The sequence below is a fragment of the Algoriphagus sp. A40 genome, from assembly GCF_002002735.1.
Classification (GTDB): Bacteria; Bacteroidota; Bacteroidia; order Cytophagales; family Cyclobacteriaceae; genus Algoriphagus.
In genome coordinates, this window is sequence record NZ_MUNY01000042.1 from 115,344 (window position 1) to 173,014 (window position 57,671).

35 protein-coding genes (2 of these 35 cut by a window edge) are annotated in these 57,671 nt (G+C 45.3%); 14 read left to right on the top strand and 21 right to left on the bottom strand.

Annotation, left to right across the window (positions count from 1 at the left end; translation table 11 throughout):
• Positions 1-2,287: the 5' portion of a SpvB/TcaC N-terminal domain-containing protein gene (locus B0E43_RS26910; RefSeq protein WP_077347567.1), read on the bottom strand. Its footprint begins 5,342 nt before the window's first position; the window shows 2,287 of its 7,629 coding nt (coding positions 1-2,287); the start codon lies at positions 2,285-2,287; its stop codon lies beyond the left edge, outside the window.
• A gap of 842 nt (positions 2,288-3,129) precedes the next feature.
• Between B0E43_RS26910 and B0E43_RS26915 the strand changes: the two genes are divergently transcribed.
• The gene (locus B0E43_RS26915; protein ID WP_077347571.1) at positions 3,130-4,299 is read left to right on the top strand and encodes a sorbosone dehydrogenase family protein; all 1,170 of its coding nucleotides are present in this window, start codon (positions 3,130-3,132) and stop codon (positions 4,297-4,299) included.
• A 115-nt stretch (positions 4,300-4,414) separates the two neighbouring features.
• Here the strand turns inward: B0E43_RS26915 and B0E43_RS26920 are convergent, their stop codons facing one another.
• The 4 genes from B0E43_RS26920 to B0E43_RS26935 form a co-directional block, all read right to left on the bottom strand.
• Positions 4,415-4,942: a hypothetical protein gene (locus tag B0E43_RS26920; RefSeq protein ID WP_077347573.1), complete on the bottom strand. Its 528-nt coding sequence runs from the start codon at positions 4,940-4,942 to the stop codon at positions 4,415-4,417.
• A gap of 63 nt (positions 4,943-5,005) precedes the next feature.
• Positions 5,006-5,338 (bottom strand): hypothetical protein, encoded by a 333-nt coding sequence (locus B0E43_RS26925; protein ID WP_077347575.1) that lies wholly within the window; start codon positions 5,336-5,338, stop codon positions 5,006-5,008.
• A 195-nt stretch (positions 5,339-5,533) separates the two neighbouring features.
• Positions 5,534-6,292 carry a phosphatidylinositol-specific phospholipase C/glycerophosphodiester phosphodiesterase family protein gene (locus B0E43_RS26930; RefSeq protein WP_077347577.1) on the bottom strand — a complete coding sequence of 253 codons (759 nt, stop codon included), beginning with the start codon at positions 6,290-6,292 and terminating at the stop codon, positions 5,534-5,536.
• A 53-nt stretch (positions 6,293-6,345) separates the two neighbouring features.
• A complete protein-coding gene (locus B0E43_RS26935) occupies positions 6,346-7,443 on the bottom strand; it encodes an MBL fold metallo-hydrolase (RefSeq protein WP_077347579.1) in 1,098 nt (365 codons plus the stop codon).
• Between the two features lie 221 nt (positions 7,444-7,664).
• On the opposite strand from B0E43_RS26935, the gene B0E43_RS26940 reads away from it, so the two are divergent.
• The gene (locus B0E43_RS26940) at positions 7,665-11,501 is read left to right on the top strand and encodes a PVC-type heme-binding CxxCH protein (RefSeq protein WP_077347581.1); all 3,837 of its coding nucleotides are present in this window, start codon (positions 7,665-7,667) and stop codon (positions 11,499-11,501) included.
• A 281-nt stretch (positions 11,502-11,782) separates the two neighbouring features.
• On the opposite strand, the gene B0E43_RS26945 is transcribed toward B0E43_RS26940, so the two are convergent.
• The 6 genes from B0E43_RS26945 to B0E43_RS26970 all read right to left on the bottom strand — a co-directional run bounded on the left by B0E43_RS26945 (position 11,783) and on the right by B0E43_RS26970 (position 21,888).
• Positions 11,783-13,030 carry a dienelactone hydrolase family protein gene (locus tag B0E43_RS26945; protein ID WP_254423365.1) on the bottom strand — a complete coding sequence of 416 codons (1,248 nt, stop codon included), beginning with the start codon at positions 13,028-13,030 and terminating at the stop codon, positions 11,783-11,785.
• 383 nt (positions 13,031-13,413) lie between these two features.
• Positions 13,414-14,754 (bottom strand): c-type cytochrome domain-containing protein, encoded by a 1,341-nt coding sequence (locus tag B0E43_RS26950; protein ID WP_077347583.1) that lies wholly within the window; start codon positions 14,752-14,754, stop codon positions 13,414-13,416.
• A gap of 12 nt (positions 14,755-14,766) precedes the next feature.
• Entirely contained in the window at positions 14,767-16,275 is a 1,509-nt protein-coding gene (locus tag B0E43_RS26955; RefSeq protein WP_077347585.1) for a DUF1501 domain-containing protein, read from the bottom strand.
• Positions 16,275-19,484: a DUF1553 domain-containing protein gene (locus B0E43_RS26960; protein WP_077347587.1), complete on the bottom strand. Its 3,210-nt coding sequence runs from the start codon at positions 19,482-19,484 to the stop codon at positions 16,275-16,277. The genes B0E43_RS26955 and B0E43_RS26960 overlap by 1 nt, the downstream gene beginning before the upstream one ends.
• 169 nt (positions 19,485-19,653) lie before the next feature.
• Positions 19,654-20,454, bottom strand: a complete 801-nt coding sequence (locus B0E43_RS26965; protein ID WP_077347589.1) for a response regulator transcription factor — start codon at positions 20,452-20,454, stop codon at positions 19,654-19,656.
• A 117-nt stretch (positions 20,455-20,571) separates the two neighbouring features.
• A complete protein-coding gene (locus B0E43_RS26970; protein WP_168171897.1) occupies positions 20,572-21,888 on the bottom strand; it encodes a hypothetical protein in 1,317 nt (438 codons plus the stop codon).
• A gap of 268 nt (positions 21,889-22,156) precedes the next feature.
• Here B0E43_RS26970 and B0E43_RS26975 point away from each other — a divergent pair, with 268 nt between their 5' ends.
• The gene (locus B0E43_RS26975; RefSeq protein ID WP_077347593.1) at positions 22,157-22,918 is read left to right on the top strand and encodes a CHAP domain-containing protein; all 762 of its coding nucleotides are present in this window, start codon (positions 22,157-22,159) and stop codon (positions 22,916-22,918) included.
• Between the two features lie 297 nt (positions 22,919-23,215).
• On the opposite strand, the gene B0E43_RS26980 is transcribed toward B0E43_RS26975, so the two are convergent.
• Entirely contained in the window at positions 23,216-23,761 is a 546-nt protein-coding gene (locus B0E43_RS26980; RefSeq protein ID WP_077347595.1) for a dihydrofolate reductase family protein, read from the bottom strand.
• Positions 23,762-24,010: 249 nt separating this feature from the next.
• Between B0E43_RS26980 and B0E43_RS26985 the strand changes: the two genes are divergently transcribed.
• Entirely contained in the window at positions 24,011-24,709 is a 699-nt protein-coding gene (locus B0E43_RS26985) for a DUF1003 domain-containing protein (RefSeq protein ID WP_077347597.1), read from the top strand.
• 231 nt (positions 24,710-24,940) lie between these two features.
• On the opposite strand, the gene B0E43_RS26990 is transcribed toward B0E43_RS26985, so the two are convergent.
• Genes B0E43_RS26990 through B0E43_RS27000 form a run of 3 tightly spaced genes read right to left on the bottom strand, consistent with a single transcriptional unit; the run spans position 24,941 to position 30,273 of the window.
• Positions 24,941-26,632, bottom strand: a complete 1,692-nt coding sequence (locus B0E43_RS26990; protein WP_077347599.1) for a SusD/RagB family nutrient-binding outer membrane lipoprotein — start codon at positions 26,630-26,632, stop codon at positions 24,941-24,943.
• A 29-nt stretch (positions 26,633-26,661) separates the two neighbouring features.
• The gene (locus B0E43_RS26995; RefSeq protein WP_077347601.1) at positions 26,662-30,045 is read right to left on the bottom strand and encodes a SusC/RagA family TonB-linked outer membrane protein; all 3,384 of its coding nucleotides are present in this window, start codon (positions 30,043-30,045) and stop codon (positions 26,662-26,664) included.
• 15 nt (positions 30,046-30,060) lie between these two features.
• Entirely contained in the window at positions 30,061-30,273 is a 213-nt protein-coding gene (locus B0E43_RS27000) for a hypothetical protein (protein WP_077347603.1), read from the bottom strand.
• Between the two features lie 131 nt (positions 30,274-30,404).
• On the opposite strand from B0E43_RS27000, the gene B0E43_RS27005 reads away from it, so the two are divergent.
• Complete coding sequence (locus B0E43_RS27005; RefSeq protein ID WP_077347605.1) at positions 30,405-32,183, top strand: metallophosphoesterase family protein; 1,779 nt, start codon at positions 30,405-30,407, stop codon at positions 32,181-32,183.
• 452 nt (positions 32,184-32,635) lie between these two features.
• Here B0E43_RS27005 and B0E43_RS27010 read toward each other — a convergent pair whose 3' ends face one another.
• The 5 genes from B0E43_RS27010 to B0E43_RS27030 all read right to left on the bottom strand — a co-directional run bounded on the left by B0E43_RS27010 (position 32,636) and on the right by B0E43_RS27030 (position 40,118).
• Positions 32,636-33,934 (bottom strand): hypothetical protein, encoded by a 1,299-nt coding sequence (locus B0E43_RS27010; RefSeq protein ID WP_077347607.1) that lies wholly within the window; start codon positions 33,932-33,934, stop codon positions 32,636-32,638.
• Between the two features lie 402 nt (positions 33,935-34,336).
• On the bottom strand, positions 34,337-35,893 hold the full coding sequence (locus tag B0E43_RS27015; protein ID WP_077347609.1) for a hypothetical protein: 1,557 nt from the start codon (positions 35,891-35,893) through the stop codon (positions 34,337-34,339).
• Positions 35,894-36,092: 199 nt separating this feature from the next.
• Positions 36,093-37,397, bottom strand: coding sequence for a hypothetical protein (locus tag B0E43_RS27020; protein ID WP_254423366.1), 1,305 nt, complete (start codon positions 37,395-37,397; stop codon positions 36,093-36,095).
• Between the two features lie 287 nt (positions 37,398-37,684).
• A complete protein-coding gene (locus B0E43_RS27025) occupies positions 37,685-38,860 on the bottom strand; it encodes a DNA-binding transcriptional regulator (RefSeq protein WP_077347613.1) in 1,176 nt (391 codons plus the stop codon).
• A 7-nt stretch (positions 38,861-38,867) separates the two neighbouring features.
• Positions 38,868-40,118, bottom strand: coding sequence for an MFS transporter (locus tag B0E43_RS27030; RefSeq protein ID WP_077347615.1), 1,251 nt, complete (start codon positions 40,116-40,118; stop codon positions 38,868-38,870).
• Between the two features lie 159 nt (positions 40,119-40,277).
• Here B0E43_RS27030 and B0E43_RS27035 point away from each other — a divergent pair, with 159 nt between their 5' ends.
• The 5 genes from B0E43_RS27035 to B0E43_RS27055 all read left to right on the top strand — a co-directional run bounded on the left by B0E43_RS27035 (position 40,278) and on the right by B0E43_RS27055 (position 46,834).
• On the top strand, positions 40,278-41,396 hold the full coding sequence (locus B0E43_RS27035) for an exo-alpha-sialidase (RefSeq protein ID WP_077347617.1): 1,119 nt from the start codon (positions 40,278-40,280) through the stop codon (positions 41,394-41,396).
• A 20-nt stretch (positions 41,397-41,416) separates the two neighbouring features.
• Positions 41,417-42,475: a polysaccharide deacetylase family protein gene (locus B0E43_RS27040; protein ID WP_077347619.1), complete on the top strand. Its 1,059-nt coding sequence runs from the start codon at positions 41,417-41,419 to the stop codon at positions 42,473-42,475.
• 6 nt (positions 42,476-42,481) lie between these two features.
• Positions 42,482-43,675, top strand: a complete 1,194-nt coding sequence (locus B0E43_RS27045) for an exo-alpha-sialidase (protein WP_077347621.1) — start codon at positions 42,482-42,484, stop codon at positions 43,673-43,675.
• A gap of 1 nt (position 43,676) precedes the next feature.
• Complete coding sequence (locus tag B0E43_RS27050) at positions 43,677-45,896, top strand: hypothetical protein (protein WP_077347623.1); 2,220 nt, start codon at positions 43,677-43,679, stop codon at positions 45,894-45,896.
• Positions 45,897-46,303: 407 nt separating this feature from the next.
• Positions 46,304-46,834 carry an RNA polymerase sigma factor gene (locus B0E43_RS27055; protein WP_077347625.1) on the top strand — a complete coding sequence of 177 codons (531 nt, stop codon included), beginning with the start codon at positions 46,304-46,306 and terminating at the stop codon, positions 46,832-46,834.
• 112 nt (positions 46,835-46,946) lie between these two features.
• Here the strand turns inward: B0E43_RS27055 and B0E43_RS27060 are convergent, their stop codons facing one another.
• Complete coding sequence (locus B0E43_RS27060; RefSeq protein ID WP_077347627.1) at positions 46,947-49,094, bottom strand: alkaline phosphatase family protein; 2,148 nt, start codon at positions 49,092-49,094, stop codon at positions 46,947-46,949.
• 502 nt (positions 49,095-49,596) lie between these two features.
• Here B0E43_RS27060 and B0E43_RS27065 point away from each other — a divergent pair.
• The 4 genes from B0E43_RS27065 to gshB all read left to right on the top strand — a co-directional run.
• Positions 49,597-50,388, top strand: a complete 792-nt coding sequence (locus B0E43_RS27065) for a gamma-glutamylcyclotransferase family protein (protein WP_077347629.1) — start codon at positions 49,597-49,599, stop codon at positions 50,386-50,388.
• Between the two features lie 59 nt (positions 50,389-50,447).
• Positions 50,448-51,164: a hypothetical protein gene (locus B0E43_RS27070; RefSeq protein ID WP_077347630.1), complete on the top strand. Its 717-nt coding sequence runs from the start codon at positions 50,448-50,450 to the stop codon at positions 51,162-51,164.
• Positions 51,165-51,167: 3 nt separating this feature from the next.
• On the top strand, positions 51,168-56,588 hold the full coding sequence (locus tag B0E43_RS27075; RefSeq protein WP_077347632.1) for an AAA family ATPase: 5,421 nt from the start codon (positions 51,168-51,170) through the stop codon (positions 56,586-56,588).
• 118 nt (positions 56,589-56,706) lie between these two features.
• Positions 56,707-57,671, top strand: partial view of a glutathione synthase gene (gshB, locus tag B0E43_RS27080; RefSeq protein ID WP_077347634.1) — the 5' portion only. It continues 13 nt past the right edge of the window; 965 of the gene's 978 nt are visible here — the first part of the coding sequence; it begins with the start codon at positions 56,707-56,709; its stop codon lies beyond the right edge, outside the window.

Below are 57,671 nucleotides of genomic sequence, written 5' to 3' on the forward strand. Positions count from 1 at the left end.
CCAGTTTATCCTCAATATAAAATTTGGTAGAGGGTGTGTACACTAATGAAACCTCTTTGCCCAGGTTGTTTTTATAAGAAACCATGATGTGTGGTTTCTTGCTGTTCATCAGGTCAATGTATTTTAATGGAATGTTGACATCTTTTGCCAATTGACTTGACCATACAATGCAGGCTACACCATTTCCCAAAAGGTCGGTTACGGTTATTTTGGAGTTAGAATGAATTTCGGGGAAAGAATCAATTTCAAAAGGGGTAGTACCGAAGCTGTTTCCACTCAGGTTTTTCCAACAGGTAAATTTGTTTTTACCCAGATAAATAATATCTGAAGTGCCCGAACCATCGATATCTGCCAAGCGCAAATAAGCGGGATTAAATGCATCGGGATGATCGAAAATTGGCGCATTATCCAAAGCCACTTTAGCACCGAATTTCCCATATCCCAAATTAGGCCAATAGCAGACTTCGCCGTTTCTGATACGCACAATATCCGTCATACCGTCACCGGACATATCTGCCAGAAAGATGGTTTGTTTTGCATCCGCAAAAACGATGTGGGGTCCTTCTTCTTCATCGAAAGGTTTGGATGTTTTTCGGGCTGCCGAATAACCGTTTTTACCTTCGGAGGGATACCAAGTAAAAACCTGATCTTCTGAGATCATCACATCGGGCTTTCCATCGCCATTCAAATCGAGCATGCGGGTATTGGCATCACCGAAATCAATACTTGGAAGAGCTTTAAATGAACGCAAGCCATGCCATTCGTTATCATCAACCAGTTCAAAATATCCTCTTGGCTCCGCATCAAAACTGACCAATTGTATGCCGCCATCGGCATCTAGATCCGCTAATTGCATTTGTGTGCCCAATCCTGCAAAAGATGGCTTGGGAGAAACCAATTTTGCATGTTCAAATTGGCCGCCTCCCAGATTGTGTTTATAATACCATCCATTGGCTTGTTCTGTGAGAATACCTGAGAGACCTTCGTTGAAAAGATCTGTGAATTGGTATTGTTGGTCGTCAAGTCCAACTGGTGCATGCACCAAATCTTCTGTAGAAATGGTTTTGACATCTCTGTTCCAATCATGCTTTTGGTACTCAAACTCCATGGGTGGGAGTTTTTTGTGGGAATAAGTACCATCCAGTTTTTTGATATAACCGTAAGAGGTTATCTTTTTTAAAAATGTAAAATCCTGCTCGGCCGAGGTACCGTATTCAAAATTGATAGATTTTACAAGGCCTTCATATTCATTAATTCCAGTAAAATGATGAAATAGCAGCACTCTTTTGCAAAGCCTTGTGGTTCTGATTTCAAAACCGGCTTTGTAATCTGAAAAAGCATCTGCCCGAAAATCCCATTCATTAACGACATCAAAGGAATCATCGTCTTTTAGTGTTCCATAATCAAAAACAGTCTGAAAAAAATAATCTGTTTCAACCGGGAAAGTATTTCCAAATCCGCTGAATGGAGTTTGATTGCCGTAAAGTACTTTTTCGAGGTATAGATTAGTATAAGTAATTACACCCGATTTAACTCGGTTACGGTGGTGCAGCAATGTTTCCTCAAAACCAATCTCATCCTCCTTTTTATAAATGTATTGAGAACAATTCCCCTTATCGTCAAAAACAAATTCTGGCAGCCATTCGTAAATCTTTTTCGCATCTATAGGGTTAGAGACAACGGCATCATCACTCCATCCAAAAAGCGTGGTAGTATTTTCTTTGGTAATTACACGCCATTTAATTCTATCATTTGCATTTTCTGTCCAGCGTTCAATTCTGGCAAATAGTCCTTCTATTCGTGGTTTATATTTTCTAATAGTAAATGAACCATCTGTTGAAGGCCTTTCATTTATGATGTAATCACCTTCAGAATCCAGTTGAAAACTTCCATCAGGATTCTGCTTAAACTCTGGCACTAAATCCTCTGCTTCAGAAAACAGAAATGTATCAGAATCTATGGAATCGTGATATTGGGGCAACCCTTTGTCTGTTTTGCGCTTAATTGAACCTAAACTCAAATTCCAACCCAAACCAAAAATTTCATTACCGGCTCCAGAATTATAGGAAAGTGATAAGGAAGGGGAAGCCCCTCTTGCTGGCGAAAAAGGTAGCGGAATAGAAAATGAAGCAGTGCCATTTACGGCATTCACTGAAAACTTTTCGTCGATCCCTTTGATTGCTCCCCCGCCTTTCGGCAATGAAATGGACGGAACCTCTATCGCGTTCGAATTGGCCTTCCCACCTCCTGCGTCAAAAAATTGCCTTTTTTCAGATTTTGCATCCATGGAGTAAAAAATTGGATTGAAAATGCAAAAAGAACTAGATCACGATTTACTCTTAAAAAATTCGCACCAATCGCCTCCAAACCAAAATGCACTGACTATCAACAATGTACAAAATAGAAATATTAGAACTGAAAAAAGTCAGTAAAAAGTTTTTTGAAGTCCATCGTTGAAAATTGGCTTTCTCAGCCCTCAGCTTTTCACGGGTGATCCTTTGGTTCCTATTTCGAAGATTTATTGACCAGAAACTCTTGGCCGCCCGGAGGACAAAGGGCAACCTTGTTCCGGAATTCAGGCACACCCCGCACCCTAAATTCAAAGCATCGAAAAGCTCTCGCCCAAAATAGAACAGCGTTTCTTCTTTTAACGACCAAATCATGCGTCAAAACCAAAATTGGTATCGACTTGAAACCAATTCGATGCCACGGCACCATTTATCAGTATTACTATTCAATGTCAAATTCACTAGCGAGATTTAAAATTCTCCATATATCTTCTCTCAAATGGTTCGAAAACAATCCAGTTGGGCCCACCAAGCCATCCATTTGTTTGGATGGCTTTTCTTGTTTTTATACACCTACTTACTTACCAATCCAGTCTTTATCGGAATTATTTGATTGAACCGCTTGTCCTTCAACCTCTAAGAGCTTTTGGACACATTGTTTATTATTTAGGCAGTTGAATTAGCGCGATTGGGTAGATCATCACTGGAAATATTATTTTTATCCAGACCTCATCCAATTATATTTCATTCATAATCAGCCAATTTTCGTAGATAGGAATCAAAACCCAACCCTTGTTTTTGAGGTTTGGCAATTATACATCCGGAAACAACCCTTGATACTATGAAAGCTTATTCCGCTATTCTCCTTGTTTTAATCTTTATCAACACCACAGCCTGTTCTCAGGACAACTCCAATGAACCGCCACTACAGAATGGAACTGTTACTATCGTTGAGGCTTTTCCAAACTTGAGTTTTACAAGACCAGTAGATTTACAACATGCAGGAGACAATTCAGACCGGCTTTTTGTTGCGGAACAAAGGGGAGTTATTTCAGTCTTTCAAAATAATTCGGCAGCTACTGCCAAGTCCGAATTTTTGAACATCGAACAAAAAGTCGATGACTCCGGAAATGAGGAAGGCTTGTTGGGCTTGGCTTTTCATCCTAATTTTGAAAGCAATGGCTATTTTTTTGTGAACTATACCGCCTCTGGTCCAAACAGAACAGTCATTTCCAGATTTAAGGTTTCTCCGACTAATCCCAATCAGGCAGATCCCGCAAGCGAACTTGTAGTATTGGAATTTGAACAACCTTTCTCCAACCACAATGGTGGACAGATTTCCTTTGGTTCGGATGGCTTCTTATACATTGCTGTGGGTGATGGAGGCAGTGGTGGAGATCCACAAGGCCACGGACAAAACAGGAAGACCCTTTTGGGAAGTATTCTCCGAATTGACATTGACAAGCAACAGGGAAGTTTGAAATATGCGATACCTGCTGACAATCCTTTTGCAGGAAATTCGGAAGGCTTTCGTGAAGAAATCTACGCCTATGGACTTCGTAATCCATGGCGATTCAGCTTTGATTCAAAAACCAGAGAACTCTGGACTGGGGATGTTGGGCAAAACGCTTATGAAGAAATCGATATCATAAAAAAGGGCGGAAACTATGGTTGGAATACCATGGAAGGGACGCACTGCTTTAAGCCTTCTTCTGGCTGCAATACGGCCGGACTTGAGGTGCCTGTATTTGAATATGGCCGTTCGGAAGGTGTCTCCATCACCGGAGGTTTTGTGTATCGGGGCACAATCCTCAAACAATTAATCGGGCAATACATCTATGCGGATTTTGCTTCCGGAAGTGTATGGAGTCTGGACATTTCCAATCCATCAAATCCTGTTAATAAAGAGCTTGTAAAGACTTCTTCTGTCTCCTCTTTCGGTATAGATCAAAATCAAGAATTATATGTCTGCAGTTTTGACGGCAAAATCCATAAGTTGGCGATTGAATAAGTTGGAATTGAAGGTAAAAGCAAAAGTGATTTGGATAAGCAATTTCCAATAAAACGAAAATGGGATTTGCCAAAAGCAAATCCCAAATCATTAAGAAAACCAATTTAGAAAAGACTTACATCGCCAACCGAAGTTTAGAATTATCCTCAGATGAATTCAAATGTCGGTTTAAGGTCAAAACCCAATTCTCCGCAATAAATTGCTCATCCACCATCCTGCGAATTTGTCTTTCATCAAAGATGGTAATACTTTTTGTGGGCTTGTTTCGGTCTTTGAAATGGAGGAGAATATCGAGGTATTCCAATTTTTTCAATTTTGACTTGCCATAAATTACCTCTTCGTAGTGGGCATCAATGGAGGTATGATCGACTTCGTTAAGATTGATTGTCATCTGTGCGGGATAATTTCCAAATCGACAATAAACCAGAATATTTTGCTTCAAATCCAAGCCAAGCATGTAGTGGTTTCTCCATTTTTGGACTTTGTCCAAAACCAGCTTTCTGGTTGAAGAAAATTCCTGAAAGGATTCCGAAAGGTCTTTTTCTTGTCTTCTGGCCTTAACCAGATGAATGAGATAAGGTACACTCGCCACGAGTATACCAATAAGGAGGATCCAAAGAACCCCCTGGAAATTCATTTCCATAAGAAAGGATAGTTGTAGTGAAAATTTTGAATGATTTAAGATGTTATCCGAAATGCATTCAAACTACCAGGTATAAAAAAACTGAATAAAGGTCTGCTTGACATCAAAAAATGGGATTGTATTATACTTTGAAACAGGAAAGTCCAAAGTGCCTGAATAAGGTTTATTAAAAATGCTGTTGAAAAGTCCTGAGGACAAAAAGAATTTTAAATCAAACTCGAGTGAAGGACTTTCCGGAAGGTTGGCCGTCTCTGAGATTAAGTTTTTGGAAGTCTGGAGATACGATTTATCGTCAAGAGTGGTAACAGCTTCTGCTGAAGTTGGTAGGAGCAAAATTAAAAACAATCCTACTATCCAGTTGGCAAATATAAAACCGAATGAAATTCGCTTGCTCATAGTCAGAAAATCAAGGGAATATTACAAAAAATTATTTCAGCTGCAATTCAGTTGCTTAAATTAAAATGTTAAAGTGTTTAAAAGTTGAGGACCGGCGACGGAAGGCTTGTAAATGGCCGAAATTAAGGGTTGAAATCAATTCCGATTCAGATTCATCAAAATGGAGAGATCATTTAAGCTCTGCATAAAACCAGCCTACAAATCCATAAAAAACTTTCTGGCATTGCCCGGCTGATCCGTATTGATGTAGTCCACTCCCATTTCATTAAAGGTCTTCCAAGCTGTTTCTCCATCGGGTGAGGCCCAAAACCGGACCGGCTTATGGAAGGAGTGAACCAAAGCGATAAAGTCCTCCAGCTTTTTCCTATCCTCTTCCGGCAAACCTCCGCTACCTTTCCAGGTTGAAAACCTGCTAAAACTCAGACTCACCATCCCGATTTTTTCCCAGGGGAGATCTGAAGTCAACTCCATGCTCTGATAGTCAAAAAACACCCATTCCGGGTACTTTCCATAATCCTCCACTTTGGGCCGGTTGCCTGAAATAATCAATTTGAGCCCTTTTGGGTTTTGGGAGGAAAAAAGCATTTCTTCAAATTCCGAAGCGTCTTTGACCACCTGATCCAAAGTTGCGTAGGCTTCAGTTTTGCAATCAATCAAAAGGTGAAATCCGAATGCAACGATCTTTCCTTGCTTTTTCGCCTCGCTGATTGGCTCCAGGTAAATCGACTTCAGGGTCAGCTCGGGCTGGATGCTTTCCTTTTCATGTGCGACCATCAGACCGTTTTCCTGCAGGATTACGTCAACTTCGATAGATGCGGCGCCTGCCTCGAAGGCTTCCCAAAACGGAGCCTTTCTCAAATAGTCGTTGTGTGAATGAATCCTGAAATCCTGTTGGCAAAAACCGGAGAGAGCAAGAAAACAACTAAATGCAGCGAAGAATAGGAAATGCTTCATTACCAAACTTAATCCTTCCAAAGGAAAAACCCGACAGATTCATTTCCTATTTCTTAATTGATTTCCCTCCACCATGCAGAAAATTCCTGGGTGGTATCCTTAAGTCTGACCTTTTCTCCGATCAAAGGAGTAATCAGGTTCAATCCGACCTCTGCGTTGTTTTGAACAATCTTTTCCAGTGGTTCGTCCCAGGAATGGTTTGACAAAACAAACTTGCCGGAATGAACCGGAAGCACGCGAGCAGCATCGAGGTCCTGGGCCGCAAGGAGGATTTCATCGGGAAGCATATGGACATACTTCCAGCTTTTGTCGTATTGTCCGTTGTCCAGGATGGCAAGGTCGATGGGGCCGAATTTTTCACCTATCCTTTTAAAATGGGAATCATAGCCGCTGTCCCCTCCCAAATAGATTTTCATCTTGGCGGTTTCAAGCAAAAAAGAAACCCAAAGCGCTTTGTTTCTCGACAGGCCCCGACCAGAAAAGTGCCTGGCAGGCAGCACATGTACTTTAAAGTCTAAATCAAAATCAAGGGATTCATTCCAGTCCCTTTCCAGGATTTGATCAGGTGAAAAGCCCCAATGAAGGAAATGGGCACCGATTCCCAAGCCACAAACTATCTTGCCGATCTTAGGCTTTAGCGCAATAATCGTTGCATAATCCAGGTGATCCCAATGGTCATGAGTGATCATCAAAAAATCGATCTCGGGGATATCCTCTGGAGCATACACATCAGTTCCCTCAAAAGCTCTTGTGCCAAATGGCACGGGTGAGGCCGAACCACTGAATACCGGATCCACCAAAATCCTCCTGCCTTCCACGTGCAGGAAATAGGAAGAGTGTCCAAACCAAACCAACACATCCTGCTTTCTGTCCAGGCCATGGAGATCGGTCTTGAGGCTCGGGATTTTTCCGTTGGGCTTCATCCTCGCCTTATTCCCAAATAAAAACTCCTTCATCACTCCCAAATAACTCGCTCCTTCGGTAAGGTCAGGAGTTGGGCTGAGGTTTTGGAATGCGCCGGACCGGTAATTTTCCGAGTTTTTGATCCTTTCTAATTGATCTCCCTTAGGCAGCTTCCCGAATTTGGGCTGGCTTAAAAAAATGTAAACTATTATCCCAAAAATGAGAAGTATTAATAATGCTATTGCCATAAATGGGGGTTGAAAGAGTGTCAGTCCAAAAGATTTATCTTAAAACCAAAAACCCATTTGCTTAATTCCATTGAAAACAACTAAAACCCGAAAGGTTGAGATAGAAAAACACATTGAAATCCATATTCACCTATTTCCAATGGGTTTTCCTATATTAAGAAATAGAACAAAACCGGAATTGAGATTCCAGTTTTCTCTCAAACCCAAAAGCCACTGACCTTATGCCCAGAACCAGAATTCTCGCTTTGTTTGGATTTTTTATCCTTTTTGTATTGCTGGGATGCAAGCCGCAATCATCGGAAGAGTCAGAATCCTCCGATACTCCCACCCAGTTTCAATTGATCCAAAATGAAACTGAAGGAACCATTTCGGTGGTCAGGCAGGGAGAAAATGAGCCCATTATCGTGCAGCATGCATCTGAAGATTTCCGGCCTTACCTCCATCCCATTCTTGCCCCTGACGGAAAGGGAGTTCTAACCGAATACAGTCCCGGGCATCACAAGCATCAGACCGGACTTTATTGGGGTTTGACTCGGGTTAATGGCCGGGATTACTTTCACCATCCTGAGGGAGATTATTGGAAAAAGGTCGCTCTGAACATTGTGGAAGAATCCGGGGAGCAGGTGAAGTGGCAGACCATCTATCAGCTTTTGGATTCCTTGGGAAATCCGGTTTTGGAGGAAACCCAAAACTGGAGCCTGAGTGAGGTTAATGGGGAATATGCGCTGGATCTCGAGTGGAAGGGCGAAGCCAAAACCGAAGTGACCATCGGACAATACGACTACGGAAGCCTCTTTCTCCGCATGCCCTGGAAAGAAGGAATCGATGGGGAAATCTTTAATGCAGCACGCCAAAAAAACGAACAGGCCGAGGGCCAACCTTCCATGTGGATCAATGTCGGGATGACCGTCGAAGGTCGCGAAGACCGGGCTAATGTGGCCATCTTTGACCATCCGGAAAACCGCGGCTATCCAAATAAATGGCGCGTGGATGGGCAACTGGGCTTGGGCCCGGCATTCACGAGAGACGGGGATTGGGTAATCGAACAAGGGAAAACCGAGACCATCAAACTTCGCCTTCTGGTCTATACCGGAGAAGCAAATGACCTCAAACTGACCGAATCCTGGGGGAAATTCTCAGGACGGGAAGGCATGTACAATACCACTGAACTATGGGGACTGGCGCAGCAAGAAGGTCTAAATGCAAAATTCCTAACCGCTCAGGAAGCCGTGGATGCCATGACCATCAAGCCTGGTTATAAAGTGAATGTCTGGGCTTCCGAGCCCATGATGACCCAGCCCATGGCCTTCTGTTGGGATGACCGGGGAAGGCTTTGGATTGCAGAAAACAAAGATTATGAATCCCGGGGTGACGGCTTTTCCAATTCGGGAGACAGCCGGATCCTGATCCTGGAAGATACCGACGGAGATGGGAAGGCAGATAAACAATCCGTCTTTATGGAAGGGCTGGCTTTTCCTGCGGCAATTGCAGTGGGATTTGACGGTGTCTTCATCGGCGCACCGCCCAACCTGATCTTTGTCCCTGACAAAGACGGGGACGACAAAGCGGACATGGATGACATCGAAATCCTCCTGACCGGCTGGGGAATTCGCGATCGACACGAAACGCTAAACAGTCTTCACTGGGGTCCGGACGGCTGGCTTTACGGTTTGCAGGGTTTTGCCACCCCATCCAAAATCCGCAAACCCAAAGGCGATGAGGCTCGCAAACTCTATTACCACAAAGACCCTTTTCCCGAAGATCTCCTGGAAAAAGAAGGCGTGGACATCAACGGCGGTGTGTGGCGCTATCATCCGGTCAAAGACAGATTTGAAGTGGTGGCCCATGGCTTCAGCAATCCCTGGGGCATTGACTACGATGCCAAAGGGCAGCTCTTTATGAGTGCCTGTGTGATCCCGCATCTCTGGCATGTAGTTCCGGGCGGAATCTACCACCGACAGGGCGGACAGCATTTCAATCCCTATGTCTACGAGGACATCAAGACCATCGCCAACCACAGCCACCGTTCGGCGCACGGCGGGGCCCGAGTGTATCAATCTGATGCCTTTCCCGAGGAGGAAAAAGGAAGGATCTTCATGGCCAACATCCACGAACACGGAGTCCTTTCGGATATTTTGATCCCCAAAGGTTCTGGATTTGAAGGCAAGCACGGGGATGAATTCATGATGGCCAACAATGCCCAATGGGTGGGTTTCAGTATGGAAATCGGACCCGATGGAGGACTTTACGCCCTGGACTGGCACGATGCTGACATATGCGGGAAAGAAGTCTTGAATGAGGAAACAGGAAGGATTTTCCGGATTATGCCAGAAAAATCCCTGGCTCAAAACTTCCCCGGTAGGTACACAGATTTGAATAAGATGACCGATGCCCAATTGGTGGCTTTTCAGACCAATCCTTCTGACTGGCACGCACGTCGGGCCCGGGGAATTCTCCAAAAACGCGCGGTCAACAAAAAACTTAAGCCGGAAACGAATACCTCATTGAAGAAGATTTTCACCTCGGATAAAAATCTGGACTGGAGGCTCCGCGCCATGTGGACGCTCCATCAGACCGGAGGGTTTACGGAGAAAGAACTGGTTGCTTCACTTTCTGACAAAGATCCCTATGTCCGGGCTTGGGCCATCCAGCTACTCTGCGAGGACATGAAACCTTCCCCAGAAGCTTTGGCCAAATTTAAATCTATGGCAAAGTCAGATGCTTCCCCTGTGGTTCGGCTTTACCTCGCTGCGGCTTTGCAGCGGATTCCAAATGCTGACAAATGGGCGATTGCCTCAAGTCTGATCCAGCACACGGAGGACGATAAAGACCACAACCTGCCAAAGATGCTTTGGTACGGCATCGAGCCTTGGTTTGCCGGGAATCCGGAGCAAGTCCTGGAACTTGCCCCAACCTCCAAACTCAGCTTTGTCACCCAAAATATAGCCCGACGGGCCGTGGATGGAAACCAGGTGGAGAAACTCGTTGCCCTGATCAGCAAGGAAGGACCGAATACCGAACTACTCATGTCGGGAATGTTGAGCGGAATGGAAGGCCGAACCGATCTGAAAACCCCTGCGAACTGGAAATCTGTCGCCGAAAAACTCCAAAAATCTGCAGGTAAAAAACAGACTTTGGCTTTGGAGATTTCCGGACTTTTCGGGGATACCGAAGCCACTCAACGGGCATTTGCCACGCTGAAAAATAAGAGTCTGCCGATGGATCAGCGAAAAAAAGCACTTCAAACACTCTCCGCACAACAGCAAAAAGGATTGGTGGCCGAAATCCCCAACCTGCTTCAGGAACCGGCAATGAAGAAAGATGTTATCCGGTCCATAGCTGCCTTTGACAATGAATCTCTGGGTAAGTTGCTGCTGGAAAGCTATCCCAAATTTTCCCCCGAGGAAAAACTTGAAGCCATGCAGACCTTATCCTCCAGAGCACGATATGGCAACATGCTGACCCAGGAGATCAAAACCAAAAAAATCGCAAAATCAGAAGTTCCTGCAAGTGTAGCTCGACAGCTTCTCCGGGTGGTGGGCAGCGGATTTATCGAAGTTTGGGGGCCGATCGAGTCAGTGCCGAGCAACCAAGCCGCCTATGACAAATACCGCGCGATGCTAAAGCCTGAGACATTGGCCTCAGCAAATCTTCACACCGGAAAAGCAGTATTTACAAAAACCTGCGGAAGCTGTCACAAAATGTACGGTGAAGGGGGAATTATCGGCCCGGACCTCACCGGTTCCAACCGGACAGATCCGGAATACATCCTGATGAATGTGCTCGAACCCACAGCAGAAATCCAGGACGACTACAAGATGGTGGTGATCAATACCCGGGACGGAAGGACCTATTCAGGAAATATCATTTCAGAAAACGAACGTCAAGTCACCCTTCGAATCGTGGGTCAGGATCAGGTGCTGATCAACAAATCCGGTATCCTTTCCCGTGAAGTGACTGATGTGTCCATGATGCCTTCCGGTTTATTTGAAAACCTGAGTCAAGAAGAAATAGTGAATCTGATGGGGTATCTGAAGACGAATAAGCGGGTGGAGTGAATGGGTTGGAATAGATAAGTTCGACACCCTTCGGGGTCGTTGAAAGTCTTTCTTTATTATTTTCCATGGGTTGCACCCATGGCTATTGAGAAGTTTGACCCCTGCCGGGGTCGAATGTTTATCTTATGGAATTCAGCTATGACCACGAAGTGGTCGAACCTTTCAATAGCCCTAGGTGCAACCTAGGGGATAAGGAAATTACAAATGAGTGTCCCAACCCTGAAAGAGTTGAACTAACAACGGCTGTTGACCGTGGTCAGACAACCGCTGACCAAAATTAATCACCCCTTCAGCCACCGATCAAACCACGCAAAGGCCTCTTCCTGCATTGCCTTGTCAAACTTGTGGGGTCCTGGGTAAAAAGTGCATTTGTACTTGTCTGAGGCATTGGCTTTGGCATAGACTTCTGTGAGAATCTCATCCGCCTTTTCCATCTCCGACAGGGTAAACAATTGGTCTTCGATGTCATTCAAAACCAAGGTTGGCAAAGGTGCTCTTAAACCCAGAATTTCAGGGAAATCCAGTTCTTGAGGCAGGATCGGCACATAAGTCATCCAGGTATGAGTGTAGGATTTGTAAAGCAACAAATCAACCCAGGTGGTCATAAATCCCACCGCCACGGCACAGGAAATCCTCGGATCCAGTCCTCCCAGCATGACTGTTCGCAGTCCTCCTCCTGATAGCCCGGCACAACCCAGTTTGCTGGAATCTACGTCCTCTCTGGCAGCCAAGATGCTCAGGGCCATCTGATCTTCTGCCAGAAAAACCGCCGGCCAGCTGGTTCCTGCGCAAAACAGGGACTTGGCCAGAATATGTTCATGCTCCGACGCCCAGGAATTATAAGTCTCGATCTGCTCTTCGGTATCCAGACTGAAATCTGTGATGCCTTGGCGGATAGGGACAGGTACATCTTCAACCAAAACCCTCCTGCTTCCGAAAGCAAATGCATCGTGAACCATCACTACATACCCCTGTTTGGCGGCTTCATTGGCCCAAGCTCTTCCTTCGTAATAAGTGTTGTGATGATTTTGAACATAGGACGGAATGTCGGCTTTGGTCTTGCAGATTTTGTCCAAACCCAGGAATTTATTCCCACCGTGGCAGTGCAGTCCCAATATCGCAGGCAATTTTCCCTTGGCGTTTTCGGGTTTCAAAATCACTGCTTTGGTAGGATTTCCACTTGGCAACTGATAAGTGATCTCTTCAAAAACCACTCCCTCAAAGCTTCCGGTTTGGTGTACTACAACTTTTGGAATCGAGCCCAAATCCACCGCTCCCATACGCTCGGCAACAAGTTTCCTGGTAGCATCTCTCCAAGCATCTAGATCGGTAATTTCTGAATTCCGAAAGGAATGACTAGGCAACTTTTCAAGATTTAGGCTTTTAGCCCAAGGTCCATAAGACCCGATCATATTGAGTTCTTGTTGATTGTTCACAGGTAGCGCGGGGTTTATTGATTGAGGATTCGAATGCAAATCCAAGAGACTTCCACTCATGACTCCAAGCCCAACCAGGCCAGACTTTTTCATAAATTCTCTTCGGTCGTGTTGCATAGTTGTTAGGGAAAAGCTTGAGGTAAGTTAAAGAAACAGATATGAATTCCCACCGACACGGACTTTACCTCGCTACAATTTGAAGCTCAAAGTTGAAAGATATTAATCTACGCTTAGTTGGTGAAGTGCGAAAATTGTTCGACACCCTTTCGGGGTCGTGGGGAACTGGGTCAAATCCATTATCCACGGGTTGCATCCGCGGTTATTGAAAAGTTTGACCCTTTCAGGGTTGTATGTTTGGAATCGAAATTGATTTTAAAGATGACCACGAAGTGGTCGAACCTCTCAATAGCCCCCGGTGGAACCGGGGGATTTACGTAGCGCATGGAAAGTACAACCCTGAAAGGGTTGAACTTAGCTCAACTTCCAAAAACCACCTTCACCTCTGCCAAAGCCATATCTTTCACTCCTTTGTCCTCCGGCTTAACGGCGGTATTCCAGAGATATAGAGATTTCAATGACTTAATTTCGGCAAGGAATTCCAAACCTTCAGCACTAATCATGGTTCCATTCAGATTTAAAACTTCCAGTTTGGTTAAGTTTTTTAAGGCTGAAATCCCAGAATCGGTAATCGGGTTATTTTCAATTCGGAGTCGATGCAAATTGGAAAATTGCGAAATCAACGAGAGGTCTGAATCCTGAATTCCCGTTCCGGCCAAGCTCAACCAAAAAATCTGGTCTTTGATCGGCAAAAGGGCATTCAAAAGTTCGGAAACTTGGCCTCTTGCTGCTTCCTCAGGAAGAACTATGTCCAAGGCCCCTGATTCCTGAGAAAGAATTCTGACTCGAAAACCCTTTTTCTCCAATTCCATAATTCGGAGTGTGTCGATAGCTGCGACCAGCATTTTTTCGGCTCCCAAGATATTCAGTTTGGGTTTTGCCCACTTGATTAATTCCACATCCGCCTCCATCAGGGAAATCTTCGGATCTGCGTTTCCTTTTTCAATCCACCATGTGATCAATTGGATTTCTTCTTCGGTTAGCGGCTTTTTCCCCTCAGCAGGCATAAAATCATCGTGGTCAGATGGCAGCGAAACTCTGCGGATGAGCTCGCTTTTTTCCGCGTCAGCAGGAATGATCACCGGGCCATTTTCTCCGCCTTTCAGCAGAGATTCATAGGAACTCATATTCAATTCACCTTTGGTTTTCCCTTCTCGGTGGCAGCTTTGACACTTGCTCTTTAAAACCGGCTGAACCACATCTGTGAAAACCTCCGCCTCCTCCACACTTGCCAAAATCCGGCCCTTGCTTTCCTCCTGCTTTTCCCCAAAAGGAGCATAAGCAGTCAGATAATCCTCTCCATGAGTCAAGCTGCCCCCAAAATGTCCGGTGACAAAAAGGGTGAGCATAAGCAATCCCAAAACGGAGTAATTGATTTTTCCTGAGAACCTTTCCTCATTTTTATTCACCCACCAGGCAATTCCGGAAAGTACCACCGTGAGCCAACCCGCAGCCAAATGGTTATCCAGCAAATTCCCTTCATAGCCACCGCTTTGGGAAAGCAAATAACCAAGCAAAGCGGCAATCAATGCACTGACCGCGCCCAAAAAAAGGGTGAAATTCACGGCTTCCTGGAGATTCTGCTTTTTTAGCAAAACCACATAAGACTTCAACAACACGCCAATCATCAAAAACCCGATGGGCAAATGGACCCAAACTGGGTGAAAACGGCCGATGAATGTGATCAAATCTTCTGTCATCTTCTATCCGGCTTAGCTCAAAATTCCTTTGACCACATGACCTTCCACATCGGTCAGCCTGAACCGGCGTCCCTGATGCTTGTAGGTGAGTTTCTCGTGGTCGATGCCAAAAAGATGCAGGATCGTGGCCTGCAGGTCATGCACGTGAACCGGATCCTTGACCACGTTATAGCCAAATTCATCCGTTTCCCCATGGGTAAAGCCCGGCTTCACTCCTGCCCCGCACATCCACTTGGTAAAGCACCTCGGGTGATGATCTCTTCCATAGTTATCCGGTGAAAGCGTGCCCTGGCTGTAAACCGTCCTGCCAAATTCACCGCCCCAAACGACCAGGGTATCTTCCAAAAGTCCCCGCTGCTTCAGGTCTTTGATCAGGGCAGCTGTCGCCTGATCGGTCTTTTTACATTGATTTTTGATCGAACCGGGCAGGTTGCCGTGCTGATCCCAACCCTGATGGTAGAGCTGCACAAATTTCACGTCCTTTTCGATCAGCTTTCTAGCCATCAGGCAATTGGCTGCGTAAGTGCCGGGATCACGACTTTCCTCACCGTACATCTCATATACCCAGTCCGGTTCAGAGGACATGTCCGTCACCTCCGGCACAGAAGTCTGCATCCGAAAAGCCATCTCGTATTGTGCAATTCGGGCATTGATTTCCGGGTCTCCATAAGTATCAAACTGCACCTCATTCAGGGATTTGAGGTAATCGAGCATCTCTCTTCGGTCCGCTCCCTCGTAGTTTTCAGGATTCCCAAGGTAAAGGACCGGATCTTTCCCGGATCGGAACTGGATTCCCTGATGTTGGGAAGGCAAAAAACCATTTCCCCAAAGTCGGGCATATAGCGGCTGGTCAAGCACGGCATCTTTGGAAACCAGGACTATAAAGGAGGGCAGATTTTGGTTGTCCGAACCCAGGCCATAGCTCAGCCAAGCGCCCATCGAGGGTCTGCCCGGAAGCTGATGCCCGGTCTGGAAAAAAGTAATCGCCGGATCATGGTTGATCTGACCGGTCTGCATGCTTTTGATAAAGCATAGCTCATCGGCAATCTCCGCTGTGTGTGGCATCAGTTCGCTGACCCAGGCCCTGCTTTGGCCATATTGTTGGAATTTGAAAGCTGAGGCGGTCATTGGAAAAGAACTCTGGTCCGCACTCATACCCGTGAGCCGCTGTCCGTCGCGCACCGTATCCGGAAGCTCCTGCCCATGCAGGTCAACAAGCTTTGGCTTGTAATCGAAAAGGTCCAGTTGCGACGGTCCTCCGGCCTGAAACAGGTAGATCACCCGCTTTGCCTTGGGCATAAAATGCGGCAAACCTGAAATACCGTTGGGAGAATCTGAAAGGATTGGTTGAGCTATCGGATTTCCTGCGAAAATCTTTTCCATTCCCATCAGCGAACCCAAAGCCAGGGAGCCGATACCCAAAGAAGTTTTGGTCAAAAAACGCCTTCTGTCCATTTTCTTTTCGATCTCCTGAAGATCCCGATTCGCAGATCTAAGCGGGGCGTCGTGGTGATGATTCATTATCTCTTGGTTAGGGCTGCGTCGGAATTGATAATTGCACTTGCGGTGACGGCATTGGCCGCTACCTGGACCGGATCCAAATCCGGATCAATCCGGTATTCCCCGGTTTCCAGCCAACCTTTCAGCTTGTTGCGGTCAGCCGTGAATTTTCTGTACTCATTTTCTCTCAGATCCAGCAGGATTTCAAGTTCTTTGGGGTGTGGATTTCTTCCAGTCACCTTGCGGAAAGTAGTTTTTATCGCCTCTGAGATTTCGGGATAGGTCAGCATCTGCTCGCCCAAAACCTTGGAAACTTCCACAAAAGTCGGATCGTTGAGCAAAGCCAAAGCCTGAAGCGGGGTATTCGTTTCCTGGCGCTTGCTGACCGAAACACTGTGATCAGGAGCATCAAAGATGGCCAAAGTCGGATGGTGAACTGAGCGTTTCCATATCGTGTACATGCTGCGGCGGTAGAGATTTTTGCCGGTGCTTTGCACGTAATTTCCTCCATTTACTTTCCACAAACCCTCAGGTTGATATGGAAAGACGCTTTTGCCGCCGATTTCGGAATTCAACAGGCCGGATGCAGCAAGTGCATTGTCCCGGATCAATTCCCCGGACAGGCGGACCATCGGCCCCCGCGCAAGCAGGACATTTTCCGGATCTTTTTCTTCCAATTCCGGTCTCTTAATGGAAGCTTGACGGTAAGTGGCCGAGGTGAGGATCAAGCGCTGCATCGCTTTCACATCCCAACCCGATCGCTGAAACTCCAAAGCCAGCCAATCCAGCAATTCCGGATGGGAAGGCAGTTGGCCCTGATTCCCAAAATCCCCCGAGGTAGCGACGAGACCCTTGCCGAAGTAATTCTGCCAAAACCGGTTGACAGCCACTCTTGCAGTCAATGGATTTTCCGGAGAAATCAGCCATTGGGCCAGGCCTAGTCGGTTTCTGGGCAGATCCGCTTTCATGGGAAGGACGCTTTCCGGGGTATTTGGAAAAACCTCCTCCCCATGCAGATTGTATTCGCCCCGTGTCAGGATATAGGTGGGGCGCTTTTCGGCTTTATCCCGCATGATCATCATCTCAGGAATTACTTCCACTGAATCAGAATAAGCTTTTCTTTGGGAAATCACCGCTTTCAGCTTTTCCCGATAAGCCAAAGAATGGTTGTTGAGATACAGCTTTTTCAAGTCCAGCTTTTCGGAAACTGTAAATTGATCCGCTCCCTTGGCAAGGGTGGCTTTGTAATCGTCCGGATTGGAAATATGTCGCACTTCCAAGGGGGAAAGTTCCAGATCGTACACACTGACTTCATCCACAAGGGCGTCTTTCAGACCTTTTCCCCTCCACACTGCACCGACCTGCAAACCGGGCTGTCCACCTTTGAAGAGGATGTCCTTGTATAGGTTGTCGTGGGTGGTTTGGGCTGTCATTTCTGAGCCGTTCAGGAAGACCTTCAGCCCTTTGGCTTTGGAAGATCCGTCGTAGATCATGACCAAATTCACCCATTGATCCCGGGGAATGTCCTGCTCGGTAACTTTGGTGATGGCATTGTAGGGAGCGGTATGGGCCATAAGCAACTCCAGCCGGTTGTCTTTCAGACTAAGGTGATAGCCCCGCCAATTATACAGGACAGCGCCGGAACCCTTGTGAAAGATCGCACCATGAGTCAGAGTATTTGGAATATTGACCCAAATGCTGACCGAGAAGGGCTCATTTCTGGAGAAAACGCCAGTTCCACCCAGATTCAGCCACATGTCCCCATTGAGCTGAACCCCTTTTCCTTTGTACCCTTCCACATAGGAAGGAGGCTGGTTTTTCACCTCGCTACTTTCCATCATGCCTTTTTGGGAAGGATTGAGTTGGTTTTGAATAGACTTTTGGTCAAAAGTGAAAAATGCCTTTCGGCTTGCCGGAAACTCCCGGCTAGCCTCTTTTTGGTAGGCCTTGGAATCCAGCCAAGCTTGAAATCCCGCTTCCTCTTCCTTGGCCACCTGAGCCAAGGACGTCTCTCCGTTTTCTTTCTGCGAAAGAAGATAAGCCAGCATTTGGTCCTTTTCAGTATCGGTCAAAAGCATTGTCGGGGCAGGCATGGCATCGTCCCAGGAAATCTGCCCGGCCTCATCCACCTGGTTGAAAAAACTGCTCAGCTCAAAGAAATTCTTTTGGGAAATCGGGTCATACTTGTGGTCGTGGCAGCGGGCACAGCCCAAAGTCAAAGCCATAAAGGCCTGTCCCATGGTGCTCGTGCGGTCCACAACATACTCAACCCGAAACTCTTCCTCCACGATTCCACCCTCCATGTTTTGGGGATGAATCCGGTTGAAAGCAGTGGCGATCAACTGGTCTTTGGTCGGATTGGGAAGCAAGTCGCCCGCCAACTGATCGGTGATAAACTTATCATAAGTCAGGTTTTGGTTAAAAGCCCGGATCACCCAATCGCGGTAGGGCGATGCATCGCGGTAACGGTCCACGGTATAGCCATGGGTATCGGCAAATCGTGCGATATCCATCCAGTGCATCGCCATCTTTTCGCCATAATGAGGGGAATTGAGCAGTCGGTCTACCTGCTTTTCGTAGGCATCCGGGGATTGATCTGCAAGAAAGACGTCCATCTCAGCAAGACTTGGAGGCAAACCCGTCAAATCCAGACTCAGTCTTCTCAACAGAATTTCTTTGTCGGCCTCGGGAGAAGGCTGGATTTTCTCGGGCTCCAACTTTGCCAATACAAAGCGGTCGATGGGATTTTTGGCCCAGGAATTATCCTTGACTTTAGGCAAATCCTGGTCTTGGGGAGGGATAAAAGCCCAGTGTGGTTTGTATTCCGCTCCATCTTCGATCCACTTGATCAGGATTGCTTTTTCCCTTGGAGTCAAAGTCAGATTCGATTCAATGGACGGCATGCGATACTCCTCATCGTCGGAAATAATCCGGTGAAAGAGTTCGCTTTTGTTCAGGCTGCCGGGTTTGATGGCAAACTTGCCTGGAGATTCCTTCAGTCCGGCAAAGGCCATTTCGGGGTCATGGAGGCTAAGTCCGGCTTTTTGGGCAGCAAGGTCAGGTCCGTGGCAGGCGAAGCATTTATCCGACAGGATCGGTTTGACGTGGATATTGAAATCAATCGCTTCCGGAAGTTCCTCATAGGCCAAAGCAACCTCCTCCGGGAGATCGGGACTGCAGGAAAAAAGCAGCAAAAACAGGGGAAGCAAACTCAGTAATCGGGCGTTCATCAATAAATTCAATGAGCCTTTAAACTACTGGAATTTCAGGGATTATCCCACATGGGGTGTCGGGTATTGAGGGGAATGAGGGTAAAAAAAGTCCTATCAATACCTCTTCAATTTTCAAAACACTAAAAATCACTCAACCATAAATCGGCGAAATTCCTAAATCAAAAAATCAAATCACCCCCTCTGCCAAGCACTTTCCAATCAGTTCTGCAGTATTGGAGCAATTGGTTTTGCTGAGGATGTTTTTCCGGTGAGTACGGGTGGTATGGAAAGAGATAAAAAGTCTGTCAGATATGGCTTTGGCATTTAATCCCTGGCTCATCAGTTTGACGATTTCCTGTTCCCGCTTGGTTAGCTCCGAACTAAGAGCGGCTTTTTCTTGATTGGCAAGTTTGGGATCGAAGCGTTCGTGATGGGCTTTGATATTGAAGAATGACTCCTTTCCGTTTAGGCTGACAAAAGAAACCCAATCGGTGGCCACATTGCCCAAGTGGCTGATATCGGTATGGATGACAAAGGCATGATCCATAATTCCTGAATCGGAAACCGAAAGCGCGGTGGACTGTATCATCATGGTCTGGACCCTCTCATTCGGACCCTTGCATCGATAAGTATAAATGATCTTGTAGGAAAGTAGGTCATCGTTGTCTTTGAAATACTGCATAAACTCATGGATGATTTTTTCCTTTTTTACAATTACCTCAATCTCTTTGGGTAAGGCTGCTTTTAGAAGGGTATCCATTGTAGCTTGTTCTACCCTAATGCCTGCCACCTTTTCGACATTGGGATGGATAAAGTCGAGGCTGAAATCATTTAGGTTTAGGATGTAATAGTAAGAATGTCCCGGTGCGCACATATTGGCAATGTGGTGGAATTGGTCGCTGGGATTATACTTGCTGAATTTGCTCAGTTGGGAGGAATACTCCTTTTTCCAAAAATGCATAATATCGTTGGACGAAAAATCTTTCATTGGTTTTAAATAAAAATGTAACTAATACTAACGATAGTATCGGTAAAGTCCAATACTTTAAAAAATTATTATTGAATATATCCATTAAAAATAGTCTTAGTCCTTCTTGAGAAATGCTTAATCGATCATCTTCCTAATAATTCCCTGACGTCGGCTGGCAATTAAATCCAAATCTGGTACTTTCCTATTCAGTGCACCTTCAAAAAATGTTTGTAAAAAATCCACAGTCGCGAGGTGGGTCCTCCTTGGAATATCACCAATCCCAAAGATTCGACCAGCAAGAATTCGGGAAGGAAATGCCAAAAAGAGCGGCGCATCTGTAAAGCTATAATGATCTGCTTCAGCTATTTCGAACCGGTATCCTCCACCGAATTGCCTGAAAAAAAACCGGTTGCCAGCCTCATACCGCTTATACCGATCCGGATCGTCCTTGTTACTTTCCAGTAATAAAAACGGGCGTGGCCCATCCGGTTTAGGCAATTCTCCATAAAGCGTACCGTCAATATTAGCAGCAGCCTTAATCCGTGAATCATGTGCCATCGCCACTGCAGCAGTTGTCCCACCCAAAGAATGGCCCGTAATGCCAATCAAGTCTTGATCCAGGGAAGAGAAAAAACCATTGGAAGCTTCCTCCTCACTGCCGATTTGATCCAGCACAAACCGGACATCTGCCAGGCGGGTTTGGAGTCGGACTTCCATAAACTGAAGCAAATCCGGGTCATCCTTGTGGTACACTTCTATTGGTGTGGCCAGCTTCCCTCCGGCAAGTTGGGTAAGCGCTGCTTCGTAAGGATGGTCGAGACACAAAACCACGAAACCCTTGCTGGAAAGGCCAATAGCCAAACTGGTATAAAAGGCACGGGAGGCGCCATTTCCGGTCAAAAACAAAATAACCGGCCATTTCTTTTTGGCTTTGGAAACCGGAGAATCCAGGATAGCATACGTGTTGATCTGATCAAAATGGTTCAACAAAAAGCTGGGTAGCCCACTGACCATTGGAGGCAAATGGTCCAATCCGTCCAAATAAACCGAAGGATTTCCCTGGTGGTCGGGGTCTGCAGGATACCATGCCTGAACTACAACATTTCTCCTGTCCAGGGGATCCGCGGTCAAAGGTTCGTCCCGCGAAGGATCAAACCAGCGGAATATTTTAGTACCGACTTGAAAATTCCCAGTGGGCTCAGTCAATTTTGGAACTGGAAGAAAAACAGACCAGCTTAACAGTAAAGCCACACTCAAAAATTGCAGGCTGATCTTAAATACCATGCCCGAATTAATCCATGTGCTATGCTTGAAGGAAAAGGCTTTTCCCAAAAAGAGCAAAAGCAACAAATAAGCAGGAAGGAATTGCCAATAAAGGCCCGAGAGCAGGATTTGTCCAATCGACAGCAAAAGGACCAGCCCCAAAAGTGGCCGAAAAATGTTCTCTATCATATTTGGCTTAATCACCAAAGTCAAGGACGTAGCCAAAATCCCGAGAAGAAGAAGTAGGTCTATCGTATTCATCCTTTCGTGCGCAGTGTCAGTTTGGGATCCCTAGGTTCCATATTTTTTTGAATTCCGCTTACAAAATCAATTTTTCTATAGGAAATGAAATTGGGAAGTCAGCATTTTCCCCAATGAACAATTCCAATAACAAACTATTTTTCAATACTTTAGCGAACATTTTTAAATCAAACCATTTTAATCTAAAACACAAACTATGGAACTTTTAAAAAAAGGCAGCACCGGACAAAATGTAAGTGCGCTGCAACTGTTGCTCCAGGAATTGGACTACAATGTGCCAGTGACTGGCGTATTTGACACCGCCACCTTTAATGCCATTCGGACATTTCAGGCTGGGCATTTGGACAAAAACGGCACTCCTCTAGAGATTGATGGAAAAGTCGGGCAGATCACCATGTGGGCTCTTCAAAATCCCCGGGCCAAAATCGCCACTACTGGCACCGATTATACCATTATGCCGGGACCTGACAAAGGAGGCCATCCTACGGGAAGGTTGGCACTGCAATTTGCCATCGAAGAACTGAAAGCTGGGGCTGGTGAAATCGGAGGAAACAACAAAGGAATGTGGGTGAAGAAATATATGCAACCATCTGGCTTAGGAGAAGGCGAAAGCTGGTGTGCAGGTTTTTTAAGTTGGTGCTTCCTACAGGCTGCAGGCGGAGACAAATCAAGAATGCCCTTCCGATATTCTGCAGGTGCCAGGGATATCTTCAACCAGTTTAAGGCCAAAGGCATGCATTTTCTCGGAACTGAAAATGGATTTATCCCCCAACCGGGAGATATCGTAGCCTGGTGGCGGGTAAGTTTACCTTCAGGAAAAGGCCATATTGGAATTGTCCATCATTATGAAGATGGATTTATCTATACCATTGAAGGCAATAAAGCCGCCAATGTTGCCGGATTTGCCTACGTGAAAACAAGGCTTGATAAGGTTTTGGGGTATGGAAGGGTAAGGTAAGATGAGTATCCGCAATAGTTCATATCGAACCTTTTGAGATGAAAATGATGCGGATTCTCGTCCGATAGCTATCGGACCACGGCCAACAGTCCACTGTCCACAGCCGCTTCAATTGTTCCACTATCCATTCTATGTTTGGAGACGTGCAGTTAAGCGAATCCCCATAAAAGGTAATATTTTGGGCTTTTCTTCCTGTACTTTCAATATTGATTTTAGGTCTTGATCGCTTCGATGAATTATCGATAAGGGTGGTAGCTCAGGCGAATTTGCAGTTTCGAAGCCAGGCTGCCACCCTTTTCATTTCTTGTATTTCAGTATTACTCCCCCTGTCGAAAGCTGATGGGTGGAATCGAGTGTTAACTTTTTTGGAAATCCACCCTGCGTGAACAGAGGCCGCCCGCTTCCCAAAATTACCGGGGCTACTCCGATGCGGTATTCGTCAAACAGATTCGCGTTTATTAAAGCCTCCGAGAGGTTGGCGCTACCGAATACATACAAGTCTTTTCCGTCTTCTTCTTTAAGTCTGGCAATTTCGACAGCAGCATTTTCCTTAATCAATCTACTATTATTCCAGTCTGCTGAAGTCAATGTTTTGGAAAAAACAAGCTTTGGGATGCTGTTCATCAAGTCAGCGATTTCTCCTTTTGCCTCTTTCCAATAGGCTGCCATTCCTTCATAAGTGATCCGCCCAAATACCAGGTAGTCCGCTGAGTTCAATTGGGCTATACTGATTTTTTCAAGCTCATCTCCCCAGATAAATTCATGAAAAGACAAGTCCCAATTTTGGTTACCCTCAAAATAACCGTCCAGGGTCATGACATTCCACATGATCAATTTTCTCATGACATTTAATTTAGGTTTATGTTCCGATTTATCAATATCGATTTACGAAGTCGGCAATTATTTGGAAGTGACTAAATGGAAAAAAGCAATAGGATCTATTTTCAATTTAGAAATGCTGAGCATTAAATTGCTTTTGCCTTTTAAGGTTGCTCCCAGAAGTTAAACCTCCAATTCTAAATCCCAGCTTTATCCTGTTGGTAATTCACGATTTTTCTTCCCAAATTCTAATTGCCAATTTAATTTTTCAGCATGAAAACCAGCTTCATCAGCAACAAACCAATTTCAAAAGGAGAAAGCATCCAAGGTGCCGAGATCAGGGCTGTTATTTTTGAGTTGATCCGAAAGGATTATCCCGGATTTTCCGCCGAAAGCTACATCTCTCTGGATGAATTGAACCTCTATCGAAGGCTGTATCTAACCCAACTCATGGAATTGGAGCGCGGTGAACTTGCCCTGCTGGACCGTGATGTACTGAAAGCAATTCGGGAAAATTCTGTGATGACAGAAAAAATCGATGATGGAGTCGAACACCAACTGACACTTGGGGAACGCATGGCGGATCGGATCGCTACGTTTGGTGGCAGTTGGACCTTTATCATTGTGTTTTTCAGCTTTATTATCCTATGGATGCTCACCAATGCCTACATCCTGATGAGCAGGGCATTTGACCCCTTTCCGTTTATTCTGCTCAATCTGATTCTTTCCTGTCTGGCGGCGATTCAAGCACCAATTATTATGATGAGCCAAAACAGACAGGAATCCAAAGACCGGCTGCGGGCCGAGCATGATTACAAAATCAACCTGAAAGCCGAACTTGAAATCAAACTTTTAAGTGAAAAAATCGACCATCTCCTGGTGCATCAAAACAAAAAACTACTTGAAATACAGGAAGTTCAGGTGGATTACTTAGAAGATTTGCTGAAGAAGATGAACGAGAAGAATTCCTGATCATCAACGGTGATTTCTACAGAATTCATAGGAAAAAACACCGGATCAAGTGATAATGATTTCCTATAACCCTAAGCGTTGAGATAGAATTTGACCATGGGCAAACCCGTTTCATTCCAGAAAAAACAGCCAGAAATAGCCACAAAAAAACCGGGGAAGAAAATCTCCCCCGGTAAATTGAACTAACTAAACCTGTTTAATTTTTGGGCCAGAATAATCCGGATTTAAATTTTACCAAGGTTTGTTGGTACCCTGGATGATCCATGGCTTAGACCACTGGTTGTTTGGACCGATTTCGGAACCATACTCAGAAACTTGCAAGCGACCAACAGCTGTGGCTACTTCTTCATTGTTGAAGTTCAGTTCATTGTTGCCATAAGGGAATCTTACTGGCATCACTGGCTCCATTGAAGCAGGACCAACTTTGAAATCAGGCAAACCTGTACGTCTGTAATCAAACCAAGCTTCAGAAGCTGAAGTCCAGCTAGCAATCCACTTTTGAGTCAGGATTTGCTTCGCAGTGCCATCGAATGCTACACCAGGCTGAGCGAGGTAAGCTGCAGATCCACTGGAAACTCCCCAAGCTTTCAAGGAAGCGTTGATTCCATTTTCGTAATGGGTCTTAGCTGCACCTACTGTATAACCTTTTGTAGCAGCTTCTGCCAGGATAAAGCTTACTTCAGCAGCAGAGATAATTCTTGCTTTCAAAAGATCACCTTTAGCTGCTCTGAACACATCACCGATCTGGGAAACGTGCTGGTTTTCCAGCTGCTGACCAGGAGTCGGGTTAAGGTTGTGAGCAGAAGGGTTGATCAAACCTGTAGGAAGACCTACATATTCTCTGGTATCCAACTTATAACCCAATTTTTCTGGGTTGTAGTGGCGGGTAAACTTGTTGCCTGCAGCAATTTCTTTCAAATATTGCTCATCGCCCAAGGATACAACACCGTTTTGGATTACACCATTTTTACGGATAAAAGGATCAGTTGCTGTTGCAAGAGTCAAATCCTCAACCCATCGGCAGTGAACCGGTCTAAACCAAACTTTCAATCTTGGATCATTGGTTGCCAACATCGGATCCAGCAAGGTATTAGCTGGTTTCAATCTTCTGAAGTTTGAACCTGCATCAAAGGATGTGGCTGTAGGCCAAGAATCACCTGCAGAAGCTCCCAAATAAGCTAGGGTCACATCTTCAGAAGCGTCTGTGATGTAGATTCCTGAGCTATAGATCGCTTCAATACCAGGCTTTGCAATCTCCGGCAATTTGTCAGAGATTCTCAGGTAGTATCTCAACAACAAGGAGTTGGTGAATTTCTGCCAACGGACAGCATTACCTCCGAAATAGACATCGTACTGAGGGATCACGTTGGTTGAAGGAGTGCTTGCAAAAATTGCAGCTGCAGCCTTCAAGTCTTCGATTATTCCTTTGTAGATCACTTCCTGGGAATCATAGATTGGAAACTGATATTCCAACTCAGCTTTTGAACCCTGAAGTGCATAGGTATAAGGTGCATCTCCCCAAAGGTCAGTCACCATTCCAAACAGGAAGGACTTCATTGTCAGGCCGATAGCCTTGTGGAAATCAGAACCAACCTCTTCAGATCTTTTGATCAGGAACTCATTGGTTCTCAACATTGAGTAGTAACCGTTCCAATCAGAAGGGCCCCATGCGTAACTGTTGTGACCACTGAACCAGCCGTCTTTTTGGGTATGCTGTACCACACCGGCTATGTCCTGATATCCCAGGTTTGTTACGTTCAATGCGGCGCCTACCATGACAGTCGGCATCAGCATATTCACGTTGGCGTCTGCCGGTGAAACCCCATTGGGGTTGTTGTTGACTTCATCTAAACTTTCACAGCTCCCGAATGCGATCAGGGTGGCCAGGGAAAGTACTTTGGTATGTTTTATCCAATTTTTCATAGTCTCTTAAATTTAATTGAGCGAATGGATTAGAAGTTAGCGTTGAACTTGAAGCCCAAAGGCATGGTCCAAGGGTTCACGTTTTGAAGCTCAATACCTTGTCTGAACAAGTTGGCAGAGTCACCTTGTTTGGAAGCCTGCAACTGGAATGCTCTTTCAGGATCGATTCCTACATCCGCCTTGGTCCAAAGCATCAGGTTACGTGTGAATAACGAAACACTTGCATTCTGGAATCCTTTCAGTTTTGGCAAAGTGTAAGTCAAAGCAAGCTCACGGAGTTTTACAAAAGAGGCATCGAAAGTAATAGCCTCGTTGTAGCTCCAAGGATAGGTATCAGAGATCGGATAGATATTGGTACCTGGTCCACCAAGGTGCTCGATATATTCTCCGTTTTCACCCATGATCACACCCGGAATGAAAGCTCCGTCATCACCTTCAGGACCTTGGTTGACATCCATGCCACCCTCTTCCTTCGAATAACCACCCACTCTTGGGAACGCGCCATTTTGAGGAATGATGTATTTGCCAGGATTAGATTTCAGCAAATCGATCAATTCTTGCTCGGTGTAGTTTCCACCAGGGATCAACATATCCTTTTGTCTTCCTGATTTCCAGTCAGATTCAGCATATCTGTAAGTGAAGGACATGAAGTCACCGCCCATTCGGGCATCCACACTTGCGGACAACACAAATCTTTTGTAGCTCAGGCTGGTTTGGAAACCAAGCATTGCATCTGGGTTAAAATTACCCACTTTTCTTCTGTCCGCTCTGTCGTTCTTGCTGATCCATTCTCCGTTGTTGGAAAGGATAGGCCATCCATAATATGGAGAGTTTTTATCCTCTACAGTTGCAAAACCACGGCTATAAAGGTCACCGATCTGTCCGCCTACGAATGTGCTTGCACCACCGCCGTTGTCTTCCCAAAGAGTAATAAACTCCATACCTTCAGTCAGTTCCTCAAGTGTAGTTCTGTTGCGGGTGATGTTGAAGTTCACGTCCCAAGTCAAGCCATTGGCCTTCTGGATCGGAGTAGCTCCTATCTGAATTTCCCAGCCTTTGCTTGAAATCAAACCAGCGTTAACCTGTCTCTGAGAATACCCGGAAGATTCAGGAGTTGGAATGCTCAGGATCTGGTTTTCGTTACTCTGATAGTAGTAGGTAGCTTCGAAACGGATTCTGTTATCCAAGAAATTCATATCCAAACCTAATTCTTTGGAAGTACTGATTTCAGGCTTCAGATTAGGGTTTAGCAAGGTGCCAGGGTAATTAGTAGTGATCAAACTTCCCCAGCTGCCTGTACCCAACTGCTGCTCCAAAGCATACGGATAGGTATCGTTACCAGCTTGTGCAATACCTGCTCTCAACTTCAGCATGGAGATGCTTTCAGGAAGGTTGAAGGTATAATTAGCCAACCAGCTCAAAGACAAGGAAGGATAGAAATAAGATCTGTTGTCAGCTGGCAATGTACTTGACCAGTCATTTCTTGCAGTAATATCAGCATACAATTGATCTTTGAAACCAAAAGAAGCAATACCGAACACAGAATAGATTGATTTTTCTGAGCTATAGTTACTGTAGTTCAAACCGGTATTTGGAATGTTGCTGATTCTGTAAAGTCCAGGAACAATCAAACCTGCGTTAGTCTTGCTACCCATATATGCATCATTATAATGCTGACTCATGATGTTACCACCACCGCTTACATTCAGGGTAAGGTTTTCCCAACGCTTGTTGTAAGAGGTCATGAATTCCACGTTGGTTTCAGTACCGCCAAGAGTTTGAAGGTGGTAAGCACCTTTTCTTTCTCTGGTGTAAGAATAAGGAATCTTAGTTTCACGGTTTTCGCTATAGGTATCCATAGTCAATTTCACGTGAGATTTCACCGCATCTGAGAATTTGTACTCAGTTTTGAGGTTTCCGAAGATTCGATCTCTTTCGAAACCGTTGTTGACCCCATAGGCAAGAAAGTATGGGTTATCGTTGTTAGGCGATACCGATTTCTGCTGGATTTCCTCCTGACCTGGTACCCAATAGTCTTTCAGTTCACGGATATCCACGTGAGACCAAGCATATACTGCTTCCAATGGGTTAGCACCTCTGTTTCCGGTAGTCGGACGGTTGTCCGATTTGTTGCGGGAGACATTGATGTCTGCACTTACATTCAATTTAGGAGTGACGCTGTAAGAGTTGGAGAAGTTGATGCTGTGACGGTTAAGATCCGTATTAGGAATCATCCCCTTGTTGATCATATTGGAGTAAGACAAGCGGTAAACGGCTTTGTCAGTAGCTCCTGATACGGAAAGGGCATTGGTAGAAGTGATACCTGTCTCCAGGAAGTTCTTCATGTTGTCCGCATATGAATTCAAGTCAGTAGCAATCTTATTGCCGCTGGCATCAGTTGGGCTGTTCCACTGCACTGCTTTGTTGCCCACGTCCAATTTAGGACCTGACCAATAAGCGGAACGCTCATCCAAAAGATCTGTTCTTGAACCGTTTGCATACTGGTAGTGCATATCCAAGAAGCGGTAAGGAGTTTCGAAAACGTTGGAAGTGGAGAAATTCACTCTCATTGCTTCGCCTTTTTTACCTTTTTTGGTAGTAATGAGGATTACCCCGTTACCAGCACGTGAACCGTAAAGAGCAGCAGCACTTGGGCCTTTCAATACTGTCATGTCCTCGATATCATCCGGGCTCAAGTCAGCAATCGGGTTACCATAATCGACTTGGTTTCTGTCACCCATGGTTCTTACGTTACCCAAAGAGTTTGCAACAGGCACCCCGTCAATTACGAACAAAGGCTGGTTGTCACTGCTCAAAGAAGTAGCGCCACGGATTACGACACTGGTAGAAGATCCTGTACCGGAAGTCTGGTTGATCTGAACACCAGCCACTCTACCGGCAAGTGAGCCAAGAGCGTTTTCCTGGGTTACAGTTCTCATGTCTTCTCCTTTTACTTCACCTACGGAGTAACCGAGAGATCTTTTTTCTCTTTCAATACCCAAAGCGGTTACGACTACTTCGCCCAGAGATTCGATGTTTTCTTCCATCGTCAGGTTCAAAGTAGACTGGCCGTTTACAGGCAATTCAACGGTATTGAAACCGATGTAAGAAAACACCAAAACTGCACTGGCAGAATTGACATTGAGGGAATAATTTCCGTCGATGTCGGATACAGTACCGTTAGTTGTTCCTTTTTCCAGGATAGTAACACCCGGCAAGCCCAAACCATCAGTTGCGGAAATAACTTTTCCACTAATGACTGCTTGAGCCTGGAAAATTTCATCCATTGAAAGATTTGAACCATTGGCCATCGCTCTCCCCTGCATAGGAGGGAGAATGACCGAGCCCAAAATCAGGGCGAGGGAAACACCCTTTAAGATTTTGGGCCTGAGTAAGTAGATGCCTTTTTTCATAAGCGTTTAGGTTAGTTAAAGTGTATTCGAGTTTTTACTTGTATCATCATTCTGTTCGTCTGACTTCCCTTTGGTTAAAAACTGAGCAAAAAGACCCCAAAACCCTTTATCAAGGTTTTCGGCTTGGCTTTTGTCATCCAGCGCTTCCAGAAACAGATCAAATTCCCTTCGGCTGATCTCTCCCTTGGCTAGCTTTTTGACTAATTCAGATGCAGTTGGCTTTTCCATAGCTTGCTCATTCACAGGTAATACCTCAGGGCTAGAAAAACGGACTACTCGTTAATATTTTTTGTTCAATAGTCTTTTCATTTCTCTTGTGAGTACTTTTTGTGAGATCATTTTAGAAAAATCCCAAACCGATGAACATCCCCCTATTTCTCACCAGAGTATCTGGTTTTCTGCTGGTTCCGCTGGCCCTTTCCTTTTGTAATCCAAAAAATCCCGCCAAGCCAAGCCTAAAAGAAGTGGCGGATGAAGTGGTGACACGCTTATATAAGGAGATCCCCGGGGATAGCCTGAATCTCCTCGATGAAAAATTTCTTATGGATTATATGAGTGAGGATGAAAAAAAAGTCCTGGCCACAGGATATTGGATCTTTGAAGTCAATCAACCGGTCCGCATTTCGCTGATGCGGGACAAGAGCCAAAAGTCTGTTCCATTTTGGCTGGAATCCTCCGGTTTTGAAAAAACTACCCTCCTGGTCAAAAATGAAATGTCAGAATACGAGGTTTGGCAGAAAGTCTTTGAAAAAGGAAAAGTGGAATTGGGAATCAACGGACTGGATAAGCACCGACCGGTATATTTTGTAAGTATTAGTCCTGTTAAGGAGGGAACACCTGTGGAGATCAATCCGATATTTCCTGCAAAGCAGCATCAGGAAAAATTTCAGCCGGGGGCCTTTACCTACCACGATTGGGATGGGCTCAAGCTGACCGAAGTTCCGGAAAGTCTGCAGGGCGAAATCCTCCTGACCACCGTGCGGGGAAGAGCCAGGGAAGCCCACTTTCTGAATGCTTTCCGAAATACTGTATTCCCATCCTCTGAATCAGCCGATCAGGTGGTCCTTACCTGGACTGGAGATCCTTCCAATTCGGTTTCGATACAATGGAGAACAGCCGACGCTATTAAAGAAGGCAAGATCCAATATTGGGAAAAGTCAACTCAGGATACCTTGGAGACCAATTCAAGCACTTTCCGAATGGAAGACCGATTACTTCAGAATGACCGGTATATCCAAAGACATACCGGCAGACTGGAAGGACTGAAACCCGGAACCAGCTATGAATACCGGATTATCAGCAATGCCAAGCCTGGCGAAGTCCAAGAATTCAAGACTGCCGAATCCAGTCCGGTAGACTTTTCATTTCTTTGGTTTGGTGATATGCACAATGATGAAAAAACGGGAAAAATGCTTCAGGACGCCACTTCCAAAAATCCAGAAATCAGGTTCTATGTCCAATCCGGAGACTTGGTCAATACGGGTCTTTACCGTGATAATTGGGATGAACTGTTTGGCTATACCGAAAAGGCTTGGGCTCAAAGGCAGTTTATGCCGGTTCCCGGGAATCACGACAGTCAGGACGGGCTGGGAGCCTGGATGTATCAGGAGTTGTTTGACCTACCGACCAACGGGCCGGATTCCACACATCGGGAATTCACCTACTTCTTCAAATACCACGATGCGCTATTCCTGATGATGGACGGAACACTCCCTATCGAGGGACAATCAGCCTGGATCGAAAAAACCCTGGCTGAAAATCCGGCCAAGTGGAAGTTTATGGTCGTTCACTTTCCGATGTTCAATTCTGTGGAACCCTATCCTGATATCCAAAGAGAATGGTTACCGGCTTTGGAAAAACATGGAGTGGATCTGGTTATGAGTGGACATTTCCATTTTTACATGAGATCCAAACCGCTTGCTGAATTTACAAAGAGTTCATCGCGGATGATGTTTGTCCATTCCGCTGCCACTTCCGGAGGATTCGAAAGTGAGACCCAAAACTGGGATCAGATTGACGCAACCTTACCGGATGATTACCTCTATCAAAAAATCGATCTGAAAGGGAATACCTTGACACTTACTTCTTTCAAATCAGGAGGAGAAGTATTGGACAAATTTGAAATCCGGAAGGATTGATTTTAAGATTTTGAGTTCTAAACACAAAGGAACATAGGGATCTAAGAGGTTTGCTTACAAAACTAATTTCTTATTGTGTCCTTTGTTTCTTTGTGTTTTCAAGAGTTTACTTTTCAAGTCACAAAAAGCCTGTATCCAAATTTTGAGATTTAAACACAAAGGAACATAGGGATCAATTACCACTCCTTCCAATACCCATCCCACTTTTTGGTCTTTGTTTCTTTGTGTTAAAAAAAATTATGGTAAATGAAAATTCAGCACCATAGCCTAAAGACCTGTCAGGTTTTGAAATCCTGACAGGTCTTTTTTTCGAAGACTTTCACAAAAAAAACCTTCCAAAATGGAAGGCTCTTTTTACCTTTTATTTAAGCTATGTTTCAATATTTATTTTCAGGGTTGGGTTTCAAAAAAAAAGGACTTTGATAAATTTCCATCCCATTGATTCAGGTTTCTCACTCTGGAATCTCAACCCCAAATCGACCTTTGGCATGTGGCAACCCATCATGGGTTGAAATAGCCACTGCCGAAATCACCAACAGAAAAGTAATGATCCCAACAAACAGGTACAGGGCTTTTTTGGGTTGAAATGGTTCCAGAGCAAATTCGACATTGCAGTAAGGCAAGAGGGCTAGGACCACTCCGAAATTGAGCACATACATAAACTGCTCAGGGCGATAAAAGCTCAGGTAAGACCCTGTAATCAGGAAGGTGTAAATCACGTAAGTCCCAAAGAGGATAATTCCTGTCCATTTCATCAAGTCGAAACGCTCGGTATCCGTGCTGCTTCTCCATTTTTTGGAAATGGTAAAACCTGAGAACATGCAAATCAAAAAGGCGAAAAAACCCAGAGTAATTCCTACACCTGCCCAATATTCGGGATTGGCTGGCACTGCGTTTTTATAGATAGCCACTACGTCATTATCCCAAAATGTCTGCTGCCAAACGATAAAGGGAATCAAAGTCATCAGTCCGAAAATCGGCCAGGCGACCTTTGAAGGTAGGGGTTTGGACTCTGATTTCTGGGTTTCAAAAGAGGCAGTCAAGGCGCCATAAGCCATTCCAATTCCTCCAAAAAAGCCGAGGGAATACTCCATGACGTTCCAGAAATTGATTTTTAAACCGGAGACATTACCCAACACCAAAAGGAATTCACCAAAGGCAAATCCAAAACCGGCACCCAATCCAGAGTAAATCGCCACTTTCAATGAGCCAGAATAGGAATTACGGCTGCAGAAATAAGCTAATGCGATGGCTGCACCTGCGCAGATCGCCCAAGCTTCAGAGCGTGGTGGAGTCATCAAAATCCCCAATTCCTCTACTACGAAATAATAAAAGATGATCGCTCCTGCACACATTTCTACAAGAAGTTGGTGCCATGCTATTTTTTTAGCGGAAGAAGACTCCTGAAGTCCAAGGCCAAAAAGACCTCCACCCAGAAATCCATAAAGCCCCCCGATGACAAACATCATCAGCAAGCCATAAGAAACGTTCAAAAAATCATTGACTCGGCCATAACCCACGACCTGCCCGTAGCTCATCATTCCTCCCAATCCCCAGCCGATCGCGCCAAGAAGCACAGCTTTTAGCCCTCCGGAAATCCATTCTTTTCTCCTTGAAAATAAAATCAGAAAAACACAGGCAATACCTCCAGCCCAAGCAGCACCTTGCTCGTGCCCAAACTGACCTCGAATCGCCCAAGCAGTCCCGAGCGTCATGCCGGTGAGGAGAATGGGGAGTAACTTTGATTTCATTCCTTTTTTGTAAGGAATACCTTGGGATTAACGAAAAGGGCTATTTCCTATCTCAGGAATGTCAAAGGATTTCGGATTTACCGATTTCGAATGCTTAGAATCACTCGGTACAAGTATCGGATGTGGTCGGGTTGTCGGGGTTGACTCTGCTGAGCGAAGTCAAAGCATCGGGTGGTCGGCTGTGCTTTTCCCCACTGAACAGTGAGACTGATCACTTTGACTGATCACTGCGACTAAACCATTATTTCGACTTCGTTTCTCAGGTGCTCAATCTGAATCTCCGAATGATCACTGGTGACTGACCACTTCAGCCCACTACTTACTTTTCACCACTCACAACTGACCAACTGCCCACTGCAAACCGCGACTGATCACTGGAGACTGATCACTGCAAACTGAAACTCACTCCAGCTCTTTGATCATTTCGATCAGGGACTTATAGATCAGCGGCCCGGTCTCTGGCCCCAAGGAATTCTCCTCGCCATAGGTGTCACGATCATCATTATAGAGATACGGTTTCCCTGTATCCCATTCACTTTTGGGGATGATGTAACCAATCTCATCATTGGATAGTCCCAGATAGAACTTGTATTTGTCGGTAATGAAATCCTGGATCGGAGGAGTCTCTATAGGCTGAATATCAAACTCCCGTCCGGCAGGAGCTTCTACCCCGCCAAAGAGAATTTCAGGGTAAATCTCTCCCGGAATACTCAGGAACATCGCCGGGCCGATACGGATAGCGCCAACCTCTGTTCTTGATTTAAAATATTCCGGCATCCCCATTTTTATCAATCCTATGCCACTGGCGATTTTAAAGGTGATATTATCCAAGGGAGCAAAAATTGTCTTCGCACGTACCGAGATGTTGGAAGTGGTCAAGGTATCCCCTCTCAACTTCAATGCCTCGAGTGACATCAGGGCAATATGGTCGCCCAAAGCTTTGGTCTTTTCGTAAGTTGGTTCCGAATAGGCAGTGCCTGTAAACGGATCGTGTATCGGAATGGAGGGGTGTGGAGCCATCAAACCTCCAATCGCCCCTGAAAAATAGATGGCCACGCCTCCTACCCCTTCTTGCATGAGTTCGTCACCGTTATAAACTCCATTTTCAATCCCTTCTCTCACGTAATGCGGAAAATCAGAACTGATCAAAAGATTTTGGCTCCAAAGGGTTTCCGGGTGGTTGGACCAGTTAATGATCGTGCCCAAAGTTTGGTCGTTTTCCAGATCCAATACCTGCATGAGATGTATTCCCGTTGCTTTGACAATGGGCTTACGGGTGTCTTTCATTAACACAGAATCCCTTTCAGAGAGGTCTTCAGCAAAGACAAGCTTCGCTGGCCTCAGGTTAGTTGCAGCTTCGACGATAGCCGCTACCGTCTGCGACTTGACATATTCCATCATCTCGGGATTGACGCCGGTATTGAATATGTTTTCTCCCCAAATTCCTACCAGATCATTGCTTTCATGGGTATGGGTAGAAGAGATCAGCGTGTAGTCGATATTCAATTCCTTCGGAATCCGCTGTCTTATGTCGATGACATCGCCGTGCAAAAAGCCAATGGCATCCATGGAAATCATGGCAATTCTGCTTTTCCCATCGTCCAAGACCATGACACGCGACCACACGTCATCGTGGACGCCCTGCGCAGGCTTGGCATTGCTCATTCCGGCAATCCAAAAAGCGTCGAATTTGCCGTTTTTATTCAGGTCATTAAAAGTATCCCCCTCATCTTCGTCGTATTCATTGTCCCCGTTGGCATCGTTCCAGGTATCAACAATGGTCGGCGTAATTGCCTTTTTGGCAAAGCCAGCCTGAAGGGTTTGCGGAGTTTTGTTTTCCAATTTCAGGTCAATGGCATATCCGGGCTGCCGATCTCTCCAATTGTAAATGAAGATCCCCCCAATTAGCAAAAGGATCAACAGGATAAAAAAAGCGAACAGTTTCAGGAATTTTTTCATATGTTTTTTTACAATCTCTTATTAAGAAAATTAAGAATCAAGGGCAGCCTGACTGGTTGACCTTGTCTGATTTTGGTTGTCACAATTCCATTTTGACCTGCTGGTAAAGTAGCTTATAATCCTATTCATTGACACAGCAAAAGGAAATTCCTCCGCCTAAACGGGAAAATCTATCTCCTGTCCCACCCGTTTTCTTAGCTCATTCCCTTACTTCTTTTTCCGCCCCAAATCGATCATTTGCCCCTTTCAGTTCACCATGGGTTGAGATTGCCACAGCAGCTAAAATCAGCAAAGTCACCACAATTCCCACCAAGAGATATCCTGCCTTTTTTGGCTGAAATACCGTGGTGGCAATATCCATCGTGCAGTACCGAATCATGGTGACAACAAATCCAAAGTTGACGAGGTACAGAAACTGCTCAGGTCGATAAATGCTCAGGTAAGATCCGGTAATCAGAAACGTATAAACCAAATACATCCCAAACAGGATCAATCCTACCCATTTGATCAAGTCAAAACTCTTGGCTTCTGAGCTGTTTTGCCACTTTTGGGAGAAGATAAATCCGGAAATCGACGTAATCAAAAAGCCTAAAAATGCCAGCAATACCGCCATGCTTGCCCAAAATTCTGAATTCCCCGGGATGGCTTTCTCATAGGCAGGCAACAAATCCTTTTGCAAAAAAGACTGGTGCCAGACTATAAAAGGAATCAGTACCATCAGCCCAAATACCGGCCAAGCAATACTTGAGGAACGGACGGGCAGTTCCGATTTCTTTGTTTCAAAATTGGCGGTCAACGCACTATAGGCCATTCCTATTCCCCCAAAAAAGCCCAGGGAATATTCCATGACGTTCCAGAAGTTGAATTTTATTTCCGATACCATCCCCAAGACCATCAGGAATTCTCCAAAGGCAAATCCAAAACCTGCGCCTAATCCGGAATAGATGGCCACTTTTAGCGAAGCCGAATAGGAATTTCTGGTGCAAAAATAGGCCAATGCTATAGCAGCACCTGCACAGATACCCCAGGCTTCGGAACGCGGAGGTGTCATCAATATTCCCAATTCCTCCACAACGAAGTAATAGAAGATAATCGCACCGGCACACATCTCCACCAGGAGTCGGTGCCATGCTATTTTTTTGCCGGAGGAGGACTCCTGAAGTCCAAGTCCAAACAGACCTCCACCCAGAAAACCATAAAGCCCCCCGATTATGAACATCATGAGCAATCCATAGGATACATTGAGGAAACTATCGCTTTTACCATACCCCACGACCATCCCGTAGCTCATCATTCCTCCCATGCCCCATCCGATCGCGCCAAGAAGTACAGCTTTTAGCCCTCCGGAAATCCACTCTTTCTTATTTGAAAACAAAACCAGAAAAACACATCCGATGGCTCCGGCCCAAGCTGCACCCTGCTCGTGACCAAACTGACCTCTGATCGCCCATGCTGTTCCGAGAGTCATTCCGGTCAGAAGGATGGGGAGAAATTTTGACTTCATTCCTTTTATTTAAAAGGAATACCCAAGAATCAAGGTAAAAGACTATTTACTTTTTCAGGAAATGTCGAAAGATTTCGGATTTCAGGATATCGGATTTCGGAGGTCTGATTGTATTGAGGATCTCTGAATACTGGGACTGATCACTTGTGGGGTGTCGGCTGCAGGTTGCGGGATGACGGCTGGGGGTTGTCGGGTTGTCAAGGTTGCCTGTGCTGAGTGTAGTCGATGTATCGGATTGTCCAATTATAACTGAATGCTGGGACTGATCACTGGAAACTTCCCTCCTCCTACTTTGTCACTACAGCCTTTTTCTCCCCAAACATTTTGCGGTAATCGACCGGGGTATAGCCCATGACCTGTCTAAACTGCCTGGCAATATTTTTACTGTCCTGCAAGCCCATATCCAAGGCAATCTCAAAAATCGTCTGATCGGTACTGAGCAGTTTTTCAGCCATTTTCTCAATCCTCAAATTGGAAATGTATTTGTAAACAGGCATTCCTGTCACTTCCAAAAATCGTTTTTCCAGAGATCTCCTGGACATGGGGACTTCCTTGACAATATCCGTGACCTGCAAGTTGGTTTCAATGTTGCGGTGGATGAAATCGAGGGCATCTGCGACATGGTCATCAGTAGATGCAAAAATATTGGTCGAGGTCCGGGTGATGACCTTAATAGGTGGAACAGGAATGTCTCGATAGAACTTAACCCTTCCCTGTATCATGAGATCTAGAGCCCTTGCGGCATCATATCCACCCTTTTCGATGTCAAGTTCAATGCTCGAAAGCGGGGGATCTGACAGTTCACAAAGCATCACGTCATTGTCCACCCCTAAAACCGCTACCTCCTGGGGAACCCGGATTTGGTTGTGTTTGCAGGTCTCCGTGATGTGAACTCCCTGGTTATCATCGCAAGCCATCAGAGCGACCGGCTTGGGAAGGCTTTTCAGCCATTTGCTCAGGGATTTGCTTTTGTAATACCAGATATCCGTTGATCGGGCTTTTTTATGCTCAAAATAATTTACCTGATATCCGGCTTTATTGACGGCGGTTTCAAATCCCTCAGCCCTTTCCCTGGACCAAACAATGTTGTTGAAGCCGTAAAAAGCGAAGTTTTGGAAGCCTTTTTTCAGAAAATATTCTGCACCCATCTTCCCGGTTTGCCGATATAGCCCGGTGATGTTTGGGATTTTCTTGAAGCGTTCCTTAAAATCCTGAGCAATGATCGGAAGCGGAGATTCGTAAAATTCCGTCTCCATCTCATTGTAAAGCTGGCCGATGATCCCATTGGCTTTCCATTCTTTTGCCCATTCCAGGATGCCCTTTACTCCCATCGTCTCCCGGTAGTAAAGCGGCATGCGGCAAAAGCTCCAGTTTCCGTTTTCGGAGGAATATTTACTGATTCCTTTCAAAAGGGCTTTACTGTATTCCTCACCAAAGTCAAGCAATAAAATGACTTTATACATCGCAAGTTTAAGAGAATAGGTCTTTCAGTGACTTTACACGTGCATTAGTGACTAAAGGTCGGGCCCAGATTCCAATTGAAAAAATATACCCAAGCGGAATGAGCAGGAAAAACATCGCAGCTCTCAGACCAATCCCGTCGGCCAGGGATCCGATGATCAGTGGCACCACCGCCCCGCCGATAATCCCGGAACAAAGCAAGCCAGCCAAGGTCCCATGTGCAATGGGAACTGAATTGAGTGCCAATGAAATGATCACAGACCACATCACTGAAAGACAAAATCCGGTCGATGCAAAAGCGACTAAGGCAAACTGTCCCTCAACGGTCAGACCCAAAACCAATGCGGTGATAGCACCTAGTGCAAAGATCATCAGGACATGTCTGCTATCCATCAGCTTGAGCAAAAGCAATCCCAAAAGACATCCTACGGTAAGCAGGCCCCAGAAATAGGAGATCACCTGTGCACCTGTTGTGGACGGATCAGCTCCGTGATATTCCTGAAGGAACTTGCTGACCCAGTTGGCGATACCTTGCTCGGAACCCACGTAGCAGAATATCCCGATGAAAAACAACCAGACTTTCCGCTGCCCCATCAGGGATTTGAGAGACTTGCCTAGATCCACTTTTTCGTCTTCGTTAAGCTCGACTTTGGGAAATTTCACCCTGCTGATCAGCAGAATCATCAGGATAGCCAGCAGCGCGAAGAGGTAGTAAACCGAAACCCAAGACAGGTCCGCAGGCACCATTTGTTCCAAAAAGCGGAAATGAAATCCCGGCTTTCCGGTATGAAGGTTTTGGACCAGATAGCTGTATAACCATGGACTGAGAAATGACGCCGCCCCAAAAGCCAGCTGACCGAGTACAGAATTAAAGGCAAAATGCTCCTCCCCTCCTGTCACTCTAAGCAAGGGATTGATGACCACTTGCAGCATGGCCATTCCCAGTCCAATCACAAAAAGGGACATCAGGGCAAAACTGAACTGGGGATTAAAGGCAAAAACCAATGCCCCCAAAGCGGCCAGGCCAAAAGCCCCGAGCAGGATTGGCTTTTCTCCATATTTCTCCACCAAAAGCCCTGATGGCAAAGACATTACTCCATAAGCAACGAAAAAAGAGAACGGTAGAAATCCGGCCAAAGAGAGACTTAAGGAAAAACTTTCGATGATATCAGGTATTATCGGGCCAAGTATATTTGACATCAGGGATATCACAAAAAACACAAGGAAAATCAAAAGGAGAAGGGAAGTTCTTTTCTTCATAGGATAAGAGGGGTGCTTAAGAAAGTCCAATATTGGGCTGATAATATTGATATTTCATTCATATGGGCGAAATATTTTTTTATCCCAAAGCCTATATAAATTCTGAACAGATTAGTCCTAATTGAATTTGAAATAGTATTTAAACCAAAAATCAAACGAATGACAAGCTATTCTTTTCGGATGGCCAGCATCCCTTGCTGTATCATCGCACTTTCATTGCTGTTTATCCGATGTGGCAATTCTTCAAGCACTGAAGAAGTCACTGAAGCATCCGCTGACTCCCTGAGTCTGACTATGGTGAGCAATAGTAAAATTTTTGACAGTCATCCGGAATTTGCCCAAGGACACGCCTCCACCATCGTGGCGGTGAATCCCGGTGAATACCTGGTTGCCTGGTTTGGTGGTACTCACGAAAAACACGACGACGTAAGCATTTGGATGTCTAGAGGCGACGGAAATACCTGGGAAGTACCTCAGAAAGTGGCCAAAATCCGCAATGACCCCCACTGGAATCCTGTACTGTTCAATGCTCCTGATGGAAAATTGTACCTCTATTTCAAAGTAGGGAAAGAAATTGACGATTGGGAAACTTGGGTTCAGACTTCTGAAGACAAAGGAAAAACCTGGACTGCACCAGTGGAACTCGTTCCTGGCGACCGCGGAGGAAGAGGTCCAGTGCGAAATCACAACATCGTATTGTCTGACGGCACTTGGCTGGCTCCTGCTTCCAATGAAAAAGACGAGGTTTGGAATGCCTTCATGGATCGAAGTGTAGATGGTGGAAAAACCTGGGAAGCCACTCCGTTTTTGGAACTTGACCGAAGCCTGATCGCCGAAGAAGGCATCATCCAGCCAACAGCTTGGGAATCCTCTCCTGGCAATGTCCATATTCTTTTGAGAAGTTCCGGTGGCAAAATTGCACGAAGTGACTCCAAAGATTACGGAAAAACCTGGAGCCCTGTATATCTGACCGACCTGCCAAACAACAATAGCGGGATCGATGTCGCTCACTTGGGTGGAGAGAAAATCGCGCTGATTTACAATCCGATCAGTGAAAACTGGGGAGACCGCAATCCCATCGACCTGGCCATTTCTATGGACAACGGAAAGACTTGGGCTTATCATGAAACCATAGAAAAAGGGGAAGACCCCGAAACGGAGTTCTCTTATCCTTCGATCATCCTTGACGGTGATCACCTGGCCATGACCTATACCTGGAACCGAAAGAAAGTTGCTTTCTGGAAGTTCAAAATTGAAGGATTGGACGCAGCAAACTGATAGCCCAAAAAATCACATTCATGAAAATCAAACAGTTATTGCTGTTTTTGTCAGCCTCCTTTATTGGCCTTGGTTCAGCCCATTCCCAGAGCTACTCTGAAAAACTTGGCTATCCAAAGGACAAAAAAGTGGTGATTTTCCACGTGGATGATGCAGGGATGTCCTATGAATCCAATCAAGGAACATTTCAGTCCTTGGATTTTGGGATTGCTACTTCATGCAGCGTGATGATGCCAACTCCTTGGGCCGGGAATTTTATGACTCAGGCCAAAAAGAAGACTGGAATGGATATTGGCCTGCACCTGGTTTTGACTTCAGAATGGAAATCTTACCGCTGGGAACCTCTTGCGGGCAAAACCCTTGTCCCTTCCCTTCACGATCCGGAAGGTTCCTTTTGGCCCACTGTCGAGCAGGTAGTTCAGCACGGAAAACCAGAGGAAGTTTATCTGGAACTCAAAGCACAGGTAGAGCGGGCATTGGCTTTGGGAATTCGTCCTTCTCATTTGGATTCCCATATGGGCACCTTGTTTGCCAATGAAAAATTCCTTGAAAAATACATTCAGGTTGGCGTAGAATACGGTATCCCAGTCATGTTTCCGGGAGGAAACAACATCCTTTTGGAAGAAAGCATGACCGCACCTGTCATCCGAAAGCTTAAGGCAGAAGGCAAATACAAGGAAGGCATGGAGGTTCCCAAACCGGAAATCCTCCTACAGGCTAATGCCATTGGTAAGAAAATCTGGGACCTGGGTTTGCCGGTATTGGATGATCTCCACACCATCAGCGGAGACTGGAAACCTGAACAGCCCAACTATACCGTTCAGGAGTTAGGCAAACACAAAGTGGAACAGTTCAAACGCGCTCTAAATATGATGGAACCTGGCCTGGCCATGATCATCATCCACAGCAATGAGCATTCGGAGTTTTTCCACAGGATCTCCGGGTCTGGCAACTCCAGAAATGCTGATTTGCTGGCAATGACTGACCCAGACCTGAAGGCCTTTATCGAGAAAGAAGGAATCATCCTCACCACATGGACTGAAGTCCTCGAACGCAGAAACAAACTAAAAGAAAATTAATAAGAAATGAAGTTTGCCAACACCCTTAAATACTGGGTCGCCAGTTTTGCACTTTGTGCTTGGACAGGAAATGTACTAGCTCAATCCAACGTCAAAACCGTATCCAGCCAGGAGATTTTCCCACCCCAAGCCGAGCATGCTCACGGCAGCAGCATCGTGGCCTTGCCAAATGGAGACCTTTTGGCGGCATGGTTTCAAGGTTCTGGAGAGCGAACCGCCGACGATGTGAGAATTCTGGGATCCAGAAAAGCCAAATCATCTGCTAATTGGTCCGCTCCGTTTTTGATGGCTGACACCCCCGGAATCCCGGATTGTAACCCCGTTCTTTTCCTTAATTCCAAAAACGAACTGACTTTAGCCTGGATTGCAGTTTTGGGCAACCAATGGGAGCATTCGATCCTCAGAACCCGGAAAACCAAAAACTACAACCAAGCGGGAGCTCCGATCTGGGACTGGCAGGACAACATCCTGCTCAAGCCAGGAGAAGAGTTTGTGAAGGAAGTTCAGGAAAAATTCAAGCAACTCCCCGAGCTTAACCATGGCTGGTCGGCTTATGCACCTGATTATGACAAACTGACCATCGAGGCCACCAAAAATTCCAAATACCGAAGCATCGGATGGATGACCCGGATCAAGCCTTTGGTGTTGGGAGAGAAAATAATCCTTCCACTTTACTCTGACGGATTCAATCTTTCCTTGATGGCGATCTCGGAAGATAATGGAGAAACCTGGAAACCAAGTCTTCCTTTGGTGGGTAGAGGACCGATCCAACCGGCCCTTGCTCAGCGGAAAAACGGAGACATTGTAGCCATGCTCAGAGATTCCGGTGACGGACCTACTTTTATCCAACAGAGTATCTCAAAAGATCAGGGACAATCCTGGTCCCCAGCTACCAAAACCAATCTTCCAAATACAGCAAGTGTGGAAATGCTAAAATTGGCAGACGGCAGATGGATACTAATCGGCAACGACATTCACGACGGTCGCTACCAGCTTGCCCTGTGGATTTCCACAGATGAAGGCGCCACTTGGTCTAGCAAGCCATTGTATCTGGAAAATGACACTACGAAAAAGGGTGGATTCTCCTATCCCTCATTGATCCAGGATTCAAATGGCCTGATCCATATTACTTATTCCAGCCATTTCCAAAGTGGCAAAACCATTATTTACAAAAGCATCAATCCTGAATTATTAAAATAAAATGAAGAAAAAACCATTGATTCTTGCTCTTGCCCTGGCTACCCAATTTGGTGTACAGGTATGGGCCCAGAACCCCAATCCAAAAAAACAGGTACACCAAGACCGCACATTTTTGCAGGACTATGCCATCAAAAATGCAGGGAAACTTGGAACTGGAAACCTTTTCAGCCTTGCAAGTGACCGAAATGGAGTAGTTCAAATCCTAGAGGGGAACCAGCTGATGAAGCCATTCGGCGGAGTTTTCCAACAGGACGGCAAAATTGTTTCAGACAGAACCTATTTGCCAATGAAGGACAAAAAAGTCCTCGCAATTGACAGATACCAAGACCAGTTGGTGTACCTCGATGACGAGGCATTATTCAGCAACGCTTGGGCAGGTGCTTTATTTATAAAGCATACCTTGAGCAATCCAACGGCATTTGCCGGCGGAAACAACTTCACTTTCCTTGCGGCTGCAAACAACAAGCTTCAGCTTCTTCAAAAGGACAAGGCAGCTTATTCATTTGAGTTGCCGGCGGGTATCAATGTAGCAGACATTGTCTTTGATGCAGGCCAAAATCTGTTTTGGATCCTGAGCTCAACTGAGATTTATTCTTTCTCTCCAGCTAACAATGCGCTGACCAAAGCAACCACAGGAGATCAACTGACTTCTTTGGCTGTCAATCCGGGAAAAAACCAATTGGTTGTCGGGACCAAAAACGGTTTTTTCACCTATGATCTGAAAGCCAAGAAAAAAAGCGAGATCAACCAGAAATTGCCTTGGACTGAAATCACCACCGTACAGGCCGACCAGGATAAAGTTTGGTTTGGAACCACCATGGGTGCTTTCAGCATGGATGCAGCCGGAGAAATCAGTTATTACTATGGTGATCGCTGGCTGCCGGGCGAGCAAGTCAAAGACTTGATCATCCAGGGAAACAAAACCCATGTACTTACCGAAAACGGTTTGGGAACCATCGTGTTTGAGGAAATGACTTTGGCGGAAAAAGCCGAAATCCTGGACAAGCAGATGCGTCAGCACCACATCCGTCACGGATTCAATGCTTCATTGGAACTTTCAGAAAAAGGCAATCTTGCCACTGGGCAACTTTCAGATTCTGACAACGACGGACTTTGGACGACCATGTATCTTGCAGGAGAAGGTTTCAGATATGCAGTTACCAAAGATCCTGAAGCTTTACAAAACGTGAAAGAATCCCTCCTCGCAATGGAAAGACTTTTCACGATCAATTCACTGGTAGGATTTCCTTCCAGATCATTTGAGCGCAGCGGATACATTCCCCAACTTTCCGATCCAGAAAGATGGCAACATGCAAAAGATCCAGAGTGGGACTGGAAATCAACCACCTCTTCCGATGAAGCGATCGGGCACGTGTTTGCCTTTGGTGTATTGGCTGAGGTAGTTGAGGATCCTTGGGTAAAAGCAAAATCGATCGAGTTGCTTGACGCAATGATGACGCACATCGTCAAAAATGACATGTACATGATCGATTTTGACGGAAAACCTACCCTCTGGGGCAAATGGAATCCAGTCTATGTCAATGGCTTCCCAACTTCAGTAGGTGACCGCAAGTTGAATTCTTCCAACATCACCGGCATGCTTCAGACTGCTTATCATTTCACAGGCAAGCAGATGTATAAGGACAAGGCCTTTGAACTGATGAATAAATACGGATACCTGGAAAACATGATGCGTCCAATGTCTGGCATCGGCCGGTCCGGTGATGGCAGTGACGATTGGGCTAAAATGTTGTCAGACGGATGGAATCACTCAGACGATGAGATGTATTACGTTGGATACTGGGGACTTTACCGTTATGCATTCGATGAAAACCTAAAAGCAAAGTACAAAGCTTCTATTGTGGACCACTGGGAAGCAGAGAGACCTGAAAAAGAAGGATTGTGGAACATCTTCACGGCCCTTGTTCAGCCTGAGAATTTCGATCTGGAGGAAGCCATCTGGTTTTTGGAAAAACACCCAATCGATTTTATCGGCTGGACCACCAAAAACAGTCACCGCAAGGACATCGAATTGATGGAGCCAAATTTCAGAAATCAACTGACCAAAGAAGTCTTGTCCCCAAGCGAAGTTCGAATTGCTAGACATAATGCCAACCGTTTCTCACTTGACGGTGGAAACAACGGCATGACTGCAAACAGCCCAGGAGATATCTGGCTCCTTCCTTATTGGATGGGCAGATACCTGGAAGTAATAAAATAAGTCAATATTGAATCAAGAAAGGGAAGCGGTCTTTCGCTTCCCTTCTTTTTCAACTACATTTAAATCCGGTTTCATTTTTGAACCGGAAATTTTTAACAGGAAATGAGGATCTGTAAAAAACTCTCTCGAAAATCACTTTTTCCCCATAAGAATGGAAAAATAAATCATCAGGAAACAGCTCCTTAATATTGGTCCTTTTCCCTGTTTTTTTGATTTGAAAAGTGCCTCAATTTCATGGAAAGGTAATTTTCGGGTAAAGATGGAAGTAACTTTCTGATTTTTAAGACTTAAAAAGATAACATACCATTTTTAAGATTTTCGCAAATTGAGGGTTGATATGCGTGATATGCGTAACGACTTATGTTAATTTTTTTGAAAATTTCAGTCGAAAGAAAAACCCGACAAAAATGAACCCTCTTGATCCAACAATTTTTGAAGCATTCAGGAACGGAGAAAAGCAGGCCATCGAGGCTGTTTACTCCTTTTACAAAGCTCCTGTTATGCGATTTATTGTATCCATGGTGAAGGACTCCATCGATTCAGAGAGTATTTTCCATGAGGTAATCATGAAAGTAATCCGCAGAAGGGAAAAACTAAGTGCTGATGATGGAATTAACGCTTATGTTTTCACCATTGCCAAAAATGAGGTAATTGATTATTTCAAAAAACTGAAAAAAGACCGGGAAAGAATTGAAGACTATTACAAAAACCGGATTGATTCTCAAAATGTGATGAGTGCGGCAGATGAGGAGGAAGTATTTACAAACCTTGAGGGCGCCTTGGATGGATTGTCAGTCCAACGTAAAAAAGTGATCGAGCTCTCCTACTTCCAGAATCTTTCCTACCAGGAAATCGCCGAGAAGTTGATGATCTCCAAAAACACAGTAAAAAACCATCTTATCAAAGCCAAAATAATGCTGAGAGAACAATTGATCTGAATTCCCCTTGAAGCTTTTTAATCTAAAAAAACAACCCAAAAGACTACAAAATCATTGAAAAAGCCCCCACCAGTCAAACTGGTGGGGGCTTTTCTTTTGAACGTTTTCTTTATCACTTCTTTGGAAATCCTTTGTCGTAAGGCAGATCAAGATTTGGCGCATCTTTTCGGGCTTCCGTTTCCTGAAAAATAGGCTCAAAAGTCGGAGCCTGATCCATTCTGTCTCCCATTCCCCAGCGGGATTTCGGAACGCCGTACCAATTCAACAAAGTGGCAGCAAATGAAGTAGAATCAAATGGAATGGGCCCTCCTGACCTGAAAACCGTGTTTTTCTTGATCCATGGCGACACCATGATTGTTGGCACTCTTGGCCCCAACAAGTCAAATTCAAATCCATCTACCCAATCGTTTGGCCAGGGCTTGGCTGCATATGGCGGTGACACGTGATCGTAGATTCCCCCATTTTTGGAAAAGGTAATGACCAATAAAGTATCCTCCCAATTCGGCCCACTCTTGATTGCTTCATAGATTTCGTTGAGCGTAATTTCTCCCGGAACCATACTTGCCCCCGGGTGATAGGAAGAAGTTCCGGATGGCGCGATCCACACCGGTTCCAAAAAGCTAAAGGAAGGCAGCGTTCCATATTTTGCCTGAATTTTGAAACTTTCAACTCCTCCTATGAGCTTCATCGCGTTTAGATCAATATTTGGAGCTTGGCCTTCCAGGTAAAGGTGGTAAGTGAAAGGATTGTCAGCCCAGGCTATCGAATTGTATATCGCCCAATCCTTAATTCCGTTATTCCAAAGCACTTTCCAGAGAGACTGTCGATGCGGATATTGGGCCCAGTTTGCATAGATACTACCACCTTCCCAAGTGTCCAGCCGGTTCATTCCGGACCCGGAAACTGCAAAAGCCCGGTTGATATCCGTCCCGCCAGGAACTGAACAAAACCATTCATCGCTGATGGCAAAATTTTCAGCCAACCCGTTTATCACCGGTAGCTGGTCCGGTGTTAGGGTCAGCATCACATCCCCGCTGGAATTGTTCCTCACAAATCCACCCATATCAGGTTTGGCTTTCCCGGGATAACCGGGGTTTCTGTCAAAAAACATCTGCTGAAGTCCATCTGAATTGTCATGGAAAGGATCCTGCTTTTGGTCGGAAAGATCCCAGTCATTGCTTAAAGCACCGTTTTGAAACTTAGACTGAAACACCTTTTTGCCTCCGTTCATGTTGAAGTTTTTGGTACTCGCTCCCTCAAATGGCTTGGTAGAACCTATGAAATTGATATTTGCCTGGCCTTTTTCATAAAGCCAGCCGCAGACATTGTCAAACGATCTACTTTCGAGTGTGTAATAGACGACATGTTTGATTTTGGCCCGCATGTATTCGATCGTCCCGGGTTGAGGATCGCCGACAGTTACTTGTGGGTCTTTGGTAAGTACCGCCATCAGGGAAGAAGAATTTATGATCCCTTCAGGCAATTTTCCTCCATCTATGATTTTCTTGAAAGGAACTTTCGACCCCGGATGAAATTCCCAAAGACTGAAAGATTGCTTACCTGGAATCCAGGTGAGGATTTTATCTCCGACCGGTACGATTTGATGTCTTGAGTCGATGCCTGCCCAATTTCCACTCCAAACCTCAGGTATGGAAAGCGGTACGTTGTTTTGGGGATCAAAACTCCAGATTTTAACATCATTCCCGTCTCCATACCTATCCAGCACATAATTCCCCATACAGACTAGTTCATGTCCTGCCTCTATCGATGGGAATCCCCCCTGCGGAGTATAAGTTGACGGTAAGGGATCGGAAGGAAGCGGGCCTAAAAGGTTGGGATCAAAATTATACAACATGTAAGTCCCCCTGCCTTCCCCAGCCACAAAAAACAGCATGAAGTTTCCCATTGAAATCAGGGGCAGTTCCTTTTGCTCATTTGGATTATCCGAATAGTGACCACGGTAACCCCAGAATTTTGTCGTGGGCCAATTTCCCTCCTGAACCGGTTTTCCCGCCAGAGGATCCGGTGAACTTGGGTCAAATTCAAAAAGCCGATAGGGAAAGGAACTTACTTTGCCTGTAGTCTGAGCCGGGCCCCAGGTAAGCAAATACCCTCCAATCGGAGCCAATTGAAACCCCGGATCAAAAGATGCAGTTGGGGCTAAACTTACTTGACTAAAGACTCCGCGTTTTTCGGGGTCAAAATTCCAGATTTGATAATTATTCGATGAATTACTTCTGCAAACAAGGTAAGTACTCATAAGAAATGGTGTTTTAGGAGGAAAAATAATATGAGAAAGTCCGGATAAAAGCCGGTAAGAGAATCAGAAATCAAAGTTTTAATCAACTGAAACATCCACTTTGGGACAGATGCCAGAAAAGGAAATATGAATTTGAGGTCTTGAATAAAGTTTCTCTAAGGACTTGCCATTGACAGGAATTTCTTTCCTTTTTCAACCATTTCCTTAAAAATCCATCAATTCATATCTCCTTAAATTAAGTAAAATATTCTGGAAAAAGTCCTATATTAATTCACCAAACTTTCTATTTCCAAATCCTATCAATACGTCTTTTCTACCTGCTGCTATCCTTCAAAGCTTTTGCCTGCAATTGGAGTCACTCCTTGGATATTTATTTCTTAAATGAACCGTGAAAATGTCAAATCGATAAGTTGGAATACCTCACCTTTTTCCAAAATCAACAATTTTCGAATTTTGTAAAAGTTTGATTTTTAAAGATATAAACTAGAAATATTCAATTGACATGTTTTCCTATTTCGGCTATGGATCCAATATCAACCTGATTTCCCTCCGGGCAAAAGGCGTGGAACCTGTCACTTCTCAGAAAGCCACACTCAGAGGCTGGAAGCTGCGATTCAATGTCCAGCATTGGTTTCGACACGAAGGGGGCATGGGAAATATCGAACCGGGTACGGCTGATGACCGGGTCGAAGGCATGGTTTATCTTTGCGAAGACGAGCATCTAGCCTCCATGGATGCCATGGAATCCTACGGTGTAGCTTATGACAGAATTGCCGTATCATTGGAAACTGAAACCGAATCGGTAACTGCCTGGGCTTATATAGGTTTGCCCGAATTTATTGACGACTCATGTCTGCCCTCCCGAAGATATTTGAACATCATCCACAAAGGAGCCATAGCAGCAGGACTCAGTGAATCTTACATCAAAAAACTTGAAAGCCAGACTCTTTTACCCGAAATTGACTACCCGGAATTTCAAGTTCCAGAGGGAAAATTTCCAACTTATACTCTAAAAACTCTCGCTTCACACCCTCATCTTACAGCCCTTTCCGGGTCGGTATTTGACATGCGTGGAGCCCGAAAAAAGCTGGAGGTAATTGCAGGCCTCTTTGGAGGAAAAGACATGACCCTATTTCACCTCAAAAGACATGATTCCAGTACCGGAAGGGAAACCTTGGAGGATGTCATTAAGGGTCAGATTTCGGAACCGGGAAAAAAATACCTCAATGCCTATCTGAATGAGTATTCCAAAGAATTCAAGTATGCTGGTAGTTATTCTTTTGATGTTATTTAGGAAGAAAAAAATTTAGATATTTAAGGAAATCGATCATTCAAAAATTAGCCACTGACAAAATGAAACAATATCACGAGGCCATGCCTCATGGACCAATACAGGAAGTATTCAAAGATGTGTTTTTCGTGACTGGAACTATGAAAAACGAGTTTTTCGGTTCCATGTGGCAGTTTAGCCGAAACATGACCATTGTTCGGGAAAACGGCAATTTGACTATCGTCAATTCTGTCAGACTCAAAGACGAAGCCTTAGCTGAACTGGACCGGCTCGGCAAAGTTGTGAATGTTGTTCGGATCGGCGATATGCACGGAATCGACGACCCCTTTTATGTGGATCGTTATCAGGCTCAATTCTGGGCAATGCCAGGAATGAGAGTTCAGGAAGGATTGCATGTGGACAAGGAACTCAAAGAAGGCGGGGAAATGCCATTCGGAGACTGCACCTTTTTCGAATTCAAAACGGTTCTCCGCCCGGAAGGAATCCTCCGACTAGACCGGGAAGGCGGAATCATGATCGCCTGCGATTCCCTGCAAAACTGGATTTCGCCTGATCAATTCTTCGATGAGAACACTGTGCCAACTATGGAAAAAATGAACTTCTTCAAAAAAGCCGGACTCGGACTGGCCTGGCTTCACGAGAGTCAGCCCAAGCCGGAAGACTTTGAAAGACTCAAAAAGATCGAGTTTAAGCATGCACTATGTGGTCACGGCAACCCTTTGAAACACGAGGCACAGGAAGAGTATCACAAAACTATAGCCCAGTTTTTCAACCTTTAATTTGTGAAAACCCTCCACGACATACTCCAAAATGAAAAAATCTCTGGTTACGTCGTGGAGGAAATCATCCTCGAATCCTATCCCCATATCATTTACCTGGCCCGCAGAGAGGAGGACAATATCAGGGTAGTTTTAAAAACACTTCTCGACCAATACCCCAAAAAAGAGCACCTGGCCAGCCTCAGGAGAGAATACCGGATTATCAAAAAGATTCAAGGCGAAGGCATCATTGCAGTCCATTCACTGATCAATCATGGCAATGGCAAGCAGGCCATTGTAATGGAACAGTTTGGGATTTCACTCGATCGGCATGTGCTGACTTTTGAAAAAGAAATTTTGCCATTGGAGCAATTCTTTTCGATCGCCATACCCTTAGTCAGATGCCTTGGGAAAATCCATGAAAATGAAATTATCCACAAGGACATTGTTCCCCGGAATATCCTTTATGATCCCCAAACTTCAGATATAAGACTGATCGATTTCAGTGCGGCGTCCGAACTCTCACGTGAGCATCAGGATATTGCTTTTCTGAATAATATCGAAGGTTCACTTCCCTACATGGCACCTGAGCAAACAGGCAGAATGAACCGGGACATTGACTATCGGACAGACTATTACACCCTTGGGGTGACTTTCTTTCAGCTTCTCACCGGCAAACTTCCATTTGAGGCAAAAGATGCACTGGAATGGGTCCATTGCCACATCAGCCGTCAGCCTCCCTCCGCGATTTCAATCAATCCTGCCATCCCAAAAATAGTTTCAGACATTATTGAAAAGCTGTTGGCGAAAAATGCGGAGGATCGATACCAAAGCAGTTTTGGCCTGGTGATGGATTTGGAAAAAGCCAGGGAGAATTTCAGCAAAGGTTTGAATGGCCTCAGTTTGCCCTTGGCGCAATCCGATGTTTCCAGACTTTTCCAAATCCCTCAAAAACTGTATGGAAGAACTCAGGAGCTGAACAGACTTGAGAATTTCTTTGAAAACACTACGTTTGGATCTGTTGAATTCTGTCTTGTTTCGGGTTATTCCGGAGTTGGAAAGTCAGTTTTGGTACAGGAACTTGGCCGATCGATTGCCAAAAAAAGAGGCTATCTAATACACGGAAAATTTGATCAGTTTCGCCAAAATGCCGCCTATGTCGCTTTGGCAAGTGCATTCCGGGACCTGATCCGCCAATTACTCGGAGAACCCAAAGAACGACTGGATGAATGGGCCGAAAAAATAGCAAAAGCCCTTGACACCAACGGGCAACTGATCGTGGATTTGATTCCTGAGTTGGAATTGATCATTGGAAAACAAGCTGCCGTACAGGAGCTTTCTCCAGCGGAAACCCAAAACCGATTTTTGATCTTATTTCTGAATTTCGTCAAGGTTTTTGCCACTGAGGAACATCCATTGGTCATCTTTTTGGATGATCTCCAATGGAGCGACATTCCAACATTGAACCTGATCAACCGACTGGTAACAGCTCAGGAGCTGAGCAACCTGTTTCTGATTGGAGCATTTCGGGACAATGCCGTGGATGCCACGCATCCTTTGATTTTGACTTTGGAGGAAATCAAGAAAAAGCGGACAGTCGGTCTCCTGCAACTCGAACCGCTCAGTCAAGAAGCAGTAGATCAGATCATCATGGACACTTTGGTTTGTGATCATTCCAGATCTGAGCAGCTCAGCAACTTATTGTATAAAAAAACAGGCGGCAATCCGTTTTTTACCATCGAGTTGCTCAAAGACCTGCACGAGCGAAAGGTGATTTTTTTCAATCTCAATCGCGGTGAATGGGATTGGGATCTGGAAGCTGTCAGAAATGTCGAAAACAGTGACAGCGTTGTCGATTTCCTGGTTTCCAACCAGCATCGCCTGAATGAAGCCACCCAACACATCCTCCAGTTGGCTGCCTGTATCGGTGCCACTTTTGATCTTAAAACGCTGTCCATTATCCGTGAGGGAAGCATGGAAACGACAGCTTCGGAGCTCTATGAGGCGATCAAAACCAATATGGTCATCCCACTCAATGAGAACTATAAATATGTGGGAGTTGGTGGATTGGGAATAGCAGAAATACCTTCTGATTCAGCCGAATCGGCAACCAATCTCCTCAACCCGACCTATAAATTCCAGCATGACCGGGTTCAGCAGGCAGCCTATTCGATGATTCCAAAGGAAAAAAGGCAGGCTTTGCACCTATCGATCGGCAGACTGATTTTGGCACATACCACTCCAAAAGAATTGGACGAGGCCTTGATTGATGTTGTCGGCCATCTAAACGAAGGCCGGACTTTGGTTTTGGATCCTTCCGAGAGAAAAGAATTATCCCGATTAAACCTTGAGGCTGGAGTCAAGGCCAGGCAATCTTCAGCTTATGAAGCGGCTTTGGGCTATCTCAAGATTAGTTTTGAAATGCTGGGCGCCAATGCCTGGGAATCTGACTATTCACTGATGTGGAAACTCAGCGAAGAACTTCAAAGCTGTTTTTATCTGACAGGTGACTGGAATAAGGCCGATGAGTGGACCGAAGTCATGCTCCAAAATGCAAAAACTCCGGTGGAAAAAGGGTTGATTTTAGCGGTCAGAACCCGTCAATATGCAACTATCGGCAAACTTCCTGAATCCATAAAAGCTGCTTACCAGGGTCTCGCAATTCTTGGATTCAACTTCGTCCAAGTTCCGGATATGGAAAATGTCGCCGAGGAAGTCCGGCTGGTCTCCGAAAATCTTCAAGGCAAAGCAGTTTCTGATCTGATCAACAATCCCGAAATCAGCGACCAAAACGCAAAAATTGCCAGTCAATTGCTGATGGAGATTTTTCCTGCGGCATTTTTGTCCGGCTCAGGCAGAATGTTTCCCTACCTGGTTTTGAAATCAGCCAATATCGCACTCAAATACGGAAACAGTCCCGAAACTGCATTTGCCTATGCAGCTTATGCGATGCTGCTTTCTGGATATTTTGAAAATCCGGCAGAAGCCTATAAATACGGCAAACTGGCGGTGGATCTGATCGAAAAGTTCGATGACATTGCGCTCAGATCGAGAATAATCTACGTCTACACCATGTTTGTCCATCACTGGAGTAATCATTGGTCCAGTATGACGCCATGGTTTCAGAAAGGCATCAAAGCGGGCTACCAATCCGGAGACCTTTTGTATCTGGCATACAGTGCGCAGGATTGTATCATTTGGGATCCGACCTTAGACTTGGAGACCGCCTCACGAGAGCATCGGAAACTTCTCGTCATCGTGAAGGAATGCGAGTATCAGGATTCTTACGATTCCGGTACCCTCTTTCTGCAGATGCAGCAGAATTTCCAGGGTTTGACAAAGGGGCAATTCTCCCTGACAGACGACACTTTTGACGAAATGGATTGTGTCAACGGAATGCTGGAAAGGCATTTCATGACCGGAATTGCCAATTATCATATCTATAAAGCGGAGATTCATCTGCTTTACAACGATCCTGCCGGAGCAATTATCCACGTCAGGGAGCAGGAAAAAATGATGGCCTCAGTCATGTCCCTTCCCCAATCGGTGAGATTTTACATCGTGTCTTTTCTGGTCCGATCCATGCTTTTGCCAAACTTGGAAAAGGAGGAACAGGAACCCCTGATCTTGAAAATGCACGAGGCATTGGAGAAGATGACCAAATGGGCTAAAAACTGCCCTGAAAACTTTGAGCACCTCCGATTACTGATGGAAGCCGAACTTTCCGGATTATCAGGCAGAACCAAAGAAGCACTGGACCTTTACGAACAAGCTATCGGTTTGGCTGGCAAAAACGGATTTGTCCGGGATGAGGCGATGGCAAACGAAATGGCAGCACAGTATCTGATTAGACTAGGATTTACCAAAGCCTCCGAGGGATATCTTTTGTCCTCTCATTACTTATACTACCGATGGGGAGCCTATGGCAAAACACGGGATATGGAGAAAAAATACCAGATCTTCCGGGGTGCGGCCCAATATTCCGGCAACAAATCCCCGCGTCCCAGTTTAAATGAAACCAGAACCATGGGATCGGATACGCTCAATGCCGATTTCTTGGATATGAGTTCGGTTTTTAGAGCCTCCCAGATGATCTCCGGAGAACTCGTCCTCAGTAAACTGTTGGTCGCCACACTGCAAATCCTGATCGAAAATGCCGGTGCAAAAAAAGGATACCTGATCGGACAGAAAGACGGCAAACTGGAGGTTCAGGCGCAGGATGATTCTGACCATCCGGCAGATCATTCTTTGGGTGGTTCGGCTAGAAATGCCAATCCGGCTCATTTGCCGACCACAATGATCAATACTGCTTTGCGCACCAACAAACCGATCGTAATCGGGAATGGACAGGAGCAAAATCCGTTTTCCTCTGACCCTTATATCCTCAATCAAAAGCCGCTTTCCATGATGGTGGTGCCACTTTCTGTACACAATCAGGGAAAAGTGGCCGTCTATCTTGAAAACAACCTGACCCACAGTGCCTTCACCGAGGAGCGTGTCAAAGTAATCAAACTTCTTGCTGCTCAGGCTGCTATCTCAATCGAAAACGCCAGAATTTATGAGCAGCAGGAAAAACTGCTGAAAGCCCAGCAGCACTTTGTCCCTATTCAATTTTTGAAACATCTCGGGCACGATGACATCGCCAAAGTAAAGCTGGGTGAGTCAGTTCAAATGGACATGACTGTCTTGTTTTCAGACATCCGCGATTTTACACCTTTGGTAGAATTGCTCTCACCCCAGTCGGTAATCGAGTTGCTCAATCAGTATTTCAGCCACCTGGGAAAACACATTTCCGAATTCGGCGGGTTCATTGACTCCTACTCGGGAGATGAGATTTTAGCTCTATTCGCTGTTCCCGCACATCAGGCAGTGGATGCTGGGATCAAAATGGCCCATGCGCTTTGGGCTTTCAACAGTGAATCCAATTCCAAACACCGCCCTAACCTTAAAATGGGAATCGGGGTAAATACCGGGCCGCTCGTGTTGGGAACCATGGGAGCTTATGACCGGATGCAATGCTCCGTGTTGGGAGATACTGTCAATCTAGCCTCCAGGATCGAGCAATTGACCAAGGTCTACGGAGCCCAGTTTCTGATCGGGGAAAACACCTTTAATGCTTTGGAAAACCCGAAAAACTATTCCATCCGGATGGTGGACAGGGTTGCTGTAAAAGGCAAAGCACAGGCAGTGAGTTTGTATGAAATTTTGGATGCCGAGGTACCGGAAAGAAGAGCTGCTAAGGAGCAAACTCTGACTTTGCTTCAGGAGGGAATGAATGCCTATTACAACCGGGATTTTGCCTTTGCTTTTGAGCTTTTTTCTCAGGGCATGCTGATAGGCCCCGATGATCCTGTGTTTGAAATTTTCGCAAACAGATCTCAAAGATACCTGGAAAACCCGCCTCCAGATGACTGGAAAGGCTACGAGAGCTTATATTCCAAATAATCCTAACCGGATAATTTGTTTTAAAAGTGCTTTCCATGTAACCCTTGGGAAATAAATAAGAATTTTCAGAAGGTGCTGATGTTTAATTTTTCAGAATCAATTAACCGAAAGTTAATTTATGAGTGGTTTTCAAATAGGTATAGTGATGGATCCCATCGAATCCATCAATCCCAAAAAAGACACCTCCCTGGCTTTGATGCTGGAGGCACAAGCCCGGGGTTGGCAACTCGTCTATTTGGAGATGAAAGATCTTTTTTTGAGGAATGGACGTGCCGAAGGAAGGATGCGAAGGGTGAAGGTATTCGACGACTACCATCACTGGTTCGAAATTGGGGAGGAGACCTATGGCAGTTTAGCGGATTTGGACGTCATTGTGATGCGGAAGGATCCGCCATTTGATATCGAGTACATCATGGCCACTTACATATTGGAAAGGGCTGAAGCAGAAGGTGTGCTGGTACTCAACCGCGCCCAATCGCTTCGGGATGTCAACGAAAAAGTCTTCACAGCCTGGTTTCCTCAGTGCTGCCCTCCCAGCCTTCTGACCCGATCCAAAGCTGCGATTCGAGATTTTCTCAAAATCCATCACAAAATAGTGGTAAAACCCACAGCCAAAATGGGCGGTCAATCCATCTTTGTAATCCAGGAAGGCGACCCAAATACGAATGTCATTATTGAGGAATTGACTCAAAAGGAGAGCTGCTATATCCAGGCCCAGGCCTATATTCCAGAAATCGCAGAAAAGGGAGACAAACGTATCATTTTGATCGATGGAGAAGCAATTGATTTTGGCATAGCCCGAATTCCAAAAGGAGATGATCACCGTGGAAATCTGGCAGTAGGTGCAGTGGCAGAAGGATTTGAATTGACCGATCGGGACAAATGGATCTGTGCCGAGATCGGCCCTGAGCTGAAAAAGCGGGGCTTGTTTTTCGTCGGAATCGATGTGATCGGAGATTACCTGACGGAGATTAATGTGACCAGTCCCACAGGTATTAAGGAAATCGGAAAAATCTTCCACATCAATATTGCAGCCCGGTTTTTTGAAGTTTTGGAAAGCAAACTCGAATCGCTAAAAAACGC

Coding starts and splice junctions, on each gene's coding strand:
- B0E43_RS26915 (WP_077347571.1), top strand. CDS start 3,130: ATGAAAGCTTATTCCGCTATTCTCCTTGTTTTAATCTTTATCAACACC.
- B0E43_RS26920 (WP_077347573.1), bottom strand. CDS start 4,942: ATGGAAATGAATTTCCAGGGGGTTCTTTGGATCCTCCTTATTGGTATA.
- B0E43_RS26925 (WP_077347575.1), bottom strand. CDS start 5,338: ATGAGCAAGCGAATTTCATTCGGTTTTATATTTGCCAACTGGATAGTA.
- B0E43_RS26930 (WP_077347577.1), bottom strand. CDS start 6,292: ATGAAGCATTTCCTATTCTTCGCTGCATTTAGTTGTTTTCTTGCTCTC.
- B0E43_RS26935 (WP_077347579.1), bottom strand. CDS start 7,443: ATGGCAATAGCATTATTAATACTTCTCATTTTTGGGATAATAGTTTAC.
- B0E43_RS26940 (WP_077347581.1), top strand. CDS start 7,665: ATGCCCAGAACCAGAATTCTCGCTTTGTTTGGATTTTTTATCCTTTTT.
- B0E43_RS26945 (WP_254423365.1), bottom strand. CDS start 13,030: ATGAAAAAGTCTGGCCTGGTTGGGCTTGGAGTCATGAGTGGAAGTCTC.
- B0E43_RS26950 (WP_077347583.1), bottom strand. CDS start 14,754: ATGACAGAAGATTTGATCACATTCATCGGCCGTTTTCACCCAGTTTGG.
- B0E43_RS26955 (WP_077347585.1), bottom strand. CDS start 16,275: ATGAATCATCACCACGACGCCCCGCTTAGATCTGCGAATCGGGATCTT.
- B0E43_RS26960 (WP_077347587.1), bottom strand. CDS start 19,484: ATGAACGCCCGATTACTGAGTTTGCTTCCCCTGTTTTTGCTGCTTTTT.
- B0E43_RS26965 (WP_077347589.1), bottom strand. CDS start 20,454: ATGAAAGATTTTTCGTCCAACGATATTATGCATTTTTGGAAAAAGGAG.
- B0E43_RS26970 (WP_168171897.1), bottom strand. CDS start 21,888: ATGATAGAGAACATTTTTCGGCCACTTTTGGGGCTGGTCCTTTTGCTG.
- B0E43_RS26975 (WP_077347593.1), top strand. CDS start 22,157: ATGGAACTTTTAAAAAAAGGCAGCACCGGACAAAATGTAAGTGCGCTG.
- B0E43_RS26980 (WP_077347595.1), bottom strand. CDS start 23,761: ATGAGAAAATTGATCATGTGGAATGTCATGACCCTGGACGGTTATTTT.
- B0E43_RS26985 (WP_077347597.1), top strand. CDS start 24,011: ATGAAAACCAGCTTCATCAGCAACAAACCAATTTCAAAAGGAGAAAGC.
- B0E43_RS26990 (WP_077347599.1), bottom strand. CDS start 26,632: ATGAAAAATTGGATAAAACATACCAAAGTACTTTCCCTGGCCACCCTG.
- B0E43_RS26995 (WP_077347601.1), bottom strand. CDS start 30,045: ATGAAAAAAGGCATCTACTTACTCAGGCCCAAAATCTTAAAGGGTGTT.
- B0E43_RS27000 (WP_077347603.1), bottom strand. CDS start 30,273: ATGGAAAAGCCAACTGCATCTGAATTAGTCAAAAAGCTAGCCAAGGGA.
- B0E43_RS27005 (WP_077347605.1), top strand. CDS start 30,405: ATGAACATCCCCCTATTTCTCACCAGAGTATCTGGTTTTCTGCTGGTT.
- B0E43_RS27010 (WP_077347607.1), bottom strand. CDS start 33,934: ATGAAATCAAAGTTACTCCCCATTCTCCTCACCGGCATGACGCTCGGG.
- B0E43_RS27015 (WP_077347609.1), bottom strand. CDS start 35,893: ATGAAAAAATTCCTGAAACTGTTCGCTTTTTTTATCCTGTTGATCCTT.
- B0E43_RS27020 (WP_254423366.1), bottom strand. CDS start 37,397: ATGAAGTCAAAATTTCTCCCCATCCTTCTGACCGGAATGACTCTCGGA.
- B0E43_RS27025 (WP_077347613.1), bottom strand. CDS start 38,860: ATGTATAAAGTCATTTTATTGCTTGACTTTGGTGAGGAATACAGTAAA.
- B0E43_RS27030 (WP_077347615.1), bottom strand. CDS start 40,118: ATGAAGAAAAGAACTTCCCTTCTCCTTTTGATTTTCCTTGTGTTTTTT.
- B0E43_RS27035 (WP_077347617.1), top strand. CDS start 40,278: ATGACAAGCTATTCTTTTCGGATGGCCAGCATCCCTTGCTGTATCATC.
- B0E43_RS27040 (WP_077347619.1), top strand. CDS start 41,417: ATGAAAATCAAACAGTTATTGCTGTTTTTGTCAGCCTCCTTTATTGGC.
- B0E43_RS27045 (WP_077347621.1), top strand. CDS start 42,482: ATGAAGTTTGCCAACACCCTTAAATACTGGGTCGCCAGTTTTGCACTT.
- B0E43_RS27050 (WP_077347623.1), top strand. CDS start 43,677: ATGAAGAAAAAACCATTGATTCTTGCTCTTGCCCTGGCTACCCAATTT.
- B0E43_RS27055 (WP_077347625.1), top strand. CDS start 46,304: ATGAACCCTCTTGATCCAACAATTTTTGAAGCATTCAGGAACGGAGAA.
- B0E43_RS27060 (WP_077347627.1), bottom strand. CDS start 49,094: ATGAGTACTTACCTTGTTTGCAGAAGTAATTCATCGAATAATTATCAA.
- B0E43_RS27065 (WP_077347629.1), top strand. CDS start 49,597: ATGTTTTCCTATTTCGGCTATGGATCCAATATCAACCTGATTTCCCTC.
- B0E43_RS27070 (WP_077347630.1), top strand. CDS start 50,448: ATGAAACAATATCACGAGGCCATGCCTCATGGACCAATACAGGAAGTA.